The sequence below is a fragment of the Streptomyces sp. NPDC014882 genome (genome assembly GCF_043081325.1).
Classification (GTDB): Bacteria; Actinomycetota; Actinomycetes; order Streptomycetales; family Streptomycetaceae; genus Streptomyces.
In genome coordinates this window covers 57672-115342 of sequence record NZ_JBIBWL010000014.1, presented here as the reverse complement: position 1 = coordinate 115342, position 57671 = coordinate 57672, and the positions used below count along the sequence as shown (strand labels likewise).

Annotated in this window: 19 protein-coding genes and 2 pseudogenes (2 of these 21 cut by a window edge); 9 read left to right on the top strand and 12 right to left on the bottom strand. The window is 74.5% G+C overall.

Annotated elements, in window-relative coordinates; translation table 11 throughout:
* Window positions 1-2479: the 3' portion of a type VII secretion protein EccCa gene (gene eccCa / locus ACF09K_RS27445; protein ID WP_392247659.1), read on the top strand. It extends 1595 nt beyond the left edge of the window; only the last 2479 of its 4074 coding nucleotides appear in the window; its start codon lies beyond the left edge, outside the window; its stop codon occupies window positions 2477-2479.
* A gap of 120 nt (window positions 2480-2599) precedes the next feature.
* Here the strand turns inward: eccCa and ACF09K_RS27440 are convergent, their stop codons facing one another.
* The 4 genes from ACF09K_RS27440 to ACF09K_RS27425 form a co-directional block, all read right to left on the bottom strand.
* The gene (locus ACF09K_RS27440; RefSeq protein WP_392247657.1) at window positions 2600-3847 is read right to left on the bottom strand and encodes a S8 family serine peptidase; all 1248 of its coding nucleotides are present in this window, start codon (window positions 3845-3847) and stop codon (window positions 2600-2602) included.
* Window positions 3844-7161, bottom strand: a complete 3318-nt coding sequence (locus ACF09K_RS27435) for a right-handed parallel beta-helix repeat-containing protein (RefSeq protein ID WP_392247655.1) — start codon at window positions 7159-7161, stop codon at window positions 3844-3846. The genes ACF09K_RS27440 and ACF09K_RS27435 overlap by 4 nt, the downstream gene beginning before the upstream one ends.
* Window positions 7162-7299: 138 nt before the next feature.
* Window positions 7300-8760, bottom strand: coding sequence for a ricin-type beta-trefoil lectin domain protein (locus ACF09K_RS27430; RefSeq protein WP_392247653.1), 1461 nt, complete (start codon window positions 8758-8760; stop codon window positions 7300-7302).
* On the bottom strand, window positions 8757-9614 hold the full coding sequence (locus tag ACF09K_RS27425) for a type VII secretion system-associated protein (protein ID WP_392247809.1): 858 nt from the start codon (window positions 9612-9614) through the stop codon (window positions 8757-8759). The genes ACF09K_RS27430 and ACF09K_RS27425 overlap by 4 nt, the downstream gene beginning before the upstream one ends.
* Window positions 9615-10190: 576 nt before the next feature.
* Here ACF09K_RS27425 and ACF09K_RS27420 point away from each other — a divergent pair.
* Window positions 10191-11294, top strand: a complete 1104-nt coding sequence (locus tag ACF09K_RS27420; RefSeq protein WP_392247651.1) for a mannose-binding protein — start codon at window positions 10191-10193, stop codon at window positions 11292-11294.
* An 84-nt stretch (window positions 11295-11378) separates the two neighbouring features.
* On the opposite strand, the gene ACF09K_RS27415 is transcribed toward ACF09K_RS27420, so the two are convergent.
* The 6 genes and pseudogenes from ACF09K_RS27415 to ACF09K_RS27390 all read right to left on the bottom strand — a co-directional run bounded on the left by ACF09K_RS27415 (window position 11379) and on the right by ACF09K_RS27390 (window position 19928).
* Complete coding sequence (locus tag ACF09K_RS27415) at window positions 11379-12218, bottom strand: RNA polymerase sigma factor SigF (protein WP_392247649.1); 840 nt, start codon at window positions 12216-12218, stop codon at window positions 11379-11381.
* 73 nt (window positions 12219-12291) lie between these two features.
* Window positions 12292-12678 (bottom strand): DUF2399 domain-containing protein, encoded by a 387-nt coding sequence (locus ACF09K_RS27410; protein ID WP_392247647.1) that lies wholly within the window; start codon window positions 12676-12678, stop codon window positions 12292-12294.
* Between the two features lie 48 nt (window positions 12679-12726).
* Complete coding sequence (locus ACF09K_RS27405) at window positions 12727-14322, bottom strand: hypothetical protein (protein WP_392247645.1); 1596 nt, start codon at window positions 14320-14322, stop codon at window positions 12727-12729.
* Window positions 14323-14534: 212 nt separating this feature from the next.
* A pseudogene (locus ACF09K_RS27400) lies at window positions 14535-14980 on the bottom strand (ATP-binding protein).
* A gap of 643 nt (window positions 14981-15623) precedes the next feature.
* Window positions 15624-18128, bottom strand: coding sequence for a BTAD domain-containing putative transcriptional regulator (locus ACF09K_RS27395; RefSeq protein WP_392247643.1), 2505 nt, complete (start codon window positions 18126-18128; stop codon window positions 15624-15626).
* A 360-nt stretch (window positions 18129-18488) separates the two neighbouring features.
* Complete coding sequence (locus ACF09K_RS27390) at window positions 18489-19928, bottom strand: flavin monoamine oxidase family protein (protein WP_392247641.1); 1440 nt, start codon at window positions 19926-19928, stop codon at window positions 18489-18491.
* Between the two features lie 364 nt (window positions 19929-20292).
* On the opposite strand from ACF09K_RS27390, the gene ACF09K_RS27385 reads away from it, so the two are divergent.
* Both ACF09K_RS27385 and ACF09K_RS27380 read left to right on the top strand, forming a co-directional pair.
* A complete protein-coding gene (locus ACF09K_RS27385; protein WP_392247639.1) occupies window positions 20293-21471 on the top strand; it encodes an acyl-CoA dehydrogenase family protein in 1179 nt (392 codons plus the stop codon).
* A gap of 54 nt (window positions 21472-21525) precedes the next feature.
* A complete protein-coding gene (locus tag ACF09K_RS27380) occupies window positions 21526-22407 on the top strand; it encodes an NAD(P)-dependent oxidoreductase (RefSeq protein ID WP_392247637.1) in 882 nt (293 codons plus the stop codon).
* A gap of 777 nt (window positions 22408-23184) precedes the next feature.
* Here ACF09K_RS27380 and ACF09K_RS27375 read toward each other — a convergent pair.
* Window positions 23185-24789 carry an aspartate aminotransferase family protein gene (locus tag ACF09K_RS27375; protein ID WP_392247635.1) on the bottom strand — a complete coding sequence of 535 codons (1605 nt, stop codon included), beginning with the start codon at window positions 24787-24789 and terminating at the stop codon, window positions 23185-23187.
* Window positions 24790-24969: 180 nt separating this feature from the next.
* Between ACF09K_RS27375 and ACF09K_RS27370 the strand changes: the two genes are divergently transcribed.
* Together ACF09K_RS27370 and ACF09K_RS27365 are read left to right on the top strand one after the other, a co-directional pair.
* Complete coding sequence (locus ACF09K_RS27370; RefSeq protein ID WP_392247633.1) at window positions 24970-25518, top strand: flavin reductase family protein; 549 nt, start codon at window positions 24970-24972, stop codon at window positions 25516-25518.
* A gap of 87 nt (window positions 25519-25605) precedes the next feature.
* Window positions 25606-26019 (top strand): YybH family protein, encoded by a 414-nt coding sequence (locus ACF09K_RS27365; protein ID WP_392247631.1) that lies wholly within the window; start codon window positions 25606-25608, stop codon window positions 26017-26019.
* 112 nt (window positions 26020-26131) lie between these two features.
* Here ACF09K_RS27365 and ACF09K_RS27360 read toward each other — a convergent pair whose 3' ends face one another.
* Entirely contained in the window at window positions 26132-26542 is a 411-nt protein-coding gene (locus tag ACF09K_RS27360) for a YybH family protein (RefSeq protein ID WP_392247629.1), read from the bottom strand.
* A gap of 282 nt (window positions 26543-26824) precedes the next feature.
* On the opposite strand from ACF09K_RS27360, the gene ACF09K_RS27355 reads away from it, so the two are divergent.
* From ACF09K_RS27355 to ACF09K_RS27345, 3 genes and pseudogenes are all read left to right on the top strand, one after another.
* Window positions 26825-40840 carry a type I polyketide synthase gene (locus ACF09K_RS27355; RefSeq protein ID WP_392247627.1) on the top strand — a complete coding sequence of 4672 codons (14016 nt, stop codon included), beginning with the start codon at window positions 26825-26827 and terminating at the stop codon, window positions 40838-40840.
* 237 nt (window positions 40841-41077) lie between these two features.
* Window positions 41078-51772 (top strand): annotated as a pseudogene (locus tag ACF09K_RS27350) (SDR family NAD(P)-dependent oxidoreductase); the annotation flags it as partial.
* 58 nt (window positions 51773-51830) lie between these two features.
* Window positions 51831-57671 carry the 5' portion of a type I polyketide synthase gene (locus tag ACF09K_RS27345; RefSeq protein WP_392247625.1) on the top strand. 798 nt of this gene lie beyond the right edge of the window, so only the first 5841 of its 6639 coding nucleotides appear in the window; the start codon lies at window positions 51831-51833; its stop codon lies off the right edge, out of view.

Sequence of the window (57671 nt, the reverse complement as noted above, 5' to 3'; positions counted from 1 at the left end):
CTCCGAGACCCTCAACTTCGTCCTGGTCGACTTCAAGGGCGGCGCCACCTTCCTCGGCCTGGAGGAACTGCCGCACACGTCCGCCGTCATCACCAACCTCGCCGACGAGGTCGCCCTGGTGGAGCGCATGCAGGACGCGCTGCACGGCGAACTCATCCGCCGCCAGGAACTGCTGCGCTCCGCCGGCAACTACACCTCCGCCCTGGAGTACGAGCGGGCGCGCGCCGCCGGTACGGCCCTCACCCCGCTGCCCAGCCTGTTCGTGGTGGTCGACGAGTTCAGCGAACTGCTCTCCACGCACCGGGAGTTCATGGACCTGTTCGTGATGATCGGCCGGCTCGGCCGCTCCCTGGGGGTCCACCTGCTGCTCGCCTCGCAGCGCCTGGACGAGGGCCGTATGCACCAGTTGGAGAGCCACCTGTCGTACCGCGTCGGCCTGCGCACCTTCTCCGCCATGGAGAGCCGCGGCGTGCTCGGCGTGCCGGACGCCTACGAACTTCCCGCCCAGCCCGGCAGCGGCTACCTGAAGTCCGGGGTGGAGTCCCTGACCCGGTTCCGGGCCGCCTACTCCTCGGGCACCTACCGGCGCCGCACCGGCGCGGTGGTGCAGGCCCGGGTGGCCAGCCAGGTGGTGCCCTGGACCAGCGGCTGGGTGGTGCCCCGCACCTTGGAGGCCGCGCCGGAGCCGGAACCGGAGACCGAGGCGGCCGGGGAGGGGGACGAGGAGGAGACGCTCCTCGACGTGGCCCTCGACCGGCTGCGCGACTCCGGGCCCCCGGCCCACCAGGTGTGGCTGCCGCCGCTGGACGAGCCCTTCCCGCTCGACGCCCTGCTGCCCGGCATCGCCCCCGATCCCGAGCGCGGCCTCGGCGCGGTCGGCTGGTCCGGGACCGGCCGGCTGCGGGTCCCGGTCGGACTGGTGGACAGACCCTTCGAGCAGCGCCGCGACCCGCTGGTCGTGGACCTGTCCGGAGCGGGCGGCCACGTCGCCGTCGCGGGCGGCTCGCAGAGCGGCAAGTCCACCCTCGCCCGCACGCTGATCGCCGCCCTCGCCCTCACCCACACCCCCGCCGAGGTCCAGTTCTACTGTCTCGACTTCGGTGGCGGCGGCCTCTCCCAGCTCGCCGCGCTCCCCCACGTGGGCGGTGTCGCGCCGCGGCTCAACCCGGAGCGGGTGCACCGGGCCGTCGCCGAGGTGATGACGCTGCTCGCCCGCCGCGAGCAGTTCTTCGTCGACCACACCCTGGACTCCATGCAGTCCTACCGCCGCCGCCGGGCCGCCGGGGAGTTCCCCGACGAGCCCTTCGGCGACGTCTTCCTGGTGGTCGACGGCTGGTCCACGGTCCGCCAGGACTACGACGACCTGGTCCCCAAGTTCAACGAGATCGCCGCCCGCGGCCTGAACTACGGCATCCACCTGATCGTCACCACCACTCGCTGGGTGGAGCTGTCCGCCCAGGTCCGCGACCAGGCGGCCACCCGCCTGGAACTGCGGATGGGCGACCCGATGGACTCCGAGATCGACACCCGCAAGGCCCGTTCGGTGCCGCGCACCGGCGGCCGGGGCATCACCTCCGACAGCAAGATGCACTTCCTCGCCGGCCTGCCCCGCCTGGACGGCAGCGGATCCCTCGACGACCTCGGCGACGGTGTCGCCCACCTGGTCGCCGAGGTGGCGCGGCACTGGCCGGGCGCGCCGGCCCCGCGGATCCGGATGCTGCCGCACCGGCTCCCGCTCTCCGAGCTCCCCGCGCCCGAGGGCACCGAGGGGGGCGGCATGCGGCTGCCGCTCGGCATCGACCAGGACGCCCTGGAGCCGGTCTGGCACGACTTCAGCCGCACCCCGCACCTGATCGTGGTCGGCGACACCGAGAGCGGCAAGACCAACCTGCTGCGCCGCGTCACCCGGGGCATCACCGCCCACTACGCCCCCGACGAGGCGAAGATCATCGTCGTGGACTACCGCCGCACGCTGGTGGACGCCGTCCCCGAGGAGTACCGCATCGGGCACGTGATCTCCCTGGACAACCTCAGGGAGACCATCGAAGGGGCGGCCCGCGCGATGAAGACCCGCGTCCCCGGCGCGGACATCGCGCCCGCCCGCATGCGCCGGTGCGACTGGTGGACCGGCCCGCGGCTGTTCGTCCTGGTCGACGACTACGACATGGTGTCCGGCGGCAACTCCTTCCAGAGCCCCTTCGAGCCGCTCTTCGAGAATCTGACCCTCGGCTTCGAGATGGGCCTGCACCTGGTCGTCGCCCGCAGCGCGATGGGCGCGGGCCGCGGCCTCGGCGACGCCCTCGTCCGCCGCCTGGACGAGGCGAACAACCCCGCCGTCCTGCTCTCCTGCCCGCCCACGGAGGGCCAGCTCTTCGGCAACACGAAACCGCTCAACCTCCCGCCCGGCCGCGCCCAGCACATCGCCCGCCGCCGGGCACGGCTGATGCAGACGGCGCTGGTGGAGGAGAGCACGCAGTAACCGGACCGCGGCGGCCACCGGCCGCCGCGGCCGCGAGGAGGGAACGACACGAACGCGCGGGCCGGTAGGGGCCGCTCGGAAGCGGCCCCTACCGGCCCGCGCGTTCGTGAGAGGTCCTGCTCACTCCCGTGCCGTCGGGCCCGCCCCGGCCGGGCGCCAGCCGCGGGCGCGGGCCCGGGAGAGGGTGAAGCCCGCCCAGAGGACGGCGAGGACGGCGGCGGAGCCGAGGAGGACCAGCAGGCCGGCGCGGCTGGTGGCGCGGTCCGCGGAGGCGGTGTCGCGGACCGTCACGGGGTCCGCGGCCGGTGCGGCGCCGGCGGGCGCGGCGGCGTCGCCGAGGACCGTGGTGACGGCGGCGTAGGGGTCCAGCTGGGGGATGTCCGCCGGGTAGGCGGTGGCGGTGAGGCGGCGGGTGACGGCGTCGGCCGAGTCGTCGGGGTGGGCGGCGCGGACCACCGCGGCGGCCCCGGCGGTGTAGGCGGTGGCCACCGAGGCGCCGCCGCCCAGGTAGTGGCCCTTGCCGCGCGGGCCGCCGGAGACCACTCCGGCGCCGGGGGCGGCCAGGTCGATGCCGTCGGTGGGCAGGGCGCCCTCGGGCCGGGTGCCGCCGGGCAGCATGTCGGCGACGGACAGGACTCCGGGTTCGCCGGCCGGCCAGTAGGTGCGGGACGGGACGTCGTCGCCGCCGCCCCGGGACGGCGGGTCCGGGGTGGCCGCGGCGACCACCACCGCGCCCGCGCGGCGGGCCTCGGCGACCGCTCGGGTCAGCGCCGCGTCGCGGCGGGGCAGGGCGACCGCGACCGCGATCACCCCCGCCCGCGCCTCGGTCGCCTCGCGCAGCGCCCGGACGACCAGGCCGGCGTCGGCCCTGCCGCGCGCGTCGGTGCCCCGCAGGGCGAGGATCCTCGCGCCCGGGGCGACCCCGGCCAGGCCGGGGGTGCCCCCGCCGGTCCCGGCGATCAGTCCGGCCAGGAACGTGCCGTGCCCGACGCAGTCGTCGGCGGCGGCGCCCTCGGCCAGGACCCGGCCGTCGAGTCCGGCGGCGCCGGTGGTGACCCCGGTGTCGATCAGTGCGACGGTCACGCCGGCCCCGGTGCCGTGCCGGTGCAGCCGGTCCAGGTCGAGGCGCTGGCGCGACCAGTCCTGCTTCTTCGCCTTCTCGCCGGAGGCGGGCGTGCAGGGCGCGTCCTCGTCGTCCGCGGCGAACGCGGAGGGCATGCCGGGCAGTCGCTGGCCCTTGCCGCCGTCAGCCGCCGGCGGGCCCGCCGGGGGCGCCGCGGACGCCGGAACGGCGGCGGGCAGCAGCAGGGCGGCGGCGAGGCCGGCGCCGGACAGCAGGCGGGCGGCCCCGCGGGCGGGCCGCCTCATCGGGGAGCCGTCCCCGGCGCGGTGACGGCCACGTCCGCGGGGAGCAGGACGCGCAGGTCGTCCAGGGTGGGCGCGGCCAGCGAGCTGAGCCGTCCCGCCTGGCGGGTGACCATCGACTCGACCACCTGGCGGGCCAGGCGGGCGTTGCCGAAGGAGCGGTCCCGGGGCAGCGCGTCGAAGTACTCCTTGAGCAGGGGGCCGGTGCCGGGTCCGCACTCGTAGCCCATGCTCGCGGCCTGGGAGCGCACGATGGTGACCAGTTCCTCGGAGGAGTAGTCGGCGAAGGCGATCCGGCGCGGGAAGCGGGAGGACAGGCCCGGGTTGGAGCCGAGGAAGCGCTCCATCTCGTCCGGGTAGCCGGCGACGATGACGACCACCTCGTCGCGGTGGTCCTCCATCAGCTTCAGCAGGGTGTCCACCGCCTCCTGGCCGAAGTCGGCGCCGCCGCCGGGCGGGGTGAGGGTGTACGCCTCGTCGATGAACAGCACGCCTCCCAGGGCCCGTTGGAAGACCTCGCGGGTGAGCTGGGCGGTGTGGCCGATGTAGCGGCCGACCAGGTCGGCGCGGGCCGCCTCGACCAGCTGGCCCCGCTCGAGGATGCCGAGCCGGGTCAGGATCTGCCCGTAGAGGCGGGCGACGGTGGTCTTGCCGGTGCCGGGCGGGCCGGTGAAGACCAGGTGGTGGCTGAGCGAGGGCACCGGCAGCCCGGCGGCGGCCCGGTGGCGGGCGGTGGTGATGAGGTTGACCAGGTCCGCGACGTCGCGCTTGGCCTCGGCCAGGCCGATCATGTCGCCGAGGCGGGTGAGCGGGTCGTCGTCCGGGGCGGCGGCGCCGGCCGCCTCCGCGGCGGCGGTGGGCGAGACGTCCTCCGGCAGCAGCAGCCGCAGGTCGCGCTCGCCGACCTGCGCCTGGGCGGCGAGCCGGACCGCCTGCCGGTCCACCATCTCCTCGAACACCCCGCGCGCGGCACGCCCGTTGCCGAAGCCGGCGTCCCGCGGCATCGCCCCGAAGTGCGCGGCCAGCGCCTCCGCGGTGCCCTCGCCCAGTTCGTACTGGTGCTGGGCGCACATGTTCTCCATGATCGCGACCAGTTCGGGCACCGAGTAGTTCTCGAACTCGACGGTGCGTGAGAAGCGGGACGCCAGACCGGGGTTGGAGCCGAGGAAGGACTCCATCTCGCGGGAGTAGCCGGCCGCGACCACCACCACGTCGTCGCGGTGGTCCTCCATCAGTTTCAGCAGGGTGTCCACCGCCTCGCGGCCGAAGTCGGCGCCGCCGTTGCCGCTGTCGGCGGTGAGCGTGTACGCCTCATCGATGAACAGAACGCCGCCGAGGGCCCGTTGGAAGGTCTCGCTGGTCTTGATCGCGGTGCCGCCGACGACCTGGGCGACCAGGTCGGCGCGGGAGACCTCCACCAGGTGCCCGCTGCGCAGCGAGCCCAGTTCGGCGAGGATCGACCCGTAGAGGCGGGCGACGGTGGTCTTGCCGGTGCCGGGCGGGCCGGCAAAGATCAGGTGCCGGCTCATCGGCGGTGCGGACATGCCGAGTTGTTCGCGGCGCTGGGCGAGCTGGGTCAGGTTGACCAGGGTGCGCACCTGCTGTTTGACGTTCTCCAGGCCGATCAGCGCGTTGAGGGCGCCGAGCGGGCCGTCCGCGCGGTCCGGCGCGGGCCCGTCCGCGGCGCCCGAGCCGGCGGGGTCGGTGTTCTCGGCGCTGCCGGTGCCCCAGGCGTCCCGTTTGCCGTTGCCGGTGCTCTTCAGGCCGTCCACGGCGAGCCGTTCGCCGGGCACGGTCTGCACCAGGCCGCCGCCCTCGTTCTCCCGGGCGAGGCAGTTCACGAGGGAGACCGGCGCGGTGGACTCGACCCGGAAGCCGTCCTGGGCGCCGCCGGTGGCCTCGCAGCCGTTGAGGGAGGCGAGGGCGCCCTCGCGCAGCAGGAAGCCGTGGCCCCCGGCGGCGTGCGCCACGGTGCGGCTGGCGGTCAGTTCGCCGCCCGCGGCGACCGCCACGCCGTCCTCGCCGCACCTCTCGACGCGGAAGTCGCGGACGGTGGCGCTGCCGCCGTCCCCCACGACCAGACCGCCGACGACGGCCTCGGAGACCCCGCCGCCGGCCAGGTAGAGGCTGCCGCCGGAGGCCACGTGCACGCCCGTGCCCCCGGGCCGGACGATCTCGCAGTCCTCGGCGCGGCCGCGGGCGTCGGCGGTCGCCAGGATGCCGTCGCCGGACGGCTCGACCAGCCGGGCCCGGCGCAGCAGCGGGTTGGCGCCGCCGCGCACGGTGACGGCGGGCGAGCCGCCGATCACCTCCAGGCGGTCCAGTTCCGGCGCCGAGCCCTCCTCCAGGAGCAGTCCGTCGTGCTCGCAGTCGCGGACCGTCAGGCCGGTCAGCGCCGGGGAGGCGGCCCCGGCGACCCGCAGCCCCGCGCCCTGCGCGCCGTCCACCCAGCAGTCCTCGAAGGTGCCGCGCGCCCGGTCGGTGACCAGGATGCCGTGCCCGCGGGTGCGGGAGACCCGGCAGCGGCGCAGCACCGGGGCGGTGCCGGAGGCCAGCGCGATCCCGTTCCCCGACGCTCCGGTGACGCGGACGTCCTCCAGGGTCGTACGGCCCGTGCTGCTCAGGTGCACGCCGGTGCTGGTGTCGTGCACCACGGTGCGGACCACCGTCAGGGAGCAGTTCTGCTCGAGGGCGAGGGACGGCTTGTCGGTGGAGGAGATGTCGCAGTCCTCCACCGTGCCGCGGGCCTCGCCGTTGGCGAGCAGGCCGTTGCCGCGGGCGTCGCGCACCGTGCAGCCGCGGACGCGGGCCTCGCCCTGCTCGGCGAGGACCAGGCCGCTGGTGCCCAGGTTCTCCAGGGTGCAGGACTCCACGGTGGTGGGTGTGGTCGAGGTGACCACGATGCCCGCGCCCTGCGGGTTGCTCACCCGGCAGTCCCGCAGCGCGAGGGAGCCGGTGCCCCCGGCCAGCATCGCGGTCCAGGCGGCGCCGACGACCTCGCAGCCGTCGAACGCGGCCTGCCCGCGCCGCACGTCCACGGCCGGCAGTTCGGCGTCACTGCCGCGCAGGGTCAGCTCGGACAGCATCACGGCGTCGGCGCGCAGCGCGAGCACACTGCCCGAGCGCGGCCGGATCTCCACGGTGCCCCGCCCCTCGGCGGCGGTGAGGGTGACCCGGGTCTGGATCACCAGGTTCTCGGCGTACGTCCCGGGCCGGACGCTGATGAGGGCGCCGGCGCGGGCCGCCGCGAGTGCCTCACCGATCGTCCGGTAGCGGTCCCGGTCTCCGGGACCGACCGTCAGTACCTGGCGCGACACGCACCAACCTCCTTGCCGCGGGGGCGTCTTCAGCGAGCGGCCCGCCGTCCGGGGGGCCGTGTCGGCGAGCCGACGGTGTCATCGTGCCCCGTCCTCGGGGCGGGCGGGGCGAGAGCGGGGCTCTCGGCGGGGGCGCGGTCAGACGCTCCACTTCTGGTTGTCGCCGCCGTTGCAGGTCCACAGTTGCAGCCGGGCCCCGTTGCCCCGGTTGTGGTTCTCGATGTCGACGCACTTGCCGACGACGGTGTTGACCAGGTCGTGGGCGGAGTTCAGCACGAACTGCTGGGCGGCGTTGCCGTTGCACCAGGCGATCTGGATGGTCGTGCCGTCGTTGTAGTTCGCGTTGGCCACGTCCAGGCACTTGCCCTGGATGCGGATGGTGCCGTCGGAGGCGAACTGCCACTTCTGCGCGGGGCTGCCGTTGCAGTCCCATGCCCACAGTGCCTTGCCGTCGCTGAAGTCGCCGTCCGGTACGTCGACGCAGCGGCCCGAGAGATGGCTGCGCAGGGAGACGAAGCCGCTGAACGTCAGGGCCGAACCGGCGTTCGCCGCCTGGTTCTTGCCCGTGCCCGTGCCCGACGCCTTGCCGTCGGCCGCCGTCTTGCTGCCGCCGGAGTCCTTGCCGTCGGACTTCTGCCCGGCGCTCTGCTTCGTCGGCTGGGCCGGCCGAGCGGTCTCCTTCTTCGGCTCGGCCGCGCTCCCGCCCTTGGCCGGTGCCGACGCGTCGGCTCCCCGCACCGGCTTGCCGGACTTCACGGAGGGCGTGGGGCTCTGGCCCGGGGAACCGGTGACGGGCCGGGTCACCGCGAACTCGCCGGGCGCCTCCCCCGGGTTCCCGCCGAGGACGGTCTCCGCCGCCGCGGGCGCCGTACGGGCCCGGTCCTCGTTCCCGCCGAGCACCAGGAACGGCACCGACACGAGCAGCGCCCCTCCGACGGCGGCCCCGGCCAGCACCGCCTTGCCCGGCCGCCCGACCGGGCCGGTCTGCTGCCGCGGCCGGTCGATCGCGGTCGCGGTCATGGTCCGCACGAGCGCGGGCAGCCGGCTCTTGGCCACCGCGGCGGCCCCGGGGTCGGTCCCGGAATCGGTCCCGGGGTCGGCCTCGGGACCGGTCCCCGGATCGGCCTCGGACCGGCCCGTCGCGGCATCGGGGGCGGCCTCGGATCGGCTGCCGGAGGCCGCTCCGCTCGCGGACCCGCCGCCGACGGCTTCGGACGCGGGCGTGCCGCCCGGGACGGCCGCCTGCCCGGCCTTCTCGGTTTCCCCGGCCTCGGCGGCCTGCGCGGTCGCCGTCCCGGCGGGGCCGGGGCGGGAGCCGGAGCCGGGCTCGGTCTCCGCCCCGGACTCCGTCTCCGCCCCTGCCTTCGTCTTCGCCTCTGCCTTCGTCTTCGCCTCTGCTTCTGCCTCGGTCTCCGCTTCCGCCTCTGTTTCCGCCGTCGTCCCTGCCGGATCGGGCTCGGTTCTCGTCCTCGCGGGCGCGGTCCCGGACTCCGTGGACCGGGAGACGGTGGCCGCCACGGGGGTGGCGGCCGTCTCCTCGCCGCCGGAGGCGGACTCCGCCCCCGGGGGGCCGGGGGGTTGCTGGGCCGAACGCGTCACGGGGTCCTCCCTGTGATGTGGGGCCGGGACTCGGGGGAGTCGCCGGGCCGGTCCGCGGAGGGGGCCGCGGCCGGAGAGCCGGCACGGTCGGTCGCGCCGGAGAGGGCACCGGGGTCCCCCTCCGCCACGGCGTCCGCCGCGGGCGCCCCCGCGACGTCCGGCCCGGGTACGGATACGGGTACGGGTACGAGAAGGCCGTCCGCCGGGACGAGCAGGGGGGCCGCGGCCCCGGCGTTGACCATCAGCAGGGTGCCGGAACCGCTCAGCGAACGGGCCAGCTCCGCCGCCGGAAGCGTGTCATGCCTGAGTTCCGCGGACATCAACTCGTGTGCCGGCGAGGTGAACGAGAGGACCACGGGCGCCCCGTCCCGCCCGACGGCCGTGAGCGGCCCGCCGTCCGGTCCGCGCAGCACCGTGACGTCCGCCCGCGCGAGCGCCTCGAGCGCGTCGTCGACCGTGCCGTAGCCGGTGGCGGCCCGTTGTGCCGCCGCGTCCACCGGGTCGGTGGGCTCCGGCCAGCCGAGGACCCGCGCGGAGGGCCGGTACTCCGGGTTGGCGCGGTACTCCCCCACGCCCCCGTCGTCGTCCGACCGCCACTCCCCCAGCACCGCCCACTGCGGCGGCGTCCGCTCCTCGGTCCACTCCGGGTCGACCACCCCGATCCAGTGCCCCGGCGCGCGGCGGGCGGCAGCCCGTACGGCCTCGGGTATCCCGGGGCCGTCACCGGTGCCGGGGACGGCCGTGACGGGTGCTTCGGGGGCTGGGAGTGCTTCGGGGGCCGCGGTCGGCCCGGAACCGTCGGGCACCGCGGGCGAGGCGTCGTGCCTGGCCTCCTGCCGTTCTCCGGGCCGCATCTCCACCTGAACTCTTGGGTCCGTACGACTTCCTGGGTGCCGAACGACCTGCGCGCACGACGGCACTGATCAGATCGGGAGTCAACAGGATGCCACAGTTGTCCTGTTGACGGGTGACCAGGAGGGGGCCCGTATCCGCCCTCCACGTGCCCGTTCACCGCCCGAGTACGGAACTTTCCGGGAACAGTGAGGCGTGGCAGGACAAAGCGACGGGGCGTTCCTGACGGGGAAGCGGCTGTCACCGGTACAACAGGTTAAGTTGGGCGTGCCGTTGGACCCGTCGGTGTGCGGCCTCACGGCCGGACGTCCGGGCCGGGGCCGTACGGGGGGGGGACCTCGCGGTCCGGAAAGGCCGTCGGACCGGCCCGAGGGCCCGACCGCCGCCGGTTCACGCGGGACCCGGCGGCCGGGAGCCGTGGCGACACGGGCCGTCCCGACCCGGAGTCGGGGCCGGACCGGCGCCGACGCCCGCCCGTGCACCGGGTGTTCGTCCGGTACGCCGGCCGAACGCGCCGCCCGGGTTCCGTCACCGACAGCTCCCCCACCGACTGCCCGGCCACCGAGGAGGAGTACCGCATGTCGTCCCAGCCCCCCACCCCCCGCGCCGACGCGGAGGCGGCCGCCGCCCGTGCGGAGGAGGCCGGTTCCCCGGTCCCGCCCGCGGCACCGGCGGAGAGCGCCGGCCCGCCCCCCACGCCCTCCGCCCCGGAGGAGAAGACCGCACCGGGACCCGCCGCGGCCCCCGCGGCCCCCGCAGCAGGGTCCGGAACCACCGCGACCGCGGCCGCGCCCGGGAAGACCGCCCCGGCCCTGCCCTCGACCGCGACCGCCCCCGCTCCCGCTCCCGCGACCGCTCCCGCCAGTGCAGGGCCCGCCGAGGCCGCAGGGCCCACCGAGGCCGCCGGAGCGTCCGAGGCGTCCGGAGCGGGCGTCGCCGTCGCCGCGGCCGTCGGGGCGGCGCCCCCGGACGTCAGGGCCGGCACCGGCACCGGACGCCCGCGCAAGCCGGTCCTGGCGGGGGCGGCGTTCCTGGGTGCGGCCCTGATCGCCGTACCGCTGCTGCTGGCCGGGAGCGCGAAGGACGAGGATCACCGGGGCGGCGCGACGGGGCTGGCGGCGGAGGGTTCCGACACCGTCCTGAACCCGGAATCCGCTCCCGCCGGGCTCGGCGACTACGTGGCCGGCCCGACCGGTCCGTCGCCGAGCCCGACGAAGCCGCGGAAGAGCGCGACCCCGAAGGCCGCCGTCGCCGCGCCGGTCGCGCCGGCACCGGCGCCGAGGACGAGCAGCCCGCCCGAGAAGAAGCCGACGCCGACACCGCCCCCGAAGCCCAAGCCCAAGGCGACCCCCGAGCCGGTCTGGAGCACCGAGACCGTCTACGCGACCAGTGTCCTGGAGGTCAACCAGGCCTGGACCACCAACCGCATCCGGATGGTGATGCAGACGGACGGCAACCTCGTCGTCTACAACGAGCGGGGCAAGCCCCTGTGGGCGTCCATGACCTTCGGCGAGAACCACCGGGCGATCTTCCAGACCGACGGCAACCTCGTCATCCACAACGGCGCCGACCGTCCGATCTGGGCCTCCCGCAGCCACGGCCACGACAACGCCCAGCTGGTCCTGCGGGCCGACGGCAAGGTGGTCATCCTGCACAACGGCACGGTCATCTGGTCCACCTGAGCAGGCCGTCCCGGACGGCGCACGCGCGCGAGCCCTGGTGCCGTGAGGACACCAGGGCTGGGCTTGTGGGGTGGTTCGGGTGGTTCAGCCGGTGGTGAGCATGCCTTCGCGCAGGCGGGTCAGGAGGCGGGAGATCAGGCGGGAGACGTGCATCTGGGAGACGCCGAGGCGTTCGCCTATCTGGGCCTGGGTGAGTTCCTCCACGAACCGCCAGTGGATGATCCGCCGGTCGCGCTCGTCGAGCGCGGCCACCATCGGCGCCAGCGCGTGGAAGTCCTCGACCAGGCCGAGCGCGGCGTCCTCGTTGCCGATGAAGTCCGCCAGCGCCGCCTCGCCGTCCTCGCTGCCGCTGATCGCCGCGTCCAGCGACGCCGAGGTGTACCCGTTGGACGCCAGCCGCGCCTCGACCACCTCGTCCTCCGGCAGGCACATCAGCTCCGACAGCTCCTTGGTCGTCGGCGTGCGCCCCAGCCGGCTGCGCAGCTCCTCGTTGGCCCGCGCCAGCTGCACCCGCGCCTCCTGCAACCGCCGCGGCACGTGCACCGCCCAGGAGGTGTCCCGGAAGAACCGCTTGATCTCCCCCACGATGTAGGGCACCGCGAAGGAGGTGAACTCCACCTCGCGCGACAGCTCGAACCGGTCGATCGCCTTGATCAGCCCGATCATGCCGACCTGGACGATGTCCTCCATCTCCTCCGGCCCACGACTGCGGAACCGGCCCGCCGCGTACCGCACCAGCGACATGTTCATCTCGATCAGCGTGTTGCGCGCGTACTGGTACTCCGGCGTGCCCTCCTCCAGCACCGCCAGCCGCCCGAAGAACACCTTCGACAGCTCCCGCGCGTCCCGCGGCGCGACCTTGGAGGGATCGGCGATCTCCGGAACGTCCACCGTCCCAGCGGCCTGCACGGTCGTCGTCATCATGTGCCCCTCCCAGTCCATCCACCGCCGGATCCCCGGCCGTCGTCGCCGGCCCGTCGTGCCCGCAAAACCCCGCCTACCCCCGACCCCCACCACCATTCCTCCGAATTTCCACGGACCGCCCCACCCACCCGAACCGGCCTGCGAGCGGAGGCCGTCGGCGTGTGGATCCGGCCCGGCACGGCCCCGTTCCGGACGCGGCACCGCAACGGGCTCTCGGCCCGAGGTCCGCGAGCAGGTCGTCCAGCACCGCTTCCTCTCCGCCCCGGACGCCGGGCTCGACGAGGGAAGCGGCCAGGGCGGGGTCCCAGGAGGTCGCGGCGGGCCGGCCCGTCAGGCCCGGGGCCGCGTCCGCGTCGGTTGCGGTTGCAGCTGCCGCGGCCACTGCCGCCCGGTAATGGCCGGCCTCGTAGCGCCACGGACGCCAGGGGCCGCTCCGCGCCAGTGCCGCGGCGATGCGCACACCGCCCACCGGGCGTGGGGCCCGTGGGCGGGTGGCCCGCGCAGTCGGCTACAGGTGGAGTCCGACGTGGTTCACGATGAAACGCTTGCCGTCGGAGTCGAGGGCGAAGTAGATCCGTCCGACCTCGTTGGGCGACACGGCGTCCCGGACCTTGATGTGCGGCAGCCCGTCGCAGCGCTTCCCATCGAACGTGAAGTAGCGCTTGTCCTTGTCCTTGCTGAGTTTCTCGTCGTTGGGCGCGTACTTCAGTCCGTGGTTGTCGTAGAACCACTGCGTCAGCCGGGGTATGTTGCCGGGCTTGGCGTACAGGTCCATCGCGGCCTGCGCGAGGGCGATCAGCTGGTCGGTCATCTCCTGGGGATACGGATAGTGAGAGGCCTTCCAGGCGCGCGCCGCCTTCGCCGTGAACACGATGTGCTTCTCCGACGCTTTGACGAGGGAATCGAAAGTGGGCAGGGCGTCCGTTCCCAGGGCCGGGATCTCGCTCCAGGCATCGAACTCGGCCGTCTGCCCGGTCCCGCCCTTCGACAGGTCCAGGTACAGCTTCTTCCAGTAGTCCCGGTCCTGGCGCAGCGTCTCGGCGGCGGCGGCTTCGGACTGCGCCTTGTCCCGTTCCTCCATGCAGGTCTGCGCCATGTCCTCCCACGACCTGGCGTCCTCTTCCAGCTGCTGGGTGCGTTCCTTGAGCGCCTGGAGCTCGGCGGTCCTGTCCCCGGCGGCCTGCGCGCGCGCCAGCTGCTCCGCCGCCCTGCGCGCCCCGGCCCGGTACGAGGCCTGCCGCGCCCTCTCCCACGCGGTGTCACTGCCGCGTGCGATGACGGAGAGGTGGGCGAGCGACGGCATCAGCCGGCTTTCCACGAAGGACGCCTGGGACACCTCCTCACGCGAGTAGGCGGGATGCTCCAGGCCGAGGTTGGGCCAGACCAGCCGGGCGCCGCCGCTGGGCACGGCCACCTGCTCGTGGACCCGGCGGACGGCCTGTGCGGTCACGTAGTTCAGGGTCACCACCTGGGCCAGTCCGGCGAGTTGCCCCGAAGCCTCGGCCGCCGCGTTCCATCCCGCCGGATCCCTGGGGTGCACCAGGAGGATGGGCAGACGCGTGCTCAGCTCCAGAGATTCGAGAAGCACGCCGGCATGCCCCTCCTCGCGGATCCTCTCGTAGCGCCCGGTGGCACGCTGGCCCAGGACCCGCACGTCGAGATCCTCGTCGGCGAGCACGGCCCGCAGGAGGTGGGGACGCCTGAGCCGCGGGTCCTGCACGGGCGCGATCCAGCCGTCGGGGATCTCCCTGCCCATGACGACCCTGAGGCCACCGCCGCCTTCCTCGGACTGGGAGACGGTGACCCGGGTGACGAACTGGGCCGGGCCGTCGGACAGCGGCTGGTGGATGGTCATCCGCAGCGCACGGGTCCGCTCGTCACCCGCCACCGACCAGCTCAGGTTCCGCTCGCCGTGGCCGGGGTACTTCCCGACGAGCACCGCCCTCCCGGCACGGTCCAACTCGGCTGCCGACGGCGCCTGTATGCGTCCTCGGTCACCGAGCCACTCGGCGAGATGGTGACGGAGACGCCCGAGGACATGCCCCGGCTCCTGGGCGGACCGGACGTCCTGGACATCGAAACTGACGGCGTACAGCACCTGCACGGTGGCTCCCCTCACCCCCGGATGCCCCGCGAAGCGGACCGGTTCCCCCTCGAACGCGGTCGGGGCATCCCACGAGGTGTCACCGTAATACCGCGGTGCCCGAGCACCCAATGCCCGGGACGGAGCGGGGGCCCGGCCCGACGGCCTCGACCGGGCGGCCCGCTCCCCTGCGGGTGCGGCACGTCCGAGGGAACGTCCACGGTCGACGGTGGTCAGATCGGGGAGCCGCCCGTCGCGCACTCGGCCCACACCGTCTTGCCGGGGCCGACCCGGTCGCGCACGCCCCAGTCGGCGGCGAGCGCGTCGACGAGGAGCAGGCCGCGGCCGCCGTCCTCGTCCGTGCCGGGGGTCAGCCGCGCCGGCCGGGCGGGGTGGGTGTCGGTCACCTCGATCCGGACGACGCCCCGGCTCTCGTCGCGGGCCAGGGACAGGGCGAAGTCCCGTCCGGGGACGCGGCCGTGGAGGACGGCGTTCGCCGCGAGTTCGGCGACGACCAGGACGACCGTGTCGTGCGCCTCGGTGCCGTGCGGATGGGGCCCCACTCGGTGAGCTGGTGCGCGGCGAGCAGCCGGGCGAGGCGGGCTCCGCGGCGGGTGGCGGAGAAGCGCTGCGTGAACGTGTGCGGCCGGGCGGGACTGGGGGTGTGTGGGGCTGGCATGGCCGCCACCCTGCCGGGAGGTGACGGCCCGTCGACAGGTCCGGCACCGATACAGATCGCGTTGTAGAGGTCGGCTCGCTGGACCGGGTCGGTCGCCGTGCGTGACGATTAGTGTGCCGAGCGTGGCGCAGTGCGTACGGAGGACGGTACGGCAGGCGTCCGGGCCCGGCACGGGTACGGCCCCGTGGCCGGCACCGTGGGCACACCGCCTTCCGCGGCGCGCCGGCGGGCCCGGCGGTCACCCGGCAACGGCACCTCGTCGTGCCGGCCCGCGGTGCGCCGAGGGCCGGCACGGCTGGTGGGGTCCGCGCCGTGGGGACGGCACGCCGTCGCCCCCCGAGCCGTCCCCGCTCGACGGACCACCGGGTCGTCGGACCGCCGGGTCGTCGGCGACGCCGGCACCCGGTGGGTGGTCGTCGTCGACCGGCCCGTGACGGGACAGCAAGAGGGGTGCACGGGACCGCCGTGCGCACCGGCGGCGTTGCCGGGATTTCGATGACAGCGGCTTTCACGTCCGTATGCGCGTGGGGGGCACGGCATACGGGCGCTCGCGCGCGTCCGGGAGCAGTCTCGCGCGGCCGCGTCCGGCGTGTTCGTCAGCGCCGGTGGGCGGGCGTCGTCGGCCGCCCCGGGCGCGGTTGTCTCACTGGACGGGCAGGCAGTCCTCGTCGGAACAGGCGAGTTCCTCGTCGGAGGGCCTGTCGAGCAGCACCGTGGTGGCGAAGCGCCGGTCGGAGGACCAGTCGGCGTGGCGCAGGAGCTCCGGGGCGGCGCCCGCGATGACGGTGAGGGGGATGCGGACGGGGAGGCGGGCGATGAGGCCGACGAGTTCCCTGGTCGCGGTGTCCTCCAGGTGCAGGTCGTCGACGATCAGGACGATCGGGCCGTCGTGGGCGACGGCTTCCAGGAAGTACCGCCAGACGTCCCGCCACTCCTCGGCGCCCAGCCGCTCGGGCGAGCGGTTCGACGTCTCGAGGACCGAGGTGCAGCGGGCGACGAGCCAGTTGATGCAGCTCTTTCCGGCGTCCAGGCGCTGGACGGCGGCGCTGACCTTCCGGCGGACCGCCCACGGCGGGTCGGACTTCGACAGTCCCGAGAACCTGGAGATGATCCTGCGGTGCAGGCCGAAGGGGCCCGCCTCGGCGGCGTCCCGGCCGTTCCAGCTCAGCACCTGGGCCCCGTCGAGCGCCGTGGCGGCGAAGTCCCCCAGCTTGTCGAGCATCCGGCGGCGGGGGGCTTCCTCGGTGCTCAGCACGGTGATCAGGTGCGGCTGGGACCAGCGGTTGCTGTGGGTCATCACCCCTTGCAGCAGGTCGAGTTCGCGGTGGTGGGCGTCGTCGTCGGCGGGCTCGGGGTCGATGGGGCCGAGCAGCTTCCAGCGGACGGGGGAGCCGGGGATCTCCTCGTACGCGAAGTGTTCCCTGGTCTCCTGGCGTGTGCGGTCGCAGACGTGGGTGCCGTCCGGGGTCGCCAGGGCCAGCAGTGCCTCGCACTCCTTCACCGTGGCGCCGTAGACCCTGGGCGGCCGGCTGCCGCCGAGCGACTGGCTGACCAGCACGGCGCCGGTCGCGACGGCGGTGCGCAGCTCCGTGCGGGCGGCCACGGGGGCGTCCGCCCGGGCGGGGGACGCGGTCAGGGCCGTGCGCAGGGCGGTCGCGGCGCGGGCCGCGCGCAGCGGGTACTCGGTGTCGTCCGGGTCCGCCGGGTCCGCCGGGAACAGGGCGAGGGTGAGGGCGTGCAGCGAGAAGACGACCGTACCGCCGCAGCGCTCGATCTCCTGGTGGATCAGGGTGGCCACCCCGTCCATGACGGCGTCGAGTTCGCCGGCCTCGGTCGTGGCGGGGTCGGGTTCGGCCCGGACCAGCAGGAGGCTGGCCTCGCCGCGCACCGCGGAGGCGACGGTGGGGGTGCCGGTGTCCGCCGCCGGCAGGTTCCGGGCGGGGGCGTGGTGGGCCGCCGTGTGGTCCTTCGGTGCCGCACCGTTGACGGGCGACAGCACCTTGGGAGCCGGTGCGGAGGCGGGAGCCGGTGCGGGCAGGACGGCTCTCAGGGCCGGACGGTCGGGGCCGGGGCCCGAGCCCTGGACGGGCACCCGGGGCTGGGCCGGCGACCGGCCGTCGGGTAAGGCTCTGGCGGCGTGCGACTGGGGCGGGATCTCCGCGAGCGTCAGGGTCGGGACGGGAGCGGAGCGGGGGCCCGCCGGGTCGAGGTGGTGCGGGCGGGGGGCCGGGTCGGGGTGGGGGCGGGGGGCCTGGTTCTGGAGGGAGGGCTGGGGCGAGGCGGGGGCCGGACCGTCGGGGACGGCGCGCGGGCCGAGCGGCCGGGGCGACACCTCCGTCGTACCGGGCAGCAGGGCCGCCGTGCCCTGCACGGAGTACGGGCCGGGAGCCGGCGCGAGCTGAAGGGCGAGGTCGTGGGTGAGGATCGCCTGCTGGAGCTGCTGGAGTTCCCGGCTGGGTTCGAGACCGAGTTCGTCGACCAGCCGGGCACGCAGCCGGCTGAACACCCCCAGCGCGTCCGACTGCCGCCCGCAGCGGTACAGGGCGCGCATGAGCTGGCCGCAGGCGCGCTCACGCAGCGGCTCGTTCTCCACCAGCGACTCCAGCTCGCCGAGCACCGCGTAGTGGCGCCCGCAGGCGAGCTGGGCTTCGAAGACATCCTCCAGGACGTCCAGCCGCATGTTCTGGAGTGTGGTCAACTCCGGCCAGAGCATGCCGACTTCGGTGAGGTCCGCGAGGGCGGGACCACGCCACAGCTCCAGGGCGTCGTTGAGGAGCGTCGCCGCCGCGTCGGGCTCTCCCGCCTCCAGCCGGGCACGCCCGTCGCGCACCCAGCGGTGGAAGAGGTGCAGGTCCACGCGTTCGAGGGCGACGTCCAGGGAGTAACCGGGAGGCTGGGTGCGCAACGCCACGGGCGCTTCCGCGGCCGCGCCGGTGACGAGCTTGCGGCGCAGGCTCCAGATCGAGTTCTGCAGGATCTTGCGGGCCGTCATCGGAGCTTCTTCGACGCTCCACAGGGCCTTCAGCAGTTTACTGATGGGGACGGTCTGGTTGGGGTGGAGGAGGAGATACCCGAGCGTCGCCCGCTGTTTGCTGCCCCCCAGCGAGATGGGCTGCCCACCCGATATGACCTCTAACGGACCTAGCATCCTGAACCACATAGTCCCTCAGCATGGTTGGCGTGCGGCGCAGGGCTCACCCCCCTTTACGCCGGGAACACTGCCAATGCTACTAAGAGTACGAGCCAATACCACAACAATCTGTGTTCGACGCCTCACGTGTCGGTGATCTTCCCGCCGGTGGCGGCGCCGGCCCGTCCGCGGCGGGCGGACGGCGGCCGTCCGCCACCCCAACTCCCGGTGAAACACCCGTTCATCAGTGCTTATGGGCAGCCGGCCGGACGACCGCGAGACCCCCCTACAGGCCACGGCGTCCGGCCGGCTGCCCGTCATCCGCCCCGTTCCCGCGGGGCGGTGACCGGTCCGGTTCCGGCCGGGATCAGCTCGTCGTCAGCTCGCCGCGGCGGTCAGGCCGGCCGCGAGGCCGGCGGCCCGGATGCCGGTCTCGATGGCGCCGTCCACGTAGCCGCCCCAGCCGGTCGCGATGTCGCTGCCGGCGAAGACCAGCCGGCCGTGCGGCTGCCGGACGGCGCGCAGCGAACCGAGCAGCTGGCCGGGGGTGCGGAAGGTCCAGCCGCCCTTGGCGTAGGGGTCCTTGCCCCAGTCGTGGCCCTTGACGGACAGCACCTTGGTCCCCGGGAGCAGTTCGCTGATGGCGCTCTGCACCTGGGAGACGCTGGTGACGTCCAGGTTCGGGTTGACGCTGAAGCCGATGAGCATCGTGCCCTGGGAGGACTTGTCGGCGTGGGTGAGGACCAGGTCGAGCATCCCGCCGCTCCTGCCGTTCATGAGCGGGCGGCCGATGTCCCCCTGGACCTGGATGAAGACCTTCTTGGCGGTGGGCACGCCGACGGTCTGGGTGCTCAGCCGCGAGAACTCGGCGGGCAGGCCGGAGGCGAAGTTGATGGAGTTCCAGGTGTTGACGGGAGTGGCCACCACCACGGACGCGGCGTCGAACACCAGGCCTGCCGCCGTCACCTGGACCCGGGAACCGGTGTCGGTGACCCGGGTGACGGGAGCGTTGTAGAGGAGGGAGGCGCCGGACTCGGTGAACATCCGGGAGATGACGGTGCTCATCCCGCCCACGGGGCGGGTGACGTTGATGCCGTGGAACGTCTCCGTGTTGTAGCCGCACAGCGCCCACCAGTGGGCGAGCTGGGTGAGCGAGCCGCGCTCGAAGCCGCCGCCGTACGCGCCGGTGGTGGCGCTCACCCAGTCCATCTCCAGCTGGGACAGGCGCAGTTGGCGCGCCCGGTCGCCGAGGGTCAGCTTGTCGAGGTCGACGAGCAGGTCCTCGCGGGAGAACGGGTCGTAGGCGTTCGGCAGGTACGTCTCGGCGCCCTCGACGAACCTGCGCAGGAGGGCGTCCTGCTGGTCGAGGAAGGTCAGTTCCTGCCGGGCGTAGCCGCCGGTCTCCGTGGCGAACACCGCGTAGTCCGGGTTGGGGTCGTCCACCTTGGCGATGCCCAGGCGCTGGACCTCGTTCCAGATCAGCGTCTGGCTGGGGTGGATCCAGGTGGCGCCGAACTCGATCGGCAGTCCCGAGAACGTGCTCGACCAGGCCCGGCCGCCGATGCGGCTGCGGGCCTCGATGATCAGTGTGCGCTTGCCCCTGGCCTTGAGTTCCCGCGCGGCCGAGACGCCGGCGAAGCCGCCGCCGATCACGATCGCGTCGTAGCTGCGGCCGGCTTCGGTCGTCCCCGCCGCGAAGGCGGGACGGGTGGAGGCGACGCCGACGGCGACCGCCGCGCCCGTGGCCGCGCCGGCCTTGAGTATCGCGCGACGCGAGGTCCGCGCTCCCCCGAAGATTGTCTCTTTCTTGGGCTTCATCCCAGTCCCCTCGTACACAACGTGGTCCGTTGTCCAGGAATCAAGCGCTGCTGTGGTCACCTGAACGGTCACCCACACTAGTTGCGACTGACTGAAATCGATCGAACATTTCCCATTGACTGATAATCGCCCTCCCTCGCAGGTTTAGGAATTGCCGGAGACCGGCGAGTTACCGTCCGGTGGGCGCTCGGGGGCGGCACGGGGCAGGGTCTCTGGTTAGCTTGGCCGGGACAGGACGGTTACTCGCTGGTGGCGGGGGGATGGTCCGGTCTCACTTAATTTGTTCGGACCCCCGAAACGGCAATGGCGCTGACTGCCTCGCGTCCACGCCTTTCACCCCCGCCGAAATCACCGAGGAGCTGGTATGGCCGTCAGGTCCACCGAAGCGGAAAACATTCTCAAGGCGGTCCGGGAGATCGTGCCGACCCTGCGGGCGAACGGCGTGGCCTCCGAGGACCAGCGCTGGATCGTCCAGGAGAACATCGACCTCCTGGAGAAGGCCGGCGTCTTCCGGATCGCCGTGCCGAAGCGTTTCGGCGGCCTGGACCTCCCGCTGAAGGAGCAGGTCGAGATCATCACCGAGATCTCCCGCGGCTGCGGCTCCACCGGCTGGGTGGCCGTCGCCTGGATCTCCAGCGCCTGGATGGCCACGCTGTACCCGCTCCAGGCCCAGGAGGAGATCTTCGAGGGCGGCTCGGTGCGCATCTCCGGCGGCTTCACGCCGACCGCGAAGATGGTCCCCGCCGAGGGCGGCTACCTCCTCACCGGCGCCTGGCGCTTCAACTCCGGTGTCCGCGGCGCCCACTGGGACCTGCTCGCCGCCGAGCTGGAGCACGCCGACGGCACCGTCGAAGAGGTCTACGCCATGGTGCCGGTGAAGGAGCTGACGATCGCCGACGACTGGCACGTCTCGGCCGCCATCGCCACCGGCAGCTCGACGTCGAGCGCCACGGACCTCTTCGTCCCCGCCCACCGGGTCGTCACCCTGGAGGCCGCCGTCCTCGGCACCAGCGGCGGCGGGGCCGTCACCGGCTCCCAGGGCCGCGACTACAGCCTGATCAGCTTCGTCGTCGCCGAGTCCGTCGCCGCCTACATCGGCATGGCGCGTGGCGCGTACGAGGACCTCGCCGCCACGGTCAAGGGCAAGCCGCTCGCCTACAGCAACGTCACCGACCAGGCGCAGCACCCGCTGACCCAGATCCAGATCGCGCTGGCCCACAGCAAGATCGAGGCCGCCCAGGCGCTCTCCGAGACCTACCTCGGCTTCCTCCAGGAGCGCGCCGACGCCGGCGAGCAGCCGACCTGGGAGGAGAAGGCGGAGGTGCGCGGCAAGGCCGGCGCCGCGATCCTGCTCACCCAGGAGGCCCTCGAGGCGCTGCACTCCGTCAGCGGCGCCGGCTCGCTCTCCCGCAAGGCGCCCTTCCAGCGCTTCTACCGGGACCTGCAGGGCCTGTCCCGGCACGGTCTGATGGCCCCGAACATGGGCCTCGAGGTGTACGGCCGCACGCTGCTCGGCCTCGACCCCGACAGCCTTTTCCTGTAGTACGCCGCTTTCGCCGGCGTAGTGATTCCGAAGAGAAAAACGAGGAGCAAGTCAATGTCGAACACCAACCAGGGTCCGGTGACCGTTCTCGGTCTGGGAATGATGGGCGCCGCCCTGGCCACCGCCTTTGTGAAGAACGGCAATCCGACCACCGTGTGGAACCGTTCCGCTGACAAGGCGGACGCGCTCGTCGAGCAGGGCGCCGTCTTCGCCGCGGACATCAAGCAGGCGATCGAGGCCAGCCCGGTCATCGTGGCGTGCGTCTCCACCTACGAGGTGCTGAACGAGCTGTTCGCCGGTGCCACCGGCGAGCTGAAGGGCAAGGTGGTCATCAACCTCACCTCGGGCACCCCCGAGGACGCCCGCGCCCTCGCCGTCTGGGCCGAGCAGAACGGCGTGCGCTACCTGGACGGCGCCATCATGGCCGTCCCGCAGATGATCGGCCTGCCCCAGGCCTTGATCTTCTACGCCGGTTCCCAGGAGGTGTACGCCGAGCACGAGGAGCTGCTGAAGCCGCTCGCGGGCACGAACGTGTACCTGGGCGCGGACACCGGTGTCGCGATGATCTACGACCTCGGTCTGCTGTCGCTGCTGTGGTCGAGCCTCGCGGGTTACTTCCACGCCGTGGCCCTCGTCAACTCGGCCGGTGTCTCGGCGGAGGCGTTCACGCCGTTCGCCCTGACCTGGATCGAGCACGTCATCACCCCGTCGATCCCGCAGAGCGCCAAGGAGATCGACTCGGCCAGCTTCGACACCGAGATCTCCAGCCTCGGCGTCAACAAGGCCGCGATCGAGCACCTGGTCGCCACGAGCAAGCAGCTCGGCATCAACAGCGACTTCTCGGCCGCCATCCAGGCGCTGATCGAGCGCCGCGTCGAGCAGGGCCACGCCGGCCACAGCCTGGCCAGCCTGGTCGAGGCGTTCAAGCAGGGCTGACCCACCGGCGTCCCCCGGGGACGCCACGCGCACGGTACGGCAGGAACCCGCCGGGCGGGACACGGCTCAGTGCCGGGTCCCGCCCGGCGGCGTACCGCGCGGGCACGGCTACGGCTAACGGCTACGGCTACCAGCGGCGTACCGTCCGTGACTCCGGCGGCTCGCCGTGCTCACCGCGGGGTGCGGGGCGCAGGGCGGACCCGGCACCCACGAGCGCTGTGCGGCGCCGGCGCTGTGCGGGCGCGGGCGCAGGCGCGGTGGTCGGCATGGGCACAAGACCGGCACGGTCGGCGCGGTGCGAGCGCCGCCCGTGACCGGTGACCGGCGGCCCGTGACTGGTGCCCCGTGGCCTGTGGCCGACATGGGTCCGGGCCCGGCACGAGCCGCACATACAGGCGCAGGCGCTGTGCGGGCGCAAGCGCGGTAATCGGCACGGGCACGGACCGGCAGGGCGGCGCGGTGCGGGCGCCGCCCGTGACCGGCGGCTCGTGGCTGGTCGCCCGTGGCCTGTGGCCGACACGGGTTCAGGCCCGGCACGAGCCGTACCCACGGGCGCAGGCGCTGTGCGGGCGCAGACGCGGTGGGTCGGCACGGGCCCAGACCGGCAGGGCGGCGCGGTGCGGGCGCCGCCCGTGACCGGCACGGGCTGGAACCCGGTGCGGGCGCGGCGCGGTGCGGGCGCGTGCGGCACGGGTGAGGGCCGGTACGAGCGGGGGCCGGTGGCCGGGACGTGGAACTCGTCCCGGCCACCGGCCCCCGTGGGCGTCGTCGCGTCCGTTACGCGGCGGGCAGTGCCAGGGGGCGCTGGTAGCCGCCCCGGATGATGTCGCAGGTGTCGCGCAGGGCCTTCTCCAGCCAGGTGATGTCGTCGTCCGACAGCAGCACGGACGGCTCGAAGCGCAGGGTGTCGGGGGCGCTGGCGGTCGGGAAGGTACGGACCCGGTGGCCGCGCAGCAGGTGGCCCGCCACCAGGTAGCCGAACAGGCCGGCCCGGGCCGCCTCGGCGATCGGGGGGACCGGTGCCGCGGACTGGTCGTGGAACTCCAGACCGAGCATCAGGCCGCGGCCGCGGACGTCCTTGACGACCTCGGGGAAGTCCTCGCGCACGGAGCCCAGCATGGCCAGCAGCCGCTCGCCCAGCTCGGCCGCCCTGCGGTAGACGGCGCCGTCGTCGGCCTCCAGGAGCTCGAGGACCTTCAGGGCGATGCGGTTGGAGAAGCCGTCCTTGGCGAAGGTCGAGCTGTGGATCAGCTCGAACTCGCCGCGGTAGCGCGAGGCGCGCACCAGCAGCACCGAGATCTTGGCGAGGCCGCCGCCCAGGCTCTTGGCGAGGGTGTAGTAGTCGCCGCGCAGCCCCAGGCGCGTACTGGCCAGGAAGTCGCCCGTGCGGCCCATGCCGCTCTGGATCTCGTCGACGACGACCGGTGCGCCGATCTCCGCGCAGACCTCCTGGACCTCCCGGACGAACTCCGCCGACAGCTCGCGGATGCCGCCCTCGCCCTGGATCGGCTCCAGGAGGAACGCGCAGACGACGGGCGCCTCGTGCTCCGTCAGCCGGACCCGGCCGTCCTCCAGGGCCAGGCCATGGAGGGTGGCGCGCTCCTCGTCGACGATCTCGCGCAGGGCGCCCGGCCGGTCGAGCGGGACGAACCGCGCCTGCGCGGCCAGCGCCGCGAACGGGGTGCGGTAGCCCTCGTTGTGGGTGAGCTGGACCGTGCCCACCAGCTTCCCGTGGAAGGAGCCCTCCGGGGCGAGGAGGACCGGGGGGCGCCCGGCGCGGTCCTCGTTGTGGGCGGCGAGGCGGTCGAGCAGCTCGTCCAGCGCGGCGGGGGCCGGGCCGTCCGCGGCCACGCCGAAGCGGGCGAGGAGCTCGGCGGGCACCGTCGCCGAGCCGTCCCGCACGGCCGCGCGCACCGTGTCGAGGCCGGCGCGGACGGACTCCAGGAGCGCGCCGAGGCGGGCGCCCCGGTCCATCTCGGCGTGCTTGAGCGCGGCCTCGTTGGCCTCGGCGCCGGTGTTGGCGAAGACGGCGAAGAACGGCTCGTCGTCGCCGGTCTCGCGGCGCACGATCCGGTTCAGGGCGAGCGCCAGCTCGGCGGCCTCCGGGTGCAGGGAGAACTGCGCGTGCACCGGGACGCCGCCGTCCAGCAGCTCCTTCGCGTACGCGGTGATCTCGGGGTGGTTGTGGCCCAGCAGGAGCGAGCCGTATCCCCCCGCGTAGTCCACGACGGCGACCTCGCGGCCGTCCTCGCCCCGCTGGTGGAGGAGGTTCCCCTCGGCGCGGACGTATTCGGCGTCCAGGCCGGCGGAGGCCAGCACGGCCCCCAGATGGGGTTCGGCCAACTGCGTCCGTTCGGCGGGGGCATTCGAAGCATCGGTCATGTGGCCAACATGACCGAATGCGCGCCAGTGTGCGGTAACGGCGCGGTCATCGGCGGCCGCCGGAACGGCCTAAGGCCTCGATTACTTGGCGATTAGGCGCCAGAAAGTGCCGAGCGGATACGTTTTCCATCCACCCCTTTATTACGTAGGGGGCCCTCAAGCCGAATCCGAAGAGGGGAAATGACTCCTGCATCCGCAGAGCTCGAACCCGCAGCCTCGCGGACGGGGCTGCGCACCTCCGTCGAGGCCACTTCGCTGCGGGATGTGATGTCCCAGTTCGCCACCGGCGTCACCGTGCTCACGGTGGGTGGCGACCACATCCACGCCATGACGGCCAACGCCTTCAGCTCGGTGTCGCTCGCCCCGCCGACCGTGCTGGTCTCCATCGACCACAGCGCCGTCATGTTCGACGAACTGACCGGGGCCGGGCACTTCGGCGTGAACATCCTGGCAGCCGGACAGCAGTCGCTGGCCCGGCACTTCGCGAACAAGAAGCGCGCCCTCGGGCTCGCGCAGTTCGAGGACGTCGAATGGGCGCCGGGCGAGCGCACGGGCGCCCCGCTCCTGGCCGGCGCCCTGGCCTGGCTGGAGTGCGACGTGATCGACGCGCACGCCTCGGGCGACCACACGATCTTCGTCGGCAGGGTGCTGGACTGCCGACGGGGCTGCGACGAGGCGGCGTTGACGTTCTTCGACGGGAAGTTCGGCCACGCCCCGCGTGCCGCCTGACGCCTCCGCACGCCATGCCGGCGCGCGGTCGCACCCACCAGCCGAACACGACACATCACACGGACGCATCACACGAAGGAGATGCTCATGACCACCTCGACCCCCGAAGTCGACCTGTACAGCCTGGAACTCACCGATGACCCGGAGGTCCAGAACGACGTCTTCCTGAAGATCTTCAACTCCGGGGACGGCGCCGCCTTCGACAACCTCTACCTCGACGACGCCATCTCCAACCTGACGGGCGGCCCGCTGACCGGTGAGGCCCGCACCAAGGGCATCATCGAACTGCTGGCCAAGGGCCCGACGCTGAAGTCCGTCGTCAAGCACTCCTACACCGCCGACGACGTCACGCTCATCGTGGTCGACTTCGAGCTGGGGCTGCCCAACGAGGACGGCGAGCTGGTCCAGGTCAAGGGCAGCTGCACCGACGTCATCCGCCGGACCGAGGACGGCAAGTGGATGATGGCGGTGGACCGTCCGGTCGCCGACATCAGCGTCTGAACCGTCTGACCCGTCCGACCCGCACCGCACGCGGCACCGACGGACGAGGCCGGGTTCCCCCCAGGGGAGCCCGGCCTCTTCGTTGTGTGCCGCGCGGTGGCGGTCGGTTGGGTCAGTCGCGCGGTTCCTCGCCGAACGGGTCGTCGACGGCGTACAGCCACGAGCCGTCCGCCTGCTTGCGCAGGACGTCCAGGCCGACGCCGCGCAGGCGCTCGCGGCCCTCGCCGCTCGCCGTGTTGATCTCCATGGTCCAGTCCACGACCAGCAGGGCCGTGTCGCCGGTGACGTACGCCTCCCGCAGGTCGGTCTCGATGTGCGGCCGCATGGTGGCGAGGAATTCGGTGATGGCGGCCCGGCGGTCCGCGCCGCTCACCGGATTGCCCTTCTCCCAGGCGATGATGCCGGCTTCGGTGTAGTGGGCATTGACGCGCTCCGCGTCGCCCGAGTTGAAGGCGGCGACGTAACTCTCGAGGTGTGCCTCGAGCTCCTTGGGGAGCTCGACGGCCGTGGCGGTGTTCGACATTCTTCTGTCCTCCGGAAAATGAGGATGGAAAGAGCGATGAGGGTGACAACTACGCCGAAAAGCTATCCGCAGGACGGAAACCGGGGGCTCACCGAGGGGTAACACCGCCCTCCGGAACGCGGCGCCACCCCTCCGATTACCGGGCCGTGGTCACACGCTGGATCTTCGGAAGACCCCTGCTGCATAACGTCGTTGCAGGCCGCGCCGAGCCGTCCGGGCTCCGAATGCGCAGGCGGACGTCTTGGACCGTTGCGATACGCAGAACGGAAAGGGCACCCGACAGTGACGACCAGCGAGCACGACACCCACGCAGAACCCACCCGGGAGGGCGGCGCGACCGGGGAGCGGGCGGAGCCCATTGCTGTCATCGGCATGTCCTGCCGGCTTCCGGGCGCGGACTCCCCCGCCGCGTTCTGGGACCTTCTCAGCCGCGGCGCCGACGCCATCACCCCGGTTCCGGAGGGGCGTTGGGGCCCGGACGGACGTTCGCTGGGCGCCGGGCGCGGCGGCTTCCTCGACGCCGTCGACGCGTTCGACGCGCCGTTCTTCGGGATCTCCCCGCGTGAGGCGGCGGCCATGGACCCGCAGCAGCGGCTCGTGCTGGAGCTGGCCTGGGAGGCGCTGGAGGACGCCGGCGTCGTCCCCGCCTCGCTGCGCGGCAGCAGGACGGCCGTGTTCGTCGGCGCCCTGCGCGACGACTACACGAGCCTGCTGTACCTGCACGGCGCCGAGGCCGTCACCCAGCACACCATGACCGGTGTCAACCGCGGTGTCATCGCCAACCGGGTCTCGTACCACCTGGGTCTGCACGGGCCGAGCCTGACCGTGGACTCCGCCCAGTCGTCCTCCCTGGTGGCGGTCCACCTGGCCTGCGAGAGCCTGCGCGCCGGCGAGGCCGACGGCGCGCTGGTGGCGGGCGTGAACCTCAACCTGCTCGCGGAGAACGTTGTCACCGAGTCCCGCTTCGGGGCGCTGTCGCCGGACGGGACCACCTACGCCTTCGACGCCCGTGCCAACGGCTTCGTGCCGGGCGAGGGCGGCGGCATGGTGTTCCTCAAGCCGCTGGACCGGGCGCTGGCCGACGGGGACCGGATCTACGGCGTCGTCCGCTCCAGCGCCGTCAACAGCGACGGCGCCACCGACGGGCTCACCGTGCCGAGCCCGGCCGCCCAGGAGGCGGTGCTGCGCGAGGCGTACGAGCGCGCCGGGATCGCCCCCGGCGAGGTGCAGTACGTCGAACTGCACGGCACCGGCACGCCCGTCGGCGACCCGCTGGAGGCCGCCGCGCTCGGTGCCGCGCTCGGCCGCGGCCGCACCGCCCGCACCGCCCTGCGGGTCGGCTCCGTGAAGACCAACATCGGCCACCTCGAAGGCGCCGCGGGCATCGCCGGCCTGATCAAGACGCTGCTCAGCCTGCACCACCGCAGGATCCCGGCCAGCCTGAACTTCGAGACGCCCAACCCGCGGATCGTGCCGGACGAGCTCGGGATCGCCGTGCAGCGCGAGTCCTCGGCCTGGCCGGACGAGGACCGGACGCTGATCGCCGGCGTCAGCTCCTTCGGCATGGGCGGCACCAACGCCCACGTCGTCGTCTCCGAGGCCCCCGCCGAGCCCGCCGACGTCACCGGGGCCCCCGCCGGGTCCGCCGATGTCGCGGACTCCGGCGCCCCGGCGGCCGCCGTCCCGCTGCCGTGGATCGTCACCGGCCACGACGAGGACGCGCTGCGGGCCCAGGCCGCGAAGCTGCGGGCCTTCGCCGCCGGGCGTCCCGGTCAGCCGGCCGAGGACACCGGCCGGGCGCTGGCCACCACCCGCGCCTTCCTGGGCCACCGCGCCGTCGTCGTCGCCGACGGCCGCGACGCGCTGCTCGCCGGCCTGGACGCGCTCGCCGCCGGCACCCCCGCCGCCTCCGTCGTCTCCGGGGCCGTCCGGCCCGGCCGCCTGGCCTTCCTCTTCACCGGCCAGGGCGCCCAGCGCACCGGCATGGGCCAGGAGCTGTACGCGGCGTTCCCGGCGTACGCCGCCGCCTTCGACGAGGTCGCGGCCCACCTGGACCCGCTGCTGCCGCGCCCGCTCGCCGAGCTGATCGCCGACGGCACGGCCCTGCACGAGACCGGCGCCACCCAGCCCGCGCTGTTCGCCGTCGAGGTCGCCCTCTTCCGCCTCGCCGAGAGCTGGGGGCTGCGGCCCGACCTGCTCGCCGGCCACTCCATCGGCGAGCTGGCCGCGGCCCACGTCGCGGGCGTGTTCTCCCTCGCCGACGCCGCGCGCCTGGTCGCCGCCCGCGCCCTGCTGATGCAGGCGCTGCCCGCGGGCGGCGCGATGACCGCCGTGGAGGCGACCGAGGCCGAGGTGCTGCCGCTCCTCGCGGACCGCGCGGGCACGCTCGCCGTCGCCGCCGTCAACGGCCCCCGCTCCGTCGTCCTGTCGGGTGACGCCGACGCGGCCGAGGAGGTGGCCGCCGTCCTGCGGGAGCGGGGCCGCCGCACGAAGCGCCTGACCGTCTCGCACGCCTTCCACTCCCCGCACATGGATCCGATGCTGGCGGAGTTCCGCGCGGTCGCGGCCTCGCTCGACTACGCGGAGCCGTTAATTCCGGTCGTCTCCACGGTCACCGGGGAGCCGGTGACCGCCGGGCAGTTCACCTCGCCCGACTACTGGGTCGAACAGGTCCGCCGCCCGGTGCGCTTCCTCGACGCCGTCCGCGCCCTGGCGGGCGCCGGTGTGCGCACCTTCCTGGAGCTGGGGCCCGAGGGCGTGCTGTCCTCCCTCGTCAAGGACTGCGTCGAGGACCGCGCCACGGGCGCCGACACCGAGGCCGACGCGGACGCCGAGGCGGGCACCGCCGGGGAGGCCGACGCCGTCGCCGCCGTACCGCTGCTGCGCGCCGGCCGCGCCGAGCCGCTGACCGCGCTGACCGCGCTGGCCACCGCGTTCACGCGGGGCGCCGAGCCCGACTGGACGGCCCTGTACGGCGGCCGGTCCGCGCGCCACGTCGAGCTGCCGACGTACGCCTTCCAGCGCCGCTCCCACTGGCCCGCCGGGGTCCGCTCGGCCGGCGCCCCGCTGCGGACGGCCGCCCCCGAGACGGCTCCCGTCCCCGAGGCGGCTCCCCCGGCCGCCGCCCCCCGCGGCGAGCTGGGCCGCCGGCTGGCCGCGCTCGGCGGGGCGGAACGCCGGCGCGCCGTCGAGGACCTGCTGCACCCCCACATCGCCGCGGTCCTGGAGTACGAGCCGGGCCACCGCGTGCCCGACCACGTCCCCTTCCGCGACCTGGGCTTCAGCTCCCTGATGGCCACCGAACTGCGCGGCACGCTCGCCCGGGCCACCGGCCTGAGGCTGCCCGGCGGCCTGCTCTTCGACCACCCGACGCCGCGGGCCCTCGCCGAGTTCGTCGAGGCCGAACTCCTCGGCGCGGCCGAGGCCGCGGAGGAGACGGCGGGGCGGACGGCGGACACCGACGGCGAGCCGATCGCCGTCGTCGCCATGGCCTGCCGCTACCCGGGCGGCGTGGCCTCGCCCGAGGACCTGTGGCGCCTCGTCGCCCGGGGCGGCGACGCCGTCACCGGGTTCCCGGCCGACCGCGGCTGGCCCGAGGACCTGTACGACCCCGACCCGGACCGGCCCGGCCACAGCTCCGTGCGCCACGGCGGGTTCCTGCACGACGCGGGCGACTTCGACGCCGCGTTCTTCGGGATCTCCCCGCGCGAGGCCCTGGCCATGGACCCGCAGCAGCGCCTGCTGCTGGAGACCGCGTGGGAGGGCGTCGAGCGCGCCGGGATCGACCCCGCGCGGCTGCGCGGCACCCGCACCGGGGTCTTCGTCGGCGCCACCGGCCTGGAGTACGGGCCGCGCATGGACGAGGCCCCCGAGTCCGTCCAGGGCGGCGTGCTGACCGGCACCACCGCCAGTGTCATGTCCGGCCGCATCGCCTACCAGCTCGGCCTGGTCGGCCCGGCGATCACGGTCGACACGGCCTGCTCCTCCTCCCTGGTCGCCCTGCACCTGGCGATCCGCTCGCTGCGCTCCGGGGAGACCGATCTCGCCCTCGCGGGCGGCGCCACCGTCATGTCCTCGCCGGGCATGTTCGTGGAGTTCTCCCGCCAGCGCGGTCTGGCCCCCGACGGCCGCTGCAAGGCCTTCTCCGACGACGCCGACGGCACCGGCTGGTCCGAGGGCGTCGGCCTGCTCATGCTCGAGCGGCTCTCCGACGCGCAGCGCAACGGCCACCCCGTCCTCGCCGTGCTGCGGGGCTCCGCCGTCAACCAGGACGGCGCCAGCAACGGTCTGACGGCCCCCAACGGCCCGTCCCAGCAGCGCGTCATCCAGCAGGCGCTGGCCGACTCCGGGCTGACCCCCGCGGACGTGGACGCCGTCGAGGCCCACGGCACCGGAACCCGCCTCGGCGACCCCATCGAGGCGGAGGCGCTGAAGGCCGTCTACGGCCCCGGACACGACAGCGAACGCCCCCTCCACCTCGGCTCGCTGAAGTCCAACCTCGGCCACACCCAGGCCGCCGCCGGCGTCGGCGGCGTCATCAAGATGGTCCAGGCGATGCGGCACGGCGTGCTGCCCAGGACGCTCCACGTGGACCGGCCGACCGCGCACGTCGACTGGTCCGACGGCACCGTCGCCCTGCTCACCGAGGAACGCCCGTGGCCCGGGGCCGGCCGTCCCCGGCGCGCCGCCGTGTCCTCCTTCGGCATCAGCGGCACCAACGCCCACCTCATCGTGGAGGAGGCCCCGGCCACCGCCCCGGCCGGGGCGGGCGGGGCCGACGGCACCGGCGAGGCCGGCGGGACGGCCGGGAAGTCCGCACGGTCCGACGGCACCGCCGCCCCCGACGGCGGACCCGCGCCCTACGTCCTGACCGCCCGCGACCCGGAGGCGCTGCGCGAGCAGGCCGCCCGCCTGGCCGCGCACGTCACCGGCACCGGCTCCACCTCCGACTCCGATTCCGACCCCGGCTCCGAACACGGCCCCGTCACCGACTCCGGCCTCGCCGACCTCGGTTTCTCGCTCGCCACCACCCGCACCGCCTTCGAGCACCGCGCCGTCGTCCTGGCCTCCGGCACCGAGGACCTGCTCGCCGGACTGGCCGGGCTCAGCGCCGGCACCGGCGCCCCGAACACCGTCACCGGCACCGCGGACGGCCCCGGCCGCACCGCGTTCCTGTTCACCGGCCAGGGCGCCCAGCGCGCCGGAGCCGGCCGCGAACTGTACGCCGCCCGGCCGGTGTTCGCCGCCGCCCTCGACGAGGTGTGCGCCGCCTTCGACGGCCTCCTGGAGGTGCCCCTGCGCGACGTGCTGTTCGGCGAGGGCGCGGGCGAGGGGCTGATCGACCGCACCGCGTACACCCAGCCGGCGCTGTTCGCCGTCGAGGCGGCCCTCTTCCGGCTGCTGGCCCACCACGGGCTGACCCCCGACCTGCTCGCCGGGCACTCGATCGGCGAACTCGCCGCCGCCCACGTCGCCGGGGTCCTCTCCCTGGAGGACGCCGCGGTCCTGGTCGCCGCGCGCGGCCGGCTCATGCAGTCCGCGCCGGCCGGCGGCGCGATGACCGCCGTCGAGGGGACCGAGGAGGAGATCGTCGCGGGGCTCGCCGGACAGGAGTCCGCCGTGTCCGTCGCCGCCGTCAACTCCCCCTCCTCCGTGGTGATATCCGGTGACGCCGAACGCGTGGAGGAGACAGCCCGCGCATGGCGGGAGGCCGGCCGCCGCACCCACCGGCTGACGGTCTCGCACGCCTTCCACTCCCCGCACATGGACGGGATCCTGGAGGAGTTCCGGGCCGTCGCGGCCGGGCTCACCTTCCACCGCCCGCGCATCCCGATCGTGTCGACGGTGACCGGCGAGATCGCCACCGCCGAGCAGCTCGCCTCGCCCGACTACTGGGCGCGGCAGATCCGCGAGACCGTCCGCTTCGCCGACGCCACCCGGCGCCTGGCGGCCGAGGGGGCCGGCGTCCTCGTCGAGGTCGGCCCGGACGCCGTGCTGACGGCGCTGGCCCGGCGCACGCTGGAGGACACCCCGGCGGCCGCGGTCACCGCCGTCCCCGTGCTGCGCGCCGGCCGCCCCGAGGCGGAGACCCTCGCCACCGCGACGGCCACGGCGTACGCCCAGGGCGCCCCGCTCGACGTCGCCTCCTTCTTCCCCGGCGGGGTCCGCACCGACCTGCCGGTCTACCCCTTCCGGCGCACCCGCTTCTGGCTGAACGCCGCGCCGCGCACCGACGCCCGCAGCCTCGGCCTCGACCCGGCCGGGCACCCGCTGCTGACCACCGCCGTGGAGTTCGCCGAGCGGGAGGACGCGCTGTTCACCAGCCGCCTCTCGCGCGCCGACCAGCCCTGGCTGGCCGACCACGCGATCGCCGGCACGGTCATCGCCCCGGGCACCGCCTTCCTCGAACTCGCCGTCGCGGCGGGCGGCCACGTCGGCGCCCCGCACCTGGCGGAGCTGCTGCTGGAGGCGCCGCTGCCGCTGCCCGAGCGCGGGGCCGTCCGCGTCCAGGTGGCGGTCGGCACGCCGGACCCGGACGGGCAGCGCCCGTTCACCGTCCACGCGCGCCCGGACAGCGCCGACCGCGCCCTGCCGTGGACCCGGCACGCCACCGGCCTGCTCGCCCCGGCCGGCGCGGCGCCCGCCGCCGACGCGGACCTCGTCTCCTGGCCCCCGGCCGGCGCCACCGCCGAGAGCCTCGACGACGTCTACGACCGCCTGGCCGCGCTCGGCTACGACTACGGCCCTGCCTTCCGCGCCCTGCGTGCCGTGTGGCGGCGCGGCACCGACGTCTTCGCCGAGGTGAGCCTGTCCGAGGCGCAGGCCGGCGGCGCCGCCGCGTACGGGCTGCACCCCGCGCTGCTCGACGCCGTACTGCACCCGCTGGTGCTCGACGCGGGCGCGGGGACGGACCCGGCGGACATCCGGCTGCCGTTCGCCTGGAACGACGTCACCCTGCACGCGGCGGGCGCCGCCGAACTGCGCGCCCGGATCTCGCCCGCCGGCCCCGGTCGCGCCGTCCTCACCGTCGCCGACGGCACCGGCGCCCCGGTCGCCGACCTGGACCTCGCCCTGCGCGCCGTCCCCCGGGACCGGCTCGCGGCGGCGTCGCCCACCGGCGCCGGCTCGCTGTTCAGCGTGGAGTGGAGCGAACTGCCCGCGCCCGCGCCGGACACCTCCCTGGTCTGGTCCGAGGCCGTCGCCTCCGAGGACGCGACCGGCTCGGACGGCTCGACCGGCTCCGGCGGCTCGACCGGTTCCGAGGACTTCCTCGCCTCCGTGGAGCCGGCCGACGTGGTCCTCCTGCGGGTGCCCGCTTTCCCGGACGCCGCGGGCGATCCGCGACCCGCCGCCCGCGGGGTGCTGCGCTTCGTCCAGCGGTGGCTGGCCGACGAGCGGTTCGCCGGCTCGCGGCTCGCCGTGGTGACCCGGCACGCCGTCGCCGCACGGCCCGCCGACGACGTGGACCTCGCGGGCGCGCCCGTGTGGGGCCTGATCCGCTCGGCGCAGTCCGAGCACCCCGGCCGCATCGTCCTCATCGACCTCGACGACGACCCGGCGGCGGACTCCCTGCTGCCTGCCGCGCTCGCCGCCGAGGAGCCGCAGCTGGCCGTGCGCGACGGCCGGCTGCACGCGCCCCGGCTCGCCCGCACCCCCCGGGCGGCCGGGGCGCCCACCCCCCGCTTCACCCCGGACGGCACGGTCCTCGTCACCGGCGGCACCGGTGGGCTCGGCGCCCTGTTCGCCCGCCATCTGGTGACCGCGCACGGCGTACGGCACCTGCTGCTGAGCAGCCGCAGGGGTCCCGACGCGCCCGGCGCCGCCGAGCTGGCCGGGGAGCTGACCGCGCTCGGCGCGCAGGTGACCGTCGCCGCCGCCGACGTCGGCGACCGGGACGCCGTCGCGGCCCTGCTCGCCTCGGTCCCGGCCGCGCACCCGCTGACCGCCGTCGTGCACACGGCCGGCGTCCTGGACGACGCGACCCTGGAGTCGCTGACCGAGGCACGGCTGGACGCCGTCCTGCGGCCGAAGGCCGACGCCGCCCGCCACCTCCACGAGCTGACCCGCGGCCTGGACCTGACGGCCTTCATGCTGTTCTCGTCGGTGTCCGGTCTCACCGGCACCGCGGGCCAGGCCAACTACGCGGCGGCCAACACCTACCTGGACGCGCTCGCCCAGCACCGCGCCGCGCGCGGCCTGCCCGCCACCTCGCTGGCCTGGGGCCTGTGGGACGGCACGCACGGCATGGGGGCGTCCCTCACCGACGCCGACCTCGCCCGCTGGGCGCGCGCCGGCATGACCCCGCTCACCCCGGAGGAGGGCCTCGCGCTCTTCGACCTGGCGCTGGCCGGCGACGAGCCGCTGCTGGCGCCCGTGGCCCTGGACCCGGGCAGGCTCGCGGCCGACGAGACGGCACCGGTCCCGGCGCTGTACCGCGGCCTGGTGCGCCCGCGGCCGCGGCGGGCCGCGCGGGCCGGCGCGCCCGGCGGCTCCGGCTCCGGCTCGGGCTCCGGCTCCGAGTGGGCGCGGCAGATCGCCGGCCTGCCGGAGAGCAAGCGGGGCGACGCCGTGCTGACGCTGGTGCGGACCGTCGTGGCCGCGGTGCTCGGCCACCCGGGCGCCTCGGCCGTGGATCCGGCCCGGGCGTTCAACGACCTCGGTTTCGACTCGATGGCCGGCGTCGACCTGCGCAACCGGCTCACCGCCGCCACCGGCCTGCGGCTGCCCTCCACGGCGGTCTTCGACCACCCGACCCCGAGCGCGCTCGCCGCCTACCTGCTGGCCGAGGCCGAGGCCGCCCAAGCCCCCCGGGGCCAGGACCCGGACCGCAATCAGGGCCAGGACCGGAACCGGCGCGGACGCGCCGGGGCCCACGCCGACGACCCGATCGCGATCGTCGGCATGGCCTGCCGCTACCCCGGCGGTGTGTCCTCCCCCGAGGACCTGTGGGACCTGGTGGCGAACGGCGTCGACGCCGTCAGCGAGTTCCCCTCCAACCGCGGCTGGGACATCGAGAAGCTCTACGACCCGGACCCCGACCGGCCGGGCACGTCGTACGTCCGCGAGGGCGGCTTCCTGCACGACGCCGACCTGTTCGACCGCGAGTTCTTCGGCATGTCACCGCGCGAGGCGACCGCGACCGACCCGCAGCAGCGCCTGCTGCTGGAGACCGCCTGGGAGACCTTCGAGAACGCGGGCATCGATCCGGCCGCCCTGCGCGGCAGCGAGACCGGCGTGTTCACCGGCGCCATGTACGACGACTACGCCTCGCGCCTGGAGGGCACCCCGGAGGAGTTCGAGGGCTTCCTGCTCGCGGGCAACCTCTCCAGCGTCCTCTCCGGCCGCCTGTCGTACACGTACGGTCTGGAGGGCCCGGCCGTCACGGTCGACACGGCGTGCTCCTCCTCCCTCGTCGCCATGCACATGGCCGTCAACGCGCTGCGCAACGGCGAGTGCGACCTCGCGCTCGCGGGCGGCGTCACGGTCATGAACAGCCCCCACACGTTCGTGGAGTTCTCCCGCCAGCGGGGCCTGTCCCCCGACGGCCGGTGCAAGTCCTTCTCCGACGACGCCGACGGCACCGGCTGGTCCGAGGGCGTCGGCCTGCTGCTCGTGGAACGCCTCTCCGACGCCCGCAGGAACGGCCACCAGGTCCTCGCCGTGATCCGCGGCACGGCCGTCAACCAGGACGGCGCCAGCAACGGCCTCACCGCCCCCAACGGCCCCTCCCAGGAACGCGTGATCAAGCAGGCCCTCGCCAACGCCGGCCTGACCCCCGACGACGTGGACGCCGTCGAGGCCCACGGCACCGGCACCCGCCTCGGCGACCCCATCGAGGCCCAGGCCCTCCTCGCCACCTACGGCCGCGACCGCACCACCGACAAACCCCTCTACCTCGGCTCCCTCAAGTCCAACATCGGCCACTCGCAGGCGGCCGCCGGTGTCGGCGGCGTCATCAAGATGATCGAGGCCATGCGGCACGAGACACTGCCGCCGACCCTGCACGCCGACACACCCTCCAGCCACGTCGACTGGGACGCCGGCGCCGTCGAACTCCTCACCGAAGCACGGGAATGGCCCGCCACCGACGACCGGCCGCGCCGCGCGGGCATCTCCTCCTTCGGCATCAGCGGCACCAACGCCCACGTCCTCATCGAGGAACCCCCGGCCGAGCCGCGCCCGGCCAGAAGGTCCGGTGCGTCCGGTGCGTCCGGTGCGAGCGGTGCGTCCCTGCGTGTCCTGCCGTGGATCATTACCGGCAGGACGGAGAAGTCGCTGCGCGACCAGGCCGAGCGCCTGCGCCGGTTCGTCGAGGCCCGGCCCGGGCTGGAGGCGGCCGACGTCGCGTACTCGCTGGCCACGGGACGCGCCCTGCTCGACCGGGGTGTCGCCGTCCTGGGCGACAGCCGCGAGGCGCTCCTCGAGGGCCTGGCCGCGTTCGCCGGTTCGGCCGACGGCCGGCAGGTCCCCGGCGTGGTCGGCGCCGGTACCGCCCGCCCCGGCAGGACCGCCTTCCTGTTCACCGGTCAGGGTGCCCAACGGCTCGGCATGGGCCGCGAGTTGTACGAGACCAACCCGGTGTTCGCCGAGGCGCTGGACCGGGTCTGCGCGCATCTCGACCCGGAGCTGGTCCGTCCGGTGAAGGGCGTGATCTTCGCCCCGGAGACGTCCGCCGACGCCGCGCTGATCGACCAGACGGTCTTCACCCAGGCCGCGCTGTTCGCCGTCGAGGTCGCCCTGTACCGCCTCTTCGAGCACTACGGCGTGCGGCCGGACTACCTGCTCGGCCACTCCCTCGGCGAGGTCACGGCGGCCCACCTGGCCGGCGTCCTCGACCTCGCCGACGCCTGTGTCCTGGTCGCCGAGCGCGGGCGGCTGATGCAGGCCGCCCGCGAGGGCGGTGCGATGGCCTCGATCCAGGCCGCGGAGGACGAGGTCCGCGCCTCCCTGCTGCCGTACGGCGAGGAGCGGGTCTCCGTCGCCGCCGTCAACGGGCCGCGCGCCACCGTCGTCTCCGGCGACGAGGACGCCGTCACCGAGATCATGGAGGGCTGGCGGGCCAAGGGCGCCAGGGTCAGGCTCCTGGCCGTCTCGCACGCCTTCCACTCCCCGCACATGGAGGAGATCCTCGACGAGTTCCGCGACATCATCTCGGACCTGACCTTCAGGGCCCCCGTGATCCCGGTCGTCTCCAACGTGACCGGTGTCCTCGCCACCGACGAGGAACTGACGTCACCGGACTACTGGGTCCGCCACATCCGCGGCACCGTCCGGTTCCACGACGGTGTGCGGTTCCTGGAGTCGGAGGGTGTCACCGAGTACCTGGAGCTGGGGCCCGACGGCGTCCTGACCGCGCTCGCGGCGGGGTGCCTCACCGAGGAGGCCGGGGTGCTCGTCCCGGCACTGCGACGCGGACGGCCCGAGGCGGAGTCCGTGGCGGCGGCACTGGCCCTGCTGCGGCTGCGCGGCGCCGGTCCCGACTGGACCAGGGTCCTCCCCGGCGCCCGCAGGGTCGACCTCCCCACGTACGCCTTCCAGCGCGAGCGGTACTGGCTGGCCGGCTCGGGCGCCCCGCTGGACGCCGCGGGCCTCGGCCTGGCCTCCGCGCAGCACCCGCTGCTCGGTGCGGCCGTGGGCCTGGCCGACCGGGACACCCATGTCTTCACCGGACGGGTGTCGTCGCACACCCACGGCTGGCTGGCCGAGCACGCCGTCGACGGCACGGTCCTGCTGCCCGCCACCGCCCTGGTGGAGATGGCGCTGCGCGCCGGCGAACAGACCGGCACCGAGGCACTCGACGAACTGCTGCTGTCGGCGCCGTTGGTGCTGCCTGCGCGGGGCGGGACGCAGGTGCAGGTCGTGGTCGGTGAGGCCGACGGCGCCGGGCACCGCGGGGTGGAGGTGTACGCGCGCCCCGAGCCCGACGGGCCGGACGCGGACGCCGGAGACCTCGGCGATGCCGGTGAGGCCGGTGCGGGGTCGTGGACGCTGCACGCCCGGGGCCGGCTGGTCCCGTCGGACGCGTCGGCGGGTGAGGCGTTGTCGGTGTGGCCTCCGGCGGGTGCGCGGGAGGTGTCGCTGGAGGGCGCCTACGCGCGTCTGGAGGAGCTCGGTTACTCCTACGGTCCCGTGTTCCAGGGCCTGCGGCGGGCCTGGCGGGGCGAGGGCGAGGGCGAGATCTTCGCCGAGGTCGTCCTGCCGGAAGGCCAGGGAGCCGAGGCGGGACAGTACCTGCTGCACCCCGCCCTGCTGGACGCCGCCCTGCACACCCTCCTGCCCGGCGTGGTGGACGAGGCGGGCCGGGCCCGGCTGCCCTTCGCGTGGTCGGGTGTCACCCTCCACGCGGTGGGGGCGGGCGCGCTGCGCGTCCGCCTGACCGTGTCCGACCAGGAGTCCGAGACCCTGGAGGCGTCGCTGGCGGTGGCGGACGGGACCGGTGCCCCGGTGGCGACCGTCGAGGGCCTGACCCTGCGCCCGCTGTCGGCGGAGGCACTGCGCGCGGCGGCCGCCCCGAACGGCCCGGACGGACTGTTCGCCGTCCGCTGGAAGCCCGTGTCCCAGGGGGCTACGGCCCCGGCCCCGGTCGAGGCCGAGGTGATGGAGGTGGTGTCGGAGGGGCGCTCCGCGCCCGAGGTGCTGCGCGACGCCCTGCGCGGCGTCCAGGACTTCCTGATCGACGAGAGCAGGGCGGACCGCACGCTGGTCGTGGTGACCCGCGGCGCCGTCGCCCTGGACGGCGAGGAGATCGCCGACCTCCCGGCGTCCGGCGTCACCGGACTGGTACGGGTGGCCCAGACCGAGCACCCCGGCCGCATCGTCCTGGCCGACGTCGAACCGGACGCCGACGTGGACACCGCCCTGATCCTCGCCACCGGCGAACCCCAGCTGGCGGTACGCGCCGGGACGGCCCACGTGCCCCGCCTGAGCCGGGCCACCGGTGAGGGCGGTGAGCAGGCAGTGCGCTGGGACGAGGGCACGGTCCTCGTCACGGGCGCCACCGGCACCCTGGGCACGGTCCTGGCCCGCCACCTGGTCACCACCCACGGAGCGCGCCACCTGCTCCTGGTCTCCCGACGCGGCCCGGACGCCCCCGGCGCCACCGACCTCCGGGAAGAACTGCGCGCCCTGGGCGCCGAGGCCACCCTCGCCGCCTGCGACGTCTCCGACAAGGAAGCGGTCGCCGAACTGCTGGCGTCCGTCCCGGCGGACCGGCCCCTGCGGGCCGTGGTCCACACGGCCGGAATCCTGGACGACACCGTCCTCACCGACCTGACCCCCGAGCGCCTGGACGCCGTGCTCGAACCGAAGACCGAAGCGGCGTGGAACCTGCACGAGGCCACCCTCGGCGACGAGCTCGACGCGTTCGTCGTGTACTCCTCGATCGCGGGTCTGATCGGCAACGCCGGCCAGGCCAACTACGCCGCCGCCAACACCTACCTCGACGCCCTCGCCCAGTACCGCACGGCCCTCGGACTGCCCGGCACCTCCCTCGCCTGGGGCCTGTGGAACCAGACCAGCACCATCAGCGGCGAACTGAACGAGACGGACCTGCGCCGTCTGGCCCGTATCGGGCTCAAGCCGCTGGCCACGGACGAGGCGATGGCGCTGTTCGACACCGCCCTGGCGGGCACCGAACCGGTCCTCGCCGTCAGCGGTCTCGACCTCGCCGCGCTGCGCAGGGCGGGTGACGGTCTGCCGCCGCTGCTGCGCGACCTGGCTCCGGCCGGCCGCCGTCGCACGGCCGCCCCGGCCGGCCGGGGCGGTGGCCGGGACGCGGGCCCCGCGCTGGCCGAACGCCTGGGCGCCCTGTCCCCGGAGGAGCGCGAGCAGGCCCTCGTCGACCTCGTGCGCGCCCAGGTCGCCGCGGTCCTCGGACACGCCGACGCCGGCGCCGTCGACGCCCACCGCGCCTTCCAGGAACTCGGCTTCGACTCGCTCACCGCCGTCGAACTGCGCAACCAGCTCAACAGCGCCACCGGACTGCGACTGCCGAGCACCCTGGTCTTCGACCACCCCAGCCCCGCCGCCCTCGCCGCGCACCTGCAACGGCAGATCAAGGTGGAGGCGGCGTCGCCCGCCGACTCGCTGGTCGAGGAGCTCGGCCGGCTCACGGCCGCCGTCCGGTCGGCGGCCGCCGATCCCGCGGCCTACGAGAGCGTCGCCGGGCAGCTGCGCGAGCTGCTGGGCGTCGCCGAGCAGGCGAGCGGCCGCACGTCCGCCGACGAGGTACTGGCGGCCGGTGACCTGGACGAGGCGAGCGACGAGGAACTGTTCGCACTTCTCGACGACCTGAACTGACCGGGCGGCCGTTCCCGGAGCCGACGAGGGGGTCGGCTCCGGGGCGGCGCCGGGGCGGTCGCCCACACCGGCGGGTCACCGCCGCGCACACCGCCGGACCGAGCACGCCCCACCGGACCGAGCACGGACCACCGGACCGAGCACGGGCCACATCACGGACCACATCACGAGCCACATGACGACGGGGAGCTGAGATCAGTGGCGAACGAGCAGGAACTCCGCGAATACCTCAAGAAGGCGATCGCCGACGCGCGCGACGCGCGCAGGCAGCTGCGCGAGGCCGAGGACAAGGCGCAGGAGCCGATCGCGATCGTCGGCATGGCCTGCCGCTACCCCGGCGGTGTGTCCTCCCCCGAGGACCTGTGGGACCTGGTGGCGAACGGCGTCGACGCCGTCAGCGAGTTCCCCTCCAACCGGGGCTGGGACATCGAGAAGCTGTACGACCCGGACCCCGACCGGCCGGGCACGTCGTACGTCCGCGAGGGCGGGTTCCTGCACGACGCGGACCTGTTCGACCGCGAGTTCTTCGGCATGTCACCGCGCGAGGCGCTCGCCATCGACCCGCAGCAGCGCCTGCTGCTGGAGACCGCCTGGGAGACCTTCGAGAACGCGGGCATCCTGCCGGCCACCCTGCGCGGCAGCCGCACCGGCGTGTTCACCGGGGCGATGTACAACGACTACGGGTCCCGCCCCAACCTGCCCGCCGAGGGCAACGAAGGCTATCTCTTCAGCGGCAGCGCGGGCTCCATCGCGTCGGGCCGGATGGCGTACACCTTCGGTCTGGAGGGACCGGCCGTCACGGTCGACACGGCCTGCTCCTCCTCCCTCGTCGCCCTGCACATGGCCGCGGGCGCGCTGCGCAACGGCGAGTGCGACCTCGCGCTCGCGGGCGGCGTCGCCGTCATGTCGACGCCGACGGCGTTCGTGGAGTTCTCCCGGCTGCGCGGCCTGTCCACCGACGGCCGCTGCCGGTCCTTCTCCGAGGACGCGGACGGCACCGGCTGGTCCGAGGGCGTCGGCCTGCTGCTGGTGGAACGCCTCTCCGACGCCCGCAGGAACGGTCACCGCGTCCTGGCCCTGATCCGCGGCACGGCCGTCAACCAGGACGGCGCCAGCAACGGCCTCACCGCCCCGAACGGCCCCTCCCAGGAACGCGTCATCCTCGCCGCGCTGGCGAACGCCGGTCTGGGCACGGCCGACGTGGACGCCGTGGAGGCCCACGGCACCGGCACCCGCCTCGGCGACCCCATCGAGGCGCAGGCGCTGCTGGCCACGTACGGTCAGGGCCGGCCGGCCGGGCGCCCGCTGTACCTCGGCTCGCTCAAGTCGAACATCGGCCACTCGCAGGCGGCCGCCGGTGTCGGCGGCGTCATCAAGATGATCGAGGCCATGCGGCACGGGACGCTGCCGCGGACGCTGCACGTGGGGCAACCGTCCAGCCACGTCGACTGGGACGCCGGCGCGGTGGAACTGCTGACCGAGGCACGCGAGTGGCCGGCGGCCGACGACCGGCCGCGCCGCGCGGGCATCTCCTCCTTCGGCTTCGGTGGCACGAACGCCCACGTCGTCATCGAGGAACCCCCGGCCGCCCCCGCGCAGCAGGACACCACCGAACGCAACGAACTGCCCTTGATCCCCTGGGTGTTGTCGGGCAAGAGCGTGCAGGCGGTCCGCGACCAGGCCGCACGCCTGCTCACCCACCTGGAGACCCACCCCGCACTCGCCGCGCAGGACGTCGCCCTGTCCCTGGCGACCGAACGCGCCGCCTTCGACCACCGCGCGGTCGTCACGGGCACCGACCGCACCGAACTCCTCGACGCCGTACGGGCGTTGGCAGAAGGCGGCGGCGCGGAGCCGTCACGCGTACGCGGCTCCGGCGGAACGGCGTTCCTGTTCACGGGCCAGGGGGCGCAGCGGCTCGGCATGGGCCGCCAACTGCACGCCACGTTCCCGGTGTTCGCAGCCGCCTTCGACGAGGCCGCCGCAGCACTCGACCCCCACCTGCCCCGCCCGATCAGCGACGTCATCACCGACGGCGAAGGCCTGGACCGCACCGAGTACACCCAACCCGCCCTCTTCGCCCTCGAAGTCGCCCTCTACCGGCTGGTGCGTTCCTGGGGCATCACCCCGGACTTCGTCGCCGGCCACTCCATCGGCGAACTCGCCGCCGCACACGTCGCCGGAGTCTTCTCCCTCGAAGACGCCGCACGACTGGTCACCGCCCGCGGCCGCCTCATGCAGGCCGCCCGCGAAGACGGCGCCATGGCCGCCGTCCAGGCCTCGCAGGAGGAGGTCGAAGCGGCGCTCGCGGAGGAACCGGGGGTGGTCGCGGTGGCGGCGGTGAACGCACCGCTGTCGACGGTGGTCTCCGGTGACGCGGAGGCGGTCGAGCGGCAGGTGGCGCGGTGGCGCGAGCACGGCCGCAAGGCCGTGCGGCTGACCGTCTCGCACGCCTTCCACTCCCCGCACATGGACGACATCCTCGACCAGTTCCGGGAAGTCGCCGCCACCGTCACCTACGACAAGCCCCGCATCCCCCTGGTGTCGACCCTGACGGGACGTATCGCCACCCCCGACGAACTCACCACCCCCCAGTACTGGACCGACCAGATCCGCGGCACCGTCCGCTTCACCCACGCCCTCACCACCCTGCGCGAAGCCGGAGCCGGCACCTTCGTCGAGATCGGCCCCGACGCCGTCCTCACCGCCCTCACCCGCGACACCCTCGACGACACCACCGCCCTCCCCCTCCTCCGCCGCGACCACGACGAAACCCACACCCTCATCACCGGAGTCGCCCAGGCCTTCACCGCCGGCGTACCGGTCGACTGGTCCGCCCTCCTCGGCACCCGGACCACCACCCCCACCCCCCTGCCCACCTACGCCTTCCAGCGCGAACGCCACTGGCTCGACCCCGTCGACGCCCCCGCCGACGCGGAGGGACTGGGGCTGAAGGCGGTCGGGCACCCCATCCTGGGCGCCTCGCTGGGTCTGGCCACGCGGGACGAGTACGTGCTGACCAGCCGCGTCTCGCTGCGCACCCACCCCTGGCTGGCCGACCACGTGGTCCTCGGCGCCACCTTGCTGCCCGGCACCGCGTTCGTCGAACTCTGCGCCCGCGCGGGCGACCAGGTCGGCGCCCCCCGTGTGGAGGACCTGACCCTGTCGGCGCCGCTGGTGCTGCCGGCGCGGGGCGGGACGCAGGTGCAGGTGGTCGTCGGTGAGGCCGATGCCGCCGGACGGCGTGGGGTGGAGGTGTACGGACGGCCCGAGCCGGACGGCGACGCCGGCGATGCCGGTGAGGCCGGTGCGGGGTCGTGGACGCTGCACGCCCGGGGCCGGCTGGTCCCGTCGGACGCGCCGGACGCGTCGGCGGGTGAGGCGTTGTCGGTGTGGCCTCCGGCGGGTGCGCGGGAGGTGTCGCTGGAGGGCGCCTACGCGCGTCTGGAGGAGCTCGGTTATTCCTACGGTCCCGTGTTCCAGGGCCTGCGGCGGGCCTGGCGGGGCGAGGGCGAGGGCGAGATCTTCGCCGAGGTCGTCCTGCCGGAAGGCCAGGAGGCCGAGGCGGGACAGTACCTGCTGCACCCCGCCCTGCTGGACGCCGCCCTGCACGCTCTGCTGCCCGGCGTGGTGGACCCGGACCGGGAGGCCCTCGTGCCCTTCGGATGGGAGGGCGTCACGATCCACGCGGTGGGCGCCGGGACGGTCCGGGTGCGCTTCTCCCCGGGCGCTTCCGACACCGTCGCCCTGACGGTGGCGGACGGGACCGGCGCCCCGGTGGCGACCGTCGAGGGCCTGACCCTGCGCCCGCTGTCGGCGGAGGCACTGCGCGCGGCGGCCGCCCCGAACGGCCCGGACGGACTGTTCGCCGTCCGCTGGAAGCCCGTGTCCCAGGGCCGTACGGCCGAGAGCAGGGCCGAGGTGGTGGAGGCGGCGTCGAACGGACGCTCCGCGCCCGAGGTGCTGCACGAGACCCTGCACGCGATCCAGGAGTTCCTGGCCGACGAGAGCAGGGCGGACCGCACGCTGGTCGTGGTGACCCGCGGCGCCGTCGCCCTGGACGGCGAGGAGATCGCCGACCTCCCGGCGTCCGGCGTCACCGGACTGGTACGGGTGGCCCAGACCGAGCACCCCGGCCGCATCGTCCTGGCCGACGTCGAACCGGACGCCGACGTGGACACCGCCCTGATCCTCGCCACCGGCGAACCCCAGCTGGCGGTACGCGCCGGAACGGCCCACGTGCCCCGCCTGAGCCGGGCCACCACCGGACCCGACCCACGCGAGGTGCGCTGGGACGAGGGCACGGTCCTCGTCACGGGCGCCACCGGCACCCTGGGCACGGTCCTGGCCCGCCACCTGGTCACCACCCACGGAGCACGCCATCTCCTCCTGGTCTCCCGACGCGGCCCGGACGCCCCCGGCGCCACCGACCTCCAGGACGAACTGCGCGCCCTGGGCGCCGAGGCCACCCTCGCCGCCTGCGACGTCTCCGACAAGGACTCCCTGGCGGACGTCCTGGCCCGGATCCCGGCCGACCGGCCCCTGCGGGCCGTGGTCCACACGGCCGGAATCCTGGACGACACCGTCCTCACCGACCTGACCCCCGAGCGCCTGGACGCCGTACTGGCGGCGAAGGCGGACGCGGCACGGCACCTGCACGAGCTGACGCGGGACCTGGACCTCGACGCCTTCGTCCTCTACTCCTCGATCGCGGGTCTGATCGGCAACGCCGGCCAGGCCAACTACGCCGCCGCCAACACCTACCTCGACGCCCTCGCCCAGTACCGCACGGCCCTCGGACTGCCCGGCACCTCCCTCGCCTGGGGCCTGTGGAACCAGACCAGCACCCTCAGCGGCGAGCTCGGCGACGCCGACCTCCAGCGCATCAAGCGCCTGGGACTGCTGCCGTTGGCCACGGACGAGGCGATGGCGCTGTTCGACGCCGCCGTGGCGGGCACGGAACCGGTCCTCGCCGTCAGCCGCATCGACACCGCGGCCCTGCGCGCGCAGCCCCAGGCACCCACCCCGCTCCTGCGCGCGCTGGTCCCGGCCGGCCCGCGACGCGCCGACGACGCGCGGAGCGACGCCGCCGCCTCGCTGGCCGAACGCCTGGGCGCCCTGTCCCGGGAAGAGCGCGAGCAGGCCCTCGTCGACCTCGTGCGCGCCCAGGTCGCCGCGGTCCTCGGACACACCGGCGCCGGCGCCGTCGACGCCCACCGCGCCTTCCAGGAACTCGGCTTCGACTCGCTCACCGCCGTCGAACTGCGCAACCAGCTCAACAGCACGACCGGACTGCGACTGCCGAGCACGCTGATCTTCGACCACCCCAGCCCCGCCGCCCTCGCCGCGCACCTGGCCTCCGAACTGTTCGGCGAGGAGGAGTCCGGGGCCGTCGCCGTCACCGCGGACTCCGCCTCCGTGGAGCCGATCGCGATCGTCGGCATGGCCTGCCACTACCCCGGCGGTGTGTCCTCCCCGGAGGACCTGTGGCGCCTGGTGGCGAACGGGGTGGACGCCGTCAGCGAGTTCCCCTCCAACCGGGGCTGGGACATCGAGAAGCTCTACGACCCGGACCCGGAGCAGTACGGGACGTCGTACGTCCGTGAGGGCGGGTTCCTGCACGACGCCGACCTGTTCGACCGCGAGTTCTTCGGCATGTCGCCGCGCGAGGCGACCGCGACCGACCCGCAGCAGCGCCTGCTGCTGGAGACCGCCTGGGAGACCTTCGAGAACGCGGGCATCGTCCCGGCCACCCTGCGCGGCAGCCGCACCGGTGTCTTCACCGGCGTGATGTACCACGACTACGCCACCGCCACCGGGACCGTCCCGGAGGAGCTGGAGGGCTACCTCGCCGCGGGCAGCGCGGGCAGTGTCGCCTCCGGCCGGCTGTCGTACACCTTCGGTCTCGAAGGTCCGGCGATCACGGTCGACACGGCGTGCTCCTCCTCACTGGTGGCCCTGCACATGGCCGCGGGCGCGCTGCGCAGCGGCGAGTGCGACCTCGCGCTCGCGGGCGGTGCCACGGTGATGGCGACGCCCGCCACGTTCGTGGAGTTCTCCCGCCAGCGGGGCCTGTCCCCCGACGGCCGCTGCAAGCCCTTCTCCGACGACGCCGACGGCACCGGCTGGTCCGAGGGCGTCGGCCTGCTGCTGGTGGAGCGGTTGTCCGACGCCCGCAGGAACGGCCACCAGGTCCTCGCCGTGATCCGCGGCACCGCCGTCAACCAGGACGGCGCCAGCAACGGCCTCACCGCCCCCAACGGCCCCTCCCAGGAACGCGTCATCAAGCAGGCCCTCGCCAACGCCGGCCTGACCCCCGCGGACGTGGACGCCGTCGAGGCCCACGGCACCGGCACCCGCCTCGGCGACCCCATCGAGGCCCAGGCCCTCCTCGCCACCTACGGCCGCGACCGGCCCACGGACAAGCCCTTGTATCTGGGCTCGCTCAAGTCGAACATCGGCCACTCGCAGGCGGCCGCCGGTGTCGGCGGCGTCATCAAGATGATCGAGGCCATGCGGCACGGCACCCTCCCCCGGACCCTGCACGCCGACACACCCTCCAGCCACGTCGACTGGGACGCCGGCGCCGTCGAACTCCTCACCGAAGCACGCGAGTGGCCCGCCACCGACGGCCGGCCGCGCCGCGCGGGCATCTCCTCCTTCGGCATCAGCGGCACCAACGCCCACGTCGTCATCGAGGAACCCCCGGCCGCCCCCGCACAGCAGGACACCACCGAACGCAACGAACTGCCATTGATCCCCTGGGTGTTGTCGGGCAAGAGCGTGCAGGCGGTCCGCGACCAGGCCGCACGCCTGCTCACCCACCTGGAGACCCACCCCGCACTCGCCGCGCAGGACGTCGCCCTGTCCCTGGCGACCGAACGCGCCGCCTTCGACCACCGCGCGGTCGTCACGGGCACCGACCGCACCGAACTCCTCGACGCCGTAAAGGCGTTGGCGGACGGCACCGGCAACCAGCCCGTCCAGACGCTCCGCCCAGGTTCCACCGCTTTCCTGTTCACGGGTCAGGGGGCGCAGCGGCTCGGCATGGGCCGCCAACTGCACGCCACGTTCCCGGTGTTCGCGGCCGCCTTCGACGAGGCCGCCGCAGCACTCGACCCCCACCTGCCCCGCCCGATCAACGACGTCATCACCGACGGCGAAGGCCTGGACCGCACCGAGTACACCCAACCCGCCCTCTTCGCCCTCGAAGTCGCCCTCTACCGCCTCGTCCACTCCTGGGGCATCACCCCCGACTTCGTCGCCGGCCACTCCATCGGCGAACTCGCCGCCGCACACATCGCCGGAGTCTTCTCCCTCGAAGACGCCGCACGACTGGTCACCGCCCGCGGCCGCCTCATGCAGGCCGCCCGCCACGACGGCGCCATGGCCGCCATCCAGGCCCCGGAAGACGACATCCGCACCTCCCTCCTCCCCCACGGCGAACACCGCGTCTCCATCGCCGCCCTCAACGGACCCCGCGCCACCGTCATCTCCGGCGACGAAGACGCCGTCACCGAGATCACCGAGAACTGGCGGGCCAAGGGCACCCGCGTCAAACTCCTCACCGTCTCCCACGCCTTCCACTCCCCCCACATGGACGACATCCTCGACCAGTTCCGGCAGGTCGCCGCCACCATCACCTACCACCAACCCCGCATCCCCCTCGTCTCCACCCTCACCGGACGCCTCGCCACCCCCAACGAACTCACCACCCCCCAGTACTGGACCGACCAGATCCGCGGCACCGTCCGCTTCACCCACGCCCTCACCACCCTCCACCAAGCCGGAACCGGCACCTTCATCGAGATCGGCCCCGACGCCGTCCTCACCGCCCTCACCCGCGACACCCTCGACGACACCACCGCCCTCCCCCTCCTCCGCCGCGACCACCACGAAACCCACACCCTCATCACCGGAGTCGCCCAGGCCTTCACCGCCGGCGTACCGGTCGACTGGTCCGCCCTCCTCGGCACCCGGACCACCACCCCCACCCCCCTGCCCACCTACCCCTTCCAGCGCGAACGCCACTGGATGGAGCGCAAGGACGCCACCGCGGGCGACGAGGCGCGCGGAGGTGGTTCGCTCGGTCATCCGCTGCTCACCGCGAAGGTCGAACTGGCGGGGAACGGCGGGGTGCTGTTCAACGGCCGGGTCTCGGCCGGGACGCATCCGTGGCTGGAGGCGCACGCCGTCCTGGACACCCCCGTCCTGCCCGCCGCCGCGCTCGTGGACCTCGTCGTGCGCGCCGGTGACGAGGTGGGTCTCGGCACGCTCGACACCCTCACCGTGCACACCCCGCTCGTGCTCTCGGCGCTGACCTCGACGGAGATCCAGCTCGCCGTCTCCGACCCCGACGACGCGGGCCTGCGTGCCTTCACCCTGTACGCCCGGCCGGCCGACGACGGCGCCCCCTGGACCGCGTACGCGGACGGCGGCCTGTCCGCCGCCGCCCGGCCGGCGCCTCCCGTCGGCGGCGGCGATGGCGACGGTGGAGGCGACGACGGCGGTACGGAGGTGACGCTCGCCGACGAACTGCTGCCGGACGCCGTCCGCCACGGACTGCACCCGGGGCTGCTGGAGGCGGCTCTCCGCGCGGCGGAGGAGGCCGGCGCCGTCGCCCCGGCCCGTCCGGGCACCGTCCTCGTCCCCGCCGCATGGCACGACGTGCGGCTGCACGCGAGTGGCGCCACGACCGTCCGTGTCCAGTGGCGGTCCGTCGACGAGCGCACCGTGGCCGTCCGGCTCACCGACGCCGCCGGCGAGCCGGTCCTCACGGTCGGCCGGCTGGTCTTCCAGGACGTGCCGTACGACCGTTTCACCGCCGCCGGCCGGACGGCCCTGCCCCTGTACCGCACCGAGTGGGGCACCGTCGAACTGTCGGCCGCCGAGGTCTCCCTGCGCTGGGCCGACCTGAGCCCGGCCGACGGCACCGGCACCGGTACCGAAGCCGGCACGGGCACCGGCACCGGAATCACCTACTCGACCCTCGCCGAAGCGGCCGAGGCCATCGCGGCGGGCGCCCCCGTCGACGCCTTGTGCGTGGGGGCGCACGACGGGTCCGGCGCCGACGTGGTCGACGCCCTGCACCGGCGCACCCGTGACGCCCTCGCCCTGGTCCAGGAGTACCTGGCCGACGAGCGTCTCGTGGACGTCCCGCTGGCCGTGGTCACCCGCGGTGCCGTCGCCGTCGGCGCCGAGGAGGTCGCCGACCTGGCCGGTGCCGGGGTCCGGGGCCTCCTGCGCTCCGCGCAGGCCGAGGCGCCGGGCCGGATCTTCCTCGTCGACCTGGAGCGGCCTGCGGCCGGCGAGGGCGAGTCGCCCGATCCGTCCGAGTCGACCACGCCGTCCGAGCCGGCCGCGCTGCTGTCGGCGGTCGTCGCCGCCGGCGAGCCGGAGGCCGCCGTACGCGACGCCGCGATCCGCGTGCCGCGCCTGCGCCGCACCGGCCCCGCCGACTCCGCCACGGCCGCCCCCTCCCTCCCCGGCTTCGACCGGTCCCCCGAGAAGACGGGAGGGACCGAAGGAGCGGAAGGCGCGGAAGGCGCTGAGGGAACGGAGGACACGGAGAAGTCCGAGGGAACCGTGCTGATCACCGGCGGCACCGGGGCCCTGGGCGCCCTGGTGGCCCGCCGCCTGGTGGCCGGGCACGGCGTGCGGCACCTGCTGCTGCTCAGCCGGGAGGGCTCCGCCGCCCCGGGCGCCGAGGCCCTGGTCGCGGAGCTGACGGGGGCGGGTGCCACGGTCACCGTCACCGCCTGCGACGCCGGGGACCGTGCCGCGCTCGCGGCCGTCCTGGACGGCGTCCCCGCCGAGCACCCCCTCACCGCGGTCGTCCACACCGCGGGCGTCCTCGACAACGCGCTGATCGCCGACCTGGACGCGCCGGGCCTGACCGGGGTCCTCGCGGCCAAGGCCGACGCGGCCTGGCACCTGCACGAACTGACGCGGGACCGCGACCTGTCCGCCTTCGTCCTGTTCTCGTCGAGCGTGGGCGCCCTCGGCGGGCCGGGCCAGGCCAACTACGCGGCCGCCAACGCGTTCGTCGACGCCCTGGCCGCGCGGCGCGCCGCACAGGGCCTCGCGGCCACCGCGATCGGCTGGGGCCTGTGGGACCCCGAGGAGATCGACGGCGGCATCAACGCCGCTCTCGGCGAGGCGGGCCACCAGCGCTACACCAGGGAGGGCTTCCGGCTCATCCCCGTGCAGGAGGGCCTCGCCCTGTTCGACGCGGCGCTCGCGGAGGACGCGGCCCACCTGGTGGCCCTGCCGCTGGACCTCGCGGCCCTGCGGGCGCACGGCCGGGTGCCGGCCGCACTGCGCGACCTGGTGCCCGCGCCGGGCCGCCGGGGCGCCGCGCACGGCGCGGACGCCGCGAGCGGCGCCGGCGGCGGGGTCACCCTGGAGCAGCGGCTGGCCGCCCTGCCCGCCGAGGAACGCGAGCAGGCCGTGCTCGACCTGGTGCGCGACGAGATCGCGGCGGCGCTCGGCCACGCCGGAGCCCACCAGGTCGCCGCCCACCGGGCCTTCCAGGACCTCGGCTTCGACTCGCTGACCGCCGTCGACCTGCGCAACCGGCTGACGGCCGCCACCGGTCTGCGGCTGCCGAGCACGCTGGTCTTCGACCACCCGAACCCCGAGGCGCTCGCAGCGCACCTGCTGGGCCGGCTGGACGTGGGCGACGCACCGGGCGGCGCCCCCGCCCTGGCGGAGCTGGACCGCCTGGAGGCGGCCCTGCTCGGCGCGGACGCCCCCGGCGACGAGGAGACCCGCTCCGCGGTCACCGCCCGGCTGAAGGCGCTGCTGGCCCGGATCACGACGCCGGAGGCGCCCGAGGACGACGCGGCGGACGTGACCGAGTCCCTCGAGGCCGCCACGGCGGACGACCTCTTCGCCTTCATCGACACCCAGCTCGGCCGTTCTGCGCACTGAACTTCGGCGGGGGCGCCCCACCGGCGCCCCCGCCCGGACTGAGGAGAGACGAACCAGCATGGCCACTGAGTCCAACGACCGGGCCCGGCAGACCCCCGCCGCCAAGGGACAGACCAACGAGGAGAAGCTGGTCGAGTACCTGAAATGGGTGACCGCCGACCTGCACAAGGCCAAGCAGCGCATCACCGAGCTGGAGAACGGCCAGGACGAGCCCGTCGCCGTCATCGGCATGGCGTGCCGCTACCCGGGCGGGGTGACCTCGCCCGCCGGGCTGTGGCGGCTCGTCGCCGACGGGGTGGACGGCATCACCCCGTGGCCCACCGACCGCGGCTGGGACGTCGAGGGCCTGTACGACCCCGAGCCCGGCAGGGCGGGCAAGTCGTACACCCGGGAGGGCGGGTTCCTGGACGGGGCCGCCGAGTTCGACGCGGCCTTCTTCGGCATCTCACCGCGCGAGGCCCTGGGCATGGACCCGCAGCAGCGCGTACTGCTGGAGACGGCGTGGGAGTCGCTGGAGAGCGCGGGCCTCGACCCGGCCGCCCTCAGGGGCAGCCGCACCGGCGTGTTCGCCGGCCTCGTGGAACAGAGCTACCTCGACCGCGAGGGCCCCGAGGAGCTCGAGGGCTACCTCATGACGAGCAAGCTCTCCAGTGTGGCCTCCGGCCGGATCGCCTACACCTTCGGCCTGGAGGGACCGGCCGTCTCCGTGGACACGGCGTGCTCCTCCTCGCTGGTGGCCCTGCACATGGCGGTGCAGTCGCTGCGCTCGGGCGAGTCCACGCTCGCCCTCGCGGGCGGTGTCACCGTCTCCGGCTCCCCGAGCGGCTTCGTGGACTTCTCCCGCCAGCGCGGCCTGTCCGCCGACGGGCGCTGCAAGTCCTTCTCCGACGACGCGGACGGCACCGGCTGGTCCGAGGGCGTCGGCATGCTCGTCGTCGAGAAACTCTCCGACGCGCGCAGGAACGGCCACCGCGTCCTGGCCGTGATCCGCGGCACGGCCGTCAACCAGGACGGCGCCAGCAACGGCCTCACCGCCCCGAACGGCCCCTCCCAGGAACGCGTGATCAAGCAGGCCCTCGCCAACGCCGGCCTGACCCCCGCGGACGTGGACGCCGTCGAGGCCCACGGCACCGGCACCCGCCTCGGCGACCCCATCGAGGCCCACGCGCTGCTGGCCACGTACGGTCAGGGCCGGCCCGTCGGGCGCCCGCTGTACCTCGGCTCGCTCAAGTCGAACATCGGCCACTCGGTCGCCGCGGCCGGCGTGGGCGGCGTGATCAAGATGATCGAGGCCATGCGGCACGGGGTGCTGCCGAAGACCCTGCACGCGGACCGGCCGTCCCGTCACATCGACTGGGACGCCGGGGCGGTCGAGCTCCTGACCGAGGCACGCGAGTGGCCCGTCGTCGACGGCCGGCCGCGCCGCGCGGGCGTCTCCGCCTTCGGCGTGAGCGGTACCAACGCCCACGTCATCGTCGAGCAGGCCCCCGTCGAGGACGCCCCGGAAACCGGGGCGGAAGCCGACCCGGCCGAGTTCGCCCTCCCCGTCGTTCCCTGGGTGTTGTCGGGCAAGAGCGTGCGGGCGGTCCGTGACCAGGCCGCACGCCTGCTGACCCACCTGGAGACCCACCCCGCGTTCGCCGCTCAGGACGTCGCCCTGTCCCTGGCGACCGAACGCGCCGCCTTCGACCACCGCGCGGTCGTCACGGGCACCGACCGCACCGAACTCCTGTCTGCAGTGAGGGCGTTGGCGGACGGCACCGGCAACCAGCCCGTCCAGACGCTCCGCCCAGGTTCCACCGCTTTCCTGTTCACGGGTCAGGGGGCGCAGCGGCTCGGCATGGGCCGCCAACTGCACGCCGCCTTCCCGGTGTTCGCGGCCGCCTTCGACGAGGCCGCCGCAGCACTCGACCCCCACCTGCCCCGCCCGATCAACGACGTCATCACCGACGGCGAAGGCCTGGACCGCACCGAGTACACCCAACCCGCCCTCTTCGCCCTCGAAGTCGCCCTCTACCGCCTCGTCCACTCCTGGGGCATCACCCCCGACTTCGTCGCCGGCCACTCCATCGGCGAACTCGCCGCCGCACACATCGCCGGAGTCTTCTCCCTCGAAGACGCCGCACGACTGGTCACCGCCCGCGGCCGCCTCATGCAAGCCGCCCGCCACGACGGCGCCATGGCCGCCATCCAGGCCCCGGAAGACGACATCCGCGCCTCCCTCCTCCCCCACGGCGAACACCGCGTCTCCATCGCCGCCCTCAACGGCCCCCGCGCCACCGTCATCTCCGGCGACGAAGACGCCGTCACCGAGATCACCGAGAACTGGCGCACCAAGGGCACCCGCGTCAAACTCCTCACCGTCTCCCACGCCTTCCACTCCCCCCACATGGACGACATCCTCGACCAGTTCCGAGAAGTCGCCGCCACCATCACCTACGACAAGCCCCGCATCCCCCTCGTCTCCACCCTCACCGGACGCCTCGCCACCCCCGACGAACTCACCACCCCCCAGTACTGGACCGACCAGATCCGCGGCACCGTCCGCTTCACCCACGCCCTCACCACCCTCCACCAAGCCGGAACCGGCACCTTCATCGAGATCGGCCCCGACGCCGTCCTCACCGCCCTCACCCGCGACACCCTCGACGACACCACCGCCCTCCCCCTCCTCCGCCGCGACCACCACGAAACCCACACCCTCGTCCAGGCCGTCGGCGCCCTGCACACCCACGGCGTGCGCGTGGACTGGCCGGCCTTCTTCGCCGGTACGGGTGCCCGTCGCGTCGAGTCGCCCCTGCCCACCTACGCCTTCCAGCACGAGCGGTACTGGGTCAAGTCCGCCGCCGGCTCCGAGGACGCCGCCGCTCTCGGTCTCCGCCCGGCCGGACACCCGGTCTTCGGCGCGCGGGTGGAACAGGCGGACGGCCGGGGCGCGCTGTTCACCGGCCGCGTCTCGGTGCGCAGCCACCCGTGGCTGACCCGGTATCCCCTCCTCGGGGCGACCGCGCTGCCGCCGGAGGCCCTGGTGGACGCCCTCGTGCGCGCCGGTGACGAGCTCGGCACGGGCGCCGTGGAGTCACTGGTGCTGGACGTCCCGCCGACGCTGCCGCAGGACGGCCGGCTCCAGCTCCAGTTGTCGGTCGGGGAACCGGACGCGGACCTGACGCGGGCCTTCACCCTGTACGCCCGCCCCGACGACGACGGCGACCTGCCGTGGACGGAGTGCGCGCGGGGGCGGCTGGGCCACGGCACCGCCAGGGCGCCGTTCGCGCCCCCGGCCGCGTGGCCGCCCGCCGGGGCCGCCCCGCTCGCCCTCACGGACACGGACACGGACCGGGGCGTCACGGCCGGCTGGCGGCTCGGCGACGAGGTGTTCGCCGACCTCGTCCTCGACGAGGCGCTGCACGGCGAGACCGCCGACTTCGGCCTGCACCCGGCGCTGCTGCGTGCGGCCCTGCACGCCGCGGCGCCGACCGGCTCGCACGCGGAACACGCGGGAGACGCGGGACGGGACGCCGGGACGCTCGCCGTCGAGTGGAGCGGCTTCCAGCTGTACGCGACCGGTGCCACGGCCCTGCGCGCCCACCTCGTCCCGGTGGGCGCGGACGCGGTGGCCCTGCGTCTCGCCGACCGCTCCGGCCGGCCCGTGGCCTTCGCCCGTGCCGTGACCAGCCGTCCCGTGGACGCCGACCGGGTGCGCGACGCCCTGGCCCGGGACGCCGACGCGTTGTTCCGCGTGCACTGGCGGACCACGCCGCTGCCCGTGCCCCTCACCGCCCCGGCCCTCGCCGTCGTCGGCGAGGACCTCGACCGCCCGACCGCTTCCCCCGCCCCCGAGGGGACCGGTCGCCTCACCCTGGCCGGGGCGACCGCGCGGGCCGGCCGCGGCGAGGCCGACGCGGTGGTGGTGTTCCGGCCGGCCGTCGACCCGCGGGGCACGGATTTCACGGCCGCCGTCCACGCGCACACCCGCGCCACCCTCGGTCTGGCCCAGCGGTGGCTGGCCGACGAGCGGCCCGGCGCCGTACCGCTGGTCGTGGTGACCCGGGGCGCCGTCGCCGCCGGGGACGGGGAGTTCCCCGACCCGGCCGGCGCGGCGGACTGGGGTCTGCTGCGCTCGGCGCAGTCGGAGTCCCCGGGCCGGATCGTCCTCGTGGACGCCGACACGGACGATCCGGACGCCCTCGCGGGCCCCCTGGCCGCGGTGGTCGCCTCCGGTGCCGCCCAGGCCGCGATCCGCGACGGCCGCGTCCTGCTGCCGGGCCTGCTCCGCACCCCCCGTGCCCCCGAGGCCTCCCGCGCGCCCCGCGCCTCCGAGGCCGCCCGGGCCTCCCGCTCCGGGGGCGGCGGCGTCCACCGCTGGGACCCGGAGGGCACGGTCCTGATCACCGGTGGCACCGGCAGCCTCGGCGCGCTCTTCGCCCGTCACCTGGCGGGCGAGCACGGGGTGCGGCACCTGCTCCTGGTCAGCCGCCGGGGGCCCGCCGCGCCGGGCGTCGAGGACCTGCGGGCGGAACTGGCCGCGCTGGGCGCCACGGCGACCGTCGTCGCCGCCGACATCGCCGACCGTGCCGCCCTGGCCGCCGTCCTGGACGCCGTGCCCGCCGGACACCCGCTGACCGGTGTCCTGCACCTGGCCGGTGTCACCGACGACGGCCTGGTCACCGACCTCACCCCGGAGCGCCTCGACGCCGTACTGGCGCCCAAGGCCGACGCCGCCTGGCACCTGCACGAACTGACCGAGCGGCTGGACCTGTCGGCCTTCGTGCTGTTCTCCTCGGTCGCGGGAGTCATCGGCGGCGCCGGCCAGTCCAACTACGCGGCGGCCAACGCCTTCCTGGACGGGCTCGCCGCCCTGCGCGCCGCCCGGGGCCTGCCCGCCACCTCGGTGGCCTGGGGGCTGTGGGCCCAGGACTCCGGCATCGCCGGCGACCTCGACGAGGCCGACATCGCCCGCATCACCCGCGCCGGCTTCGGCGTCATCTCCCCGGAGCAGGGCCCCCGGCTGCTGGACCTCGCGCTCGCCCTGCCCCACCCCGCCCCCGTCGTCACCCCGCTGGACCTCGCCGCGATGCGGGAGCGCCCCGCGCAGGTGCCGCCGCTGTTCGCCTCCCTGGTGCGCAGGCCGGTGCGGCGCGCCGCCGCCAACTCCGAACGCACGGCGGACGGTCTGGCGCGGCGCCTGGCCGCGGCCGGCGAACGCGAACGGCTCGCCCTCGTCCTGGAGGTGGTGCTCACCGCCACGGCGGCGGTCCTCGGCCACGGCGACCCGTCGTCCCTCGCCGTCGAACAACCCTTCACCGGGCTCGGGTTCGACTCCCTCACCGCGGTGGAACTGCGCAACCGCCTCGCCGCGGAACTGGACCTGCGCCTGCCCGGCACCCTGGTCTTCGACCACCCGACCCCCCGCGCCCTGGCGGAGTTCCTGCGGGACGCCCTGACGGACGGCGCGGACGGCGCGGACGGCACGGGCGACGGCACGGCGGCCGCCCACCCGGGTGAGGACTACGCGGCGGAGATCCGCCTGGACGAGGAGATCCGGCCCGCCGCCGAGGTCGTACGGCAGGCCGACGACCCGGCGCACGTCTTCCTGACCGGCGCCACCGGCTTCCTCGGCGCGTTCCTGCTGCGCGACCTGGCGCGCGCCACCCGGGGCACCCTGCACTGCCTGGTCCGCGCGGACGACGCGGCCGACGGCCTGCGGCGGCTGCGCGAGAACCTGGAGTACTACCGCGTCTGGGACGAGGTGGACCCCGCCCGGATCGAGGTGGTCGTCGGCGACCTCGCCGAGCCCCGGTTCGGCCTGGGCGAGGAGGAGTTCGACGCCCTCGCCCGCACCGTCGACGTCGTCTACCACGGCGGCGCCCAGGTGCACTGGCTGCACCCGTTCGGCACG

Bases quoted from the DNA above. Each gene is read 5' to 3' on its own strand.
- ACF09K_RS27370 (WP_392247633.1), top strand. From the start codon at position 24,970: ATGACTCCTGCATCCGCAGAGCTCGAACCCGCAGCCTCGCGGACGGGG.
- ACF09K_RS27375 (WP_392247635.1), bottom strand. From the start codon at position 24,789: ATGACCGATGCTTCGAATGCCCCCGCCGAACGGACGCAGTTGGCCGAA.
- ACF09K_RS27420 (WP_392247651.1), top strand. From the start codon at position 10,191: ATGTCGTCCCAGCCCCCCACCCCCCGCGCCGACGCGGAGGCGGCCGCC.
- ACF09K_RS27415 (WP_392247649.1), bottom strand. From the start codon at position 12,218: ATGATGACGACGACCGTGCAGGCCGCTGGGACGGTGGACGTTCCGGAG.
- ACF09K_RS27440 (WP_392247657.1), bottom strand. From the start codon at position 3,847: ATGAGGCGGCCCGCCCGCGGGGCCGCCCGCCTGCTGTCCGGCGCCGGC.
- ACF09K_RS27425 (WP_392247809.1), bottom strand. From the start codon at position 9,614: ATGCGGCCCGGAGAACGGCAGGAGGCCAGGCACGACGCCTCGCCCGCG.
- ACF09K_RS27380 (WP_392247637.1), top strand. From the start codon at position 21,526: ATGTCGAACACCAACCAGGGTCCGGTGACCGTTCTCGGTCTGGGAATG.
- ACF09K_RS27390 (WP_392247641.1), bottom strand. From the start codon at position 19,928: ATGAAGCCCAAGAAAGAGACAATCTTCGGGGGAGCGCGGACCTCGCGT.
- ACF09K_RS27385 (WP_392247639.1), top strand. From the start codon at position 20,293: ATGGCCGTCAGGTCCACCGAAGCGGAAAACATTCTCAAGGCGGTCCGG.
- ACF09K_RS27360 (WP_392247629.1), bottom strand. From the start codon at position 26,542: ATGTCGAACACCGCCACGGCCGTCGAGCTCCCCAAGGAGCTCGAGGCA.
- ACF09K_RS27365 (WP_392247631.1), top strand. From the start codon at position 25,606: ATGACCACCTCGACCCCCGAAGTCGACCTGTACAGCCTGGAACTCACC.
- ACF09K_RS27395 (WP_392247643.1), bottom strand. From the start codon at position 18,128: ATGCTAGGTCCGTTAGAGGTCATATCGGGTGGGCAGCCCATCTCGCTG.